The 57,671-nt window shown below is 43.4% G+C and carries 55 protein-coding genes and 1 riboswitch (1 of these 56 running past the window's edge); of the genes, 28 read left to right on the top strand and 27 right to left on the bottom strand.

The features are described 5' to 3' along the window. The 5 genes from gcvH to ACS72_RS02135 all read right to left on the bottom strand — a co-directional run. A protein-coding gene (gene gcvH / locus ACS72_RS02155; protein WP_048881090.1) for a glycine cleavage system protein GcvH crosses the window boundary here: on the bottom strand, positions 1-117 show its 5' end (the start). The gene continues 258 nt to the left of window position 1, outside the view; 117 of the gene's 375 nt are visible here — the first part of the coding sequence; the start codon lies at positions 115-117; the stop codon falls past the left edge of the window. 72 nt (positions 118-189) lie between these two features. Next, entirely contained in the window at positions 190-1,218 is a 1,029-nt protein-coding gene (locus ACS72_RS02150) for an AraC family transcriptional regulator (protein ID WP_048881089.1), read from the bottom strand. A gap of 152 nt (positions 1,219-1,370) precedes the next feature. Continuing rightward, entirely contained in the window at positions 1,371-1,820 is a 450-nt protein-coding gene (locus ACS72_RS02145; protein WP_004895014.1) for a MaoC family dehydratase, read from the bottom strand. A gap of 3 nt (positions 1,821-1,823) precedes the next feature. Further along, positions 1,824-3,668, bottom strand: a complete 1,845-nt coding sequence (locus ACS72_RS02140) for an ABC transporter ATP-binding protein (protein WP_004809508.1) — start codon at positions 3,666-3,668, stop codon at positions 1,824-1,826. A gap of 254 nt (positions 3,669-3,922) precedes the next feature. Further along, positions 3,923-5,179 carry a mechanosensitive ion channel family protein gene (locus ACS72_RS02135; protein WP_048881088.1) on the bottom strand — a complete coding sequence of 419 codons (1,257 nt, stop codon included), beginning with the start codon at positions 5,177-5,179 and terminating at the stop codon, positions 3,923-3,925. 358 nt (positions 5,180-5,537) lie between these two features. On the opposite strand from ACS72_RS02135, the gene ACS72_RS02130 reads away from it, so the two are divergent. Beyond that, positions 5,538-6,317 (top strand): hypothetical protein, encoded by a 780-nt coding sequence (locus ACS72_RS02130; RefSeq protein ID WP_048881087.1) that lies wholly within the window; start codon positions 5,538-5,540, stop codon positions 6,315-6,317. A gap of 155 nt (positions 6,318-6,472) precedes the next feature. Beyond that, a complete protein-coding gene (locus ACS72_RS02125; RefSeq protein ID WP_048881086.1) occupies positions 6,473-7,120 on the top strand; it encodes a ParA family protein in 648 nt (215 codons plus the stop codon). A 76-nt stretch (positions 7,121-7,196) separates the two neighbouring features. Here ACS72_RS02125 and ACS72_RS02120 read toward each other — a convergent pair whose 3' ends face one another. The 5 genes from ACS72_RS02120 to ACS72_RS02100 form a co-directional block, all read right to left on the bottom strand. Further along, positions 7,197-7,733, bottom strand: a complete 537-nt coding sequence (locus ACS72_RS02120) for a DUF2058 domain-containing protein (protein WP_048881085.1) — start codon at positions 7,731-7,733, stop codon at positions 7,197-7,199. A 16-nt stretch (positions 7,734-7,749) separates the two neighbouring features. Further along, a complete protein-coding gene (locus tag ACS72_RS02115; RefSeq protein ID WP_048881084.1) occupies positions 7,750-8,424 on the bottom strand; it encodes a YoaK family protein in 675 nt (224 codons plus the stop codon). A gap of 46 nt (positions 8,425-8,470) precedes the next feature. Further along, positions 8,471-9,667 (bottom strand): serine/threonine transporter SstT, encoded by a 1,197-nt coding sequence (gene sstT, locus ACS72_RS02110; protein ID WP_005222275.1) that lies wholly within the window; start codon positions 9,665-9,667, stop codon positions 8,471-8,473. 310 nt (positions 9,668-9,977) lie between these two features. Further along, positions 9,978-11,729: a SulP family inorganic anion transporter gene (locus ACS72_RS02105; RefSeq protein ID WP_048881083.1), complete on the bottom strand. Its 1,752-nt coding sequence runs from the start codon at positions 11,727-11,729 to the stop codon at positions 9,978-9,980. A gap of 200 nt (positions 11,730-11,929) precedes the next feature. After that, positions 11,930-12,241, bottom strand: a complete 312-nt coding sequence (locus ACS72_RS02100; protein WP_004809492.1) for a metalloregulator ArsR/SmtB family transcription factor — start codon at positions 12,239-12,241, stop codon at positions 11,930-11,932. A gap of 283 nt (positions 12,242-12,524) precedes the next feature. Between ACS72_RS02100 and cysK the strand changes: the two genes are divergently transcribed. From cysK to ACS72_RS02080, 4 genes are all read left to right on the top strand, one after another. Then, the gene (gene cysK / locus ACS72_RS02095; RefSeq protein WP_048881082.1) at positions 12,525-13,523 is read left to right on the top strand and encodes a cysteine synthase A; all 999 of its coding nucleotides are present in this window, start codon (positions 12,525-12,527) and stop codon (positions 13,521-13,523) included. A 148-nt stretch (positions 13,524-13,671) separates the two neighbouring features. After that, positions 13,672-16,356, top strand: a complete 2,685-nt coding sequence (locus ACS72_RS02090; protein ID WP_008307367.1) for a heavy metal translocating P-type ATPase — start codon at positions 13,672-13,674, stop codon at positions 16,354-16,356. Positions 16,357-16,360: 4 nt separating this feature from the next. Next, positions 16,361-16,792 carry a Cu(I)-responsive transcriptional regulator gene (gene cueR / locus ACS72_RS02085; protein ID WP_004809488.1) on the top strand — a complete coding sequence of 144 codons (432 nt, stop codon included), beginning with the start codon at positions 16,361-16,363 and terminating at the stop codon, positions 16,790-16,792. A gap of 28 nt (positions 16,793-16,820) precedes the next feature. Next, positions 16,821-17,015 (top strand): heavy-metal-associated domain-containing protein, encoded by a 195-nt coding sequence (locus tag ACS72_RS02080; protein ID WP_004809486.1) that lies wholly within the window; start codon positions 16,821-16,823, stop codon positions 17,013-17,015. A 42-nt stretch (positions 17,016-17,057) separates the two neighbouring features. Here ACS72_RS02080 and ACS72_RS02075 read toward each other — a convergent pair whose 3' ends face one another. After that, the gene (locus ACS72_RS02075) at positions 17,058-17,663 is read right to left on the bottom strand and encodes a TetR/AcrR family transcriptional regulator (protein ID WP_048881081.1); all 606 of its coding nucleotides are present in this window, start codon (positions 17,661-17,663) and stop codon (positions 17,058-17,060) included. A gap of 210 nt (positions 17,664-17,873) precedes the next feature. Beyond that, positions 17,874-18,965, bottom strand: coding sequence for a putative zinc-binding metallopeptidase (locus ACS72_RS02070; RefSeq protein WP_004809482.1), 1,092 nt, complete (start codon positions 18,963-18,965; stop codon positions 17,874-17,876). 317 nt (positions 18,966-19,282) lie between these two features. Here ACS72_RS02070 and ureE point away from each other — a divergent pair, with 317 nt between their 5' ends. The 10 genes from ureE to ACS72_RS02020 all read left to right on the top strand — a co-directional run bounded on the left by ureE (position 19,283) and on the right by ACS72_RS02020 (position 26,826). Then, positions 19,283-19,765 carry an urease accessory protein UreE gene (ureE, locus tag ACS72_RS02065; protein WP_026056813.1) on the top strand — a complete coding sequence of 161 codons (483 nt, stop codon included), beginning with the start codon at positions 19,283-19,285 and terminating at the stop codon, positions 19,763-19,765. Beyond that, positions 19,752-20,417, top strand: a complete 666-nt coding sequence (locus tag ACS72_RS02060) for an urease accessory protein UreF (protein WP_048881080.1) — start codon at positions 19,752-19,754, stop codon at positions 20,415-20,417. The genes ureE and ACS72_RS02060 overlap by 14 nt, the downstream gene beginning before the upstream one ends. A gap of 17 nt (positions 20,418-20,434) precedes the next feature. After that, on the top strand, positions 20,435-21,049 hold the full coding sequence (gene ureG, locus ACS72_RS02055) for an urease accessory protein UreG (RefSeq protein WP_004809476.1): 615 nt from the start codon (positions 20,435-20,437) through the stop codon (positions 21,047-21,049). A gap of 30 nt (positions 21,050-21,079) precedes the next feature. Continuing rightward, positions 21,080-21,961, top strand: coding sequence for an urease accessory protein UreD (locus tag ACS72_RS02050; RefSeq protein WP_048881079.1), 882 nt, complete (start codon positions 21,080-21,082; stop codon positions 21,959-21,961). Positions 21,962-22,314: 353 nt separating this feature from the next. Beyond that, a complete protein-coding gene (gene ureA, locus ACS72_RS02045) occupies positions 22,315-22,617 on the top strand; it encodes an urease subunit gamma (RefSeq protein WP_048881078.1) in 303 nt (100 codons plus the stop codon). 9 nt (positions 22,618-22,626) lie between these two features. Continuing rightward, positions 22,627-22,935 (top strand): urease subunit beta, encoded by a 309-nt coding sequence (locus ACS72_RS18595; RefSeq protein WP_004809471.1) that lies wholly within the window; start codon positions 22,627-22,629, stop codon positions 22,933-22,935. A 15-nt stretch (positions 22,936-22,950) separates the two neighbouring features. Further along, positions 22,951-24,651: an urease subunit alpha gene (gene ureC, locus ACS72_RS02035; protein ID WP_048881077.1), complete on the top strand. Its 1,701-nt coding sequence runs from the start codon at positions 22,951-22,953 to the stop codon at positions 24,649-24,651. Between the two features lie 74 nt (positions 24,652-24,725). Then, positions 24,726-25,295: a hypothetical protein gene (locus ACS72_RS02030; RefSeq protein ID WP_048881076.1), complete on the top strand. Its 570-nt coding sequence runs from the start codon at positions 24,726-24,728 to the stop codon at positions 25,293-25,295. A 25-nt stretch (positions 25,296-25,320) separates the two neighbouring features. Next, complete coding sequence (locus tag ACS72_RS18590) at positions 25,321-25,818, top strand: hypothetical protein (RefSeq protein ID WP_228156228.1); 498 nt, start codon at positions 25,321-25,323, stop codon at positions 25,816-25,818. Between the two features lie 120 nt (positions 25,819-25,938). Then, positions 25,939-26,826 carry a DMT family transporter gene (locus ACS72_RS02020; RefSeq protein WP_048881075.1) on the top strand — a complete coding sequence of 296 codons (888 nt, stop codon included), beginning with the start codon at positions 25,939-25,941 and terminating at the stop codon, positions 26,824-26,826. A 69-nt stretch (positions 26,827-26,895) separates the two neighbouring features. Here the strand turns inward: ACS72_RS02020 and pcaD are convergent, their stop codons facing one another. From pcaD to ACS72_RS01960, 12 genes are all read right to left on the bottom strand, one after another. Then, positions 26,896-27,675, bottom strand: a complete 780-nt coding sequence (gene pcaD / locus ACS72_RS02015) for a 3-oxoadipate enol-lactonase (RefSeq protein ID WP_048881074.1) — start codon at positions 27,673-27,675, stop codon at positions 26,896-26,898. A 99-nt stretch (positions 27,676-27,774) separates the two neighbouring features. Then, positions 27,775-28,980, bottom strand: coding sequence for a 3-oxoadipyl-CoA thiolase (gene pcaF, locus ACS72_RS02010; RefSeq protein WP_048881073.1), 1,206 nt, complete (start codon positions 28,978-28,980; stop codon positions 27,775-27,777). Positions 28,981-29,116: 136 nt separating this feature from the next. Beyond that, on the bottom strand, positions 29,117-29,773 hold the full coding sequence (locus tag ACS72_RS02005; RefSeq protein ID WP_004894963.1) for a 3-oxoacid CoA-transferase subunit B: 657 nt from the start codon (positions 29,771-29,773) through the stop codon (positions 29,117-29,119). Between the two features lie 19 nt (positions 29,774-29,792). Then, positions 29,793-30,464: a 3-oxoacid CoA-transferase subunit A gene (locus tag ACS72_RS02000; RefSeq protein ID WP_004731110.1), complete on the bottom strand. Its 672-nt coding sequence runs from the start codon at positions 30,462-30,464 to the stop codon at positions 29,793-29,795. 37 nt (positions 30,465-30,501) lie between these two features. After that, entirely contained in the window at positions 30,502-31,722 is a 1,221-nt protein-coding gene (gene benE, locus ACS72_RS01995) for a benzoate/H(+) symporter BenE (protein ID WP_008307346.1), read from the bottom strand. 52 nt (positions 31,723-31,774) lie between these two features. Next, positions 31,775-32,560 (bottom strand): benzoate diol dehydrogenase BenD, encoded by a 786-nt coding sequence (gene benD / locus ACS72_RS01990; protein WP_048881072.1) that lies wholly within the window; start codon positions 32,558-32,560, stop codon positions 31,775-31,777. 17 nt (positions 32,561-32,577) lie between these two features. After that, complete coding sequence (gene benC / locus ACS72_RS01985) at positions 32,578-33,594, bottom strand: benzoate 1,2-dioxygenase electron transfer component BenC (RefSeq protein ID WP_048881113.1); 1,017 nt, start codon at positions 33,592-33,594, stop codon at positions 32,578-32,580. Between the two features lie 90 nt (positions 33,595-33,684). Further along, positions 33,685-34,176, bottom strand: coding sequence for a benzoate 1,2-dioxygenase small subunit (gene benB / locus ACS72_RS01980; RefSeq protein ID WP_005096959.1), 492 nt, complete (start codon positions 34,174-34,176; stop codon positions 33,685-33,687). After that, positions 34,173-35,561, bottom strand: coding sequence for a benzoate 1,2-dioxygenase large subunit (gene benA, locus ACS72_RS01975; RefSeq protein WP_048881071.1), 1,389 nt, complete (start codon positions 35,559-35,561; stop codon positions 34,173-34,175). The genes benB and benA overlap by 4 nt, the downstream gene beginning before the upstream one ends. Positions 35,562-35,636: 75 nt before the next feature. Further along, on the bottom strand, positions 35,637-36,557 hold the full coding sequence (gene catA / locus ACS72_RS01970; protein ID WP_048881070.1) for a catechol 1,2-dioxygenase: 921 nt from the start codon (positions 36,555-36,557) through the stop codon (positions 35,637-35,639). Between the two features lie 159 nt (positions 36,558-36,716). After that, complete coding sequence (gene catC / locus ACS72_RS01965; RefSeq protein ID WP_048881069.1) at positions 36,717-37,007, bottom strand: muconolactone Delta-isomerase; 291 nt, start codon at positions 37,005-37,007, stop codon at positions 36,717-36,719. Positions 37,008-37,030: 23 nt separating this feature from the next. Further along, positions 37,031-38,140, bottom strand: a complete 1,110-nt coding sequence (locus ACS72_RS01960) for a muconate/chloromuconate family cycloisomerase (RefSeq protein ID WP_048881068.1) — start codon at positions 38,138-38,140, stop codon at positions 37,031-37,033. Between the two features lie 115 nt (positions 38,141-38,255). On the opposite strand from ACS72_RS01960, the gene ACS72_RS01955 reads away from it, so the two are divergent. The 3 genes from ACS72_RS01955 (at position 38,256) to ACS72_RS01945 (ending at position 42,212) form a co-directional block, all read left to right on the top strand. Continuing rightward, a complete protein-coding gene (locus tag ACS72_RS01955) occupies positions 38,256-39,167 on the top strand; it encodes a LysR family transcriptional regulator (protein ID WP_005100217.1) in 912 nt (303 codons plus the stop codon). Positions 39,168-39,395: 228 nt separating this feature from the next. Continuing rightward, positions 39,396-40,766: an aromatic acid/H+ symport family MFS transporter gene (locus ACS72_RS01950; RefSeq protein WP_048881067.1), complete on the top strand. Its 1,371-nt coding sequence runs from the start codon at positions 39,396-39,398 to the stop codon at positions 40,764-40,766. A 111-nt stretch (positions 40,767-40,877) separates the two neighbouring features. Beyond that, positions 40,878-42,212: a DcaP family trimeric outer membrane transporter gene (locus ACS72_RS01945; RefSeq protein ID WP_171249834.1), complete on the top strand. Its 1,335-nt coding sequence runs from the start codon at positions 40,878-40,880 to the stop codon at positions 42,210-42,212. A 38-nt stretch (positions 42,213-42,250) separates the two neighbouring features. On the opposite strand, the gene ACS72_RS01940 is transcribed toward ACS72_RS01945, so the two are convergent. Next, entirely contained in the window at positions 42,251-43,663 is a 1,413-nt protein-coding gene (locus tag ACS72_RS01940; protein ID WP_048881065.1) for a PLP-dependent aminotransferase family protein, read from the bottom strand. A 186-nt stretch (positions 43,664-43,849) separates the two neighbouring features. Between ACS72_RS01940 and ACS72_RS18125 the strand changes: the two genes are divergently transcribed. The 5 genes from ACS72_RS18125 (at position 43,850) to ACS72_RS01920 (ending at position 49,200) form a co-directional block, all read left to right on the top strand. Further along, positions 43,850-44,017: a hypothetical protein gene (locus ACS72_RS18125; RefSeq protein WP_171249833.1), complete on the top strand. Its 168-nt coding sequence runs from the start codon at positions 43,850-43,852 to the stop codon at positions 44,015-44,017. A 258-nt stretch (positions 44,018-44,275) separates the two neighbouring features. Then, positions 44,276-45,931, top strand: a complete 1,656-nt coding sequence (locus ACS72_RS01935; RefSeq protein ID WP_048881064.1) for a long-chain-fatty-acid--CoA ligase — start codon at positions 44,276-44,278, stop codon at positions 45,929-45,931. A gap of 316 nt (positions 45,932-46,247) precedes the next feature. Beyond that, positions 46,248-47,270 carry a flavin reductase family protein gene (locus ACS72_RS01930; protein ID WP_048881063.1) on the top strand — a complete coding sequence of 341 codons (1,023 nt, stop codon included), beginning with the start codon at positions 46,248-46,250 and terminating at the stop codon, positions 47,268-47,270. Positions 47,271-47,297: 27 nt separating this feature from the next. Next, complete coding sequence (locus tag ACS72_RS01925; protein ID WP_048881062.1) at positions 47,298-48,461, top strand: acyl-CoA desaturase; 1,164 nt, start codon at positions 47,298-47,300, stop codon at positions 48,459-48,461. A 388-nt stretch (positions 48,462-48,849) separates the two neighbouring features. Then, the gene (locus ACS72_RS01920) at positions 48,850-49,200 is read left to right on the top strand and encodes a hypothetical protein (protein ID WP_048881061.1); all 351 of its coding nucleotides are present in this window, start codon (positions 48,850-48,852) and stop codon (positions 49,198-49,200) included. 81 nt (positions 49,201-49,281) lie between these two features. Here the strand turns inward: ACS72_RS01920 and ACS72_RS01915 are convergent, their stop codons facing one another. After that, complete coding sequence (locus ACS72_RS01915; protein WP_048881060.1) at positions 49,282-49,992, bottom strand: HAD family phosphatase; 711 nt, start codon at positions 49,990-49,992, stop codon at positions 49,282-49,284. A gap of 281 nt (positions 49,993-50,273) precedes the next feature. Here ACS72_RS01915 and ACS72_RS01910 point away from each other — a divergent pair, with 281 nt between their 5' ends. The 4 genes from ACS72_RS01910 to uca all read left to right on the top strand — a co-directional run bounded on the left by ACS72_RS01910 (position 50,274) and on the right by uca (position 56,536). Then, positions 50,274-51,167, top strand: coding sequence for a LysR family transcriptional regulator (locus ACS72_RS01910; protein WP_048881059.1), 894 nt, complete (start codon positions 50,274-50,276; stop codon positions 51,165-51,167). Positions 51,168-51,370: 203 nt separating this feature from the next. Then, positions 51,371-51,482: riboswitch (guanidine-I (ykkC/yxkD leader) on the top strand. A gap of 28 nt (positions 51,483-51,510) precedes the next feature. Further along, positions 51,511-52,248, top strand: coding sequence for an urea amidolyase associated protein UAAP1 (locus ACS72_RS01905; protein ID WP_048881058.1), 738 nt, complete (start codon positions 51,511-51,513; stop codon positions 52,246-52,248). Between the two features lie 12 nt (positions 52,249-52,260). Next, positions 52,261-52,911 (top strand): urea amidolyase associated protein UAAP2, encoded by a 651-nt coding sequence (locus ACS72_RS01900; RefSeq protein ID WP_048881057.1) that lies wholly within the window; start codon positions 52,261-52,263, stop codon positions 52,909-52,911. A 4-nt stretch (positions 52,912-52,915) separates the two neighbouring features. Next, on the top strand, positions 52,916-56,536 hold the full coding sequence (uca, locus tag ACS72_RS01895; protein ID WP_048881056.1) for an urea carboxylase: 3,621 nt from the start codon (positions 52,916-52,918) through the stop codon (positions 56,534-56,536). Between the two features lie 340 nt (positions 56,537-56,876). On the opposite strand, the gene ACS72_RS01890 is transcribed toward uca, so the two are convergent. After that, a partial coding sequence (locus ACS72_RS01890) for an electron transfer flavoprotein-ubiquinone oxidoreductase (protein WP_048881055.1) occupies positions 56,877-57,671 on the bottom strand: 795 nt, incomplete at its 5' end.

Raw genomic sequence — 57,671 nt, 5'->3', positions numbered from 1 at the left:
GACCAGGTCACCTAAAGCATCCTGTGCATGGTCAGAAATGCCGGTCACCACAAGATCACCCTCAATGCGTACCCATTCATGTGTACTTGCGTACTTTAATTCTGAAGGATGATTCATTGATAACTCCTTAAATCGCTTAGGTTCATTTTTGACATGATTTATACATTCTTTTTCTGCAAAACAAAAGGCTTATAGATACGGATCTTTACGCCAGTTGCTTGGACTACGACCACTCCAGCGTTTAAAGGCACGACTGAAGTTGGCGACATCACTATAACCGAGTTCATCGGCAATCTGTTCCAGAGTGAAGTCTGTTCGTGAAAGCAGGGAAGTTGCATGACGATAACGTACTTCATCGACCAGTGTCGAGAAAGAAGTGCCTTCTGCGGCCAGCTGACGTTTCAAGGTACGATCCGACATATGCAGACGGTCGGCAACCGCTTCAATACTCAAATAATGCTGTTCTGAATTGGTCAAAATATCCCGTACCCGCATGGCAATACGATGCCGTTCACCCAGTGCGGAAAGTTCTGCTTCACACTGGTTAATCGCAATCTGGCTGGCAATTGGGTCGGCATGCACCAGTTTATTCATCAGATAGTTTTTATCAAAGCTAAGTAACAGATGTGGCTGTTCAAAACGGAACTGATGCGTGGGAAACTTCGCCATAAAGCGTTCAAAGCCTTCCGGCTTTTTAAAATCGAAGTCGACTTCTCCGGTTGCATCGCTGATCCCGGTAATGGCTTTAGCCATACTGATCAGACCAATCATCAGGGCGATTGAAATTTCAGTACGCAGCGGTTCCATCTGAATGTCAGTTTGTAGCTGTACTGTGGCCTTGACACCAAAGGTCGAGAAGAACAGTTGCAGGAAGGGCAAACGCAACTGAATAAAACGGTTGGCCAGCACCAAAGCTTCGGTAATATTATTTGCCGTCATAATGGCATAGCCAATGAAGCCATGAATGGAAATACGCATCTGTGTGCCAAGGTGATAGCCCAAGGTCGGTTCACCAGTCAGCTTGAGTGCGTGTTTAACCATATCATTGGCGATAGCAGTCGGAATTCGGAACTCAGGATCTGCCAGCTGTTCGCTGGTTAGCCCAAAAGGTTTGAATAGCGACTCATCGTTATAGCCCCAGCGGGAGATAACGTCGAGAAGCAAAAGACCATAAACACCCGGGATGCCTTGGTCTTGGCGTGGAACAATCATCTTCATGCGCGATCCGTTGCACTCAGTCAAATTTTTTCTATTTATGTGCCCATATTGGCATGAACTAGCCAGTTTTATCTTTAAAATTGTTGGACAAAATGCTGAGCCTTACCCAAACACTTCAAGCAGATTAGCCTGAAATGTGGGTAAAAATCAAACTAAACTGCTGTAAATTCTCGCTTAAATACCAGAATATTTGTGGTTGAATTAAACAGAACCTGATCTTGCTGGTTCAAGGCTTGGGTTTCATAGCGAACGATGCCACGATCAGGTTTGCGTTTGGAAGGTTGAATATCAGTGATGGTCACAATCACCCGGATTTCATCATCAGGGCGGGTCGGGCAGGGCCAACGCACATGCGAATCCGCCCCAATCAGACCATAAGCAACCGGGAAACATTCGGTCCATAAACGCATGACCACCGCAGCAGTATGCCAGCCACTGGCGGCCAGACCCCGGAAGATCGGATGCTGTTCGGCCTGTTCCGCATCGACATGAAACGGTTGCGGATCATAGGCATGAGCAAACTTTAGAATTTCGTCCTTACTCATGCGGTAAGAACGACTTTTAAACTCATCACCAATCTGCAGGTCTTCCAGATATAACATGTTCTATCCTTGTTCTTTTGTGTCGTGTTCTATTAAAAATCCGCCAGTCTGACGTTGCCACAGATGCGCATAAATTCCATTCAATGCCACCAGTTCATCATGTGTGCCTTGTTCAACAATCTTACCCTGATCCAGCACAATCAACCGGTCCATTTGCGCAATAGTAGAAAGACGGTGAGCAATCGCAATCACAGTTTTACCTTTCATCAGCTCATCCAGACTGCTCTGAATTGCCGCTTCAACTTCTGAATCCAGTGCACTGGTTGCTTCATCCAGAATCAGAATAGGTGCATCTTTCAGAAAGACACGGGCAATTGCAATACGCTGACGCTGACCACCAGACAGCTTGACGCCACGCTCGCCAACATAGGCCTCATAACCACGCTTACCGCGCATATCGCTTAGTTGCGGAATGAATTCCTCTGCCTCAGCTTTACGCACCGCCTCAAACATTTCTTCATCCGTCGCATTCGGACGACCATATTTGATGTTTTCAGCCACACTACGATGTAGCAGTGAAGTGTCCTGTGTCACCATGGCAATATTCTTGCGCAGGCTATCTTGAGTCACATCTTCAATATTTTGTCCATCGATTAAAATACGACCTTGGTCAATACGATAGAAATTCAGCAATAGCTGAATCAGGGTAGACTTACCGGCACCAGAACGACCCACCACACCGATTTTTTCACCTGGTCGTATGGTCAGGTTCAAACCATCAATCACATTTTTGTCATTATAGGCAAAGCAAACATTATCAAATTTGATTTCACCCTGTTTCAGTTCCAGTTCTTTGGCATCCGGCTTGTCCTGAATCGAAATTGATTTACCCAGAGTTCCCATACCGTCCTGAATGGTTCCGACATTTTCAAACAATTGCGAGGTTTGCCACATCAGGAATTCGGCAATACTATTCAGTTTCAGTACCATCGCCGTAGTTGCAGCAATAATGCCGAGCTGAGCCTGACCTTCCATCCATAACCAGATCGCTGTTCCTAATACACCGCCATAGAGTACGAGGCTCAGCAATAAAATACTGATTTCATACTGGGCCCCCAGTCGCATCTGTTTATAAACCGTCACCATAAACTCTTGCATGGATGCTTTGGCATACTGGCTTTCACGGCCTGCATGAGCAAAAAGTTTAACGGTCTGAATATTGGTATAGGCATCGGTCACACGGCCAGTCATTACCGCACGGGCATCGGCCTGTTCATGCGAGATTTTGCTGAGACGGGGAATAAAATAGCTGGCAGCACAGATAAACAGTAGCAGCCATACCATCAGTGGAATAATCAGATAAGCAGAAATTGAACCGAGTACGATGTTAATGGTAATGAAATAAATCACTACATAGGCCAGCATATCACCGAGAATGACCCAGAATTCACGGATCGCCAGTGAGGTCTGCATGACCTTGGCAGATAAACGACCGGCAAAGTCATTGTGGAAGAAATCCAGGCTTTGCTTGAGCAGCAGATTATGAAAACGCCAGCGCAAACGCATCGGGAAATTACTGTATAAAATCTGGTGCTTGATCAAGGATTGCGCACTGGCAAAGAAGATATTGGCCAGCAGGACTACAGTGAGTAAAGTCAGGTTAGTGGCATGTTGCTCCAAAAAGGTGTCTGGCTGACTTTGGCTGAGCCAATTGACCAGATCGCCAATTTTAGCATACAGCAAGGCCTCGAAACTGGCTGCACCGGCAGTACAAAGGACAAGAATCAACAGATAACGGCGTACGCCATAAGCCGCTTGCCAGACAAAAGGGAAAAAACTGGTGGGCAAGGGTTGGTTCAGATTTTTGGTGGGATAGGGATCTACCAGCCGTTCAAGCCATCGAAACATTAGTGTGCTCTTTTCTCATGCATTTTGCTTTTCACGGATTATAAAGGATTCTGTTTTTATAAGGCTGAATTAAGGTGAAATTGCCACAAAATGATTAACTAAATCAAACTTTAGGTTGCAAAGCTTAAAACCTGAAAAAGTTGATTTCAGGTAAATAAAAAATTTAAAAAGACATTGATGAGATTGCATAGCTACATCAATAAAAAAAGCCTGAGATGACGTATCATTTCAGGCCTGGAGTAACTGCGTTGAAATTAAGTAATAATTGGCGAAGCAGGCGCTGTAAATACTTCCTTAAAATCGCTACCTGAAGGTGCCTGATACACTTTCAGGCCAAATTCCGGAATAATTGCCAATACATGATCCATAATATCAGACTGAATGTTCTCATATTCAGTCCATACCGTGGTATTGGTAAAGGCATAGATTTCTAGCGGTAGGCCTTCACTAGTCGGCTGTAATTGACGCACCATCAGAGAAAAGTCTTTAGTAATACCTGGATGCTGTTGCAGATAAAATTCCAGATAGGCGCGGAACGTTCCTAAATTGGTTAAACGGCGCTGATTATATTGGGAATTATGCTGTAACTGCTGGTTGAATTTGACCAGTTCTTCAGTCTTGGTATTCAGGTAATGATCGAGCAGGATAAAGTTTTTGAGTTTGGTCTGTTCTTCCTCACTCATAAAATGCACGCTGCTTTGATCAATATGAATCGAACGTTTGATACGACGCGCACCAGCTTCCTGCATTCCTCGCCAGTTTTTAAACGTATCCGTCACTAACTTATTGGTTGGAATGGTCGTAACAGTTTTGTCAAAGTTTTGCACGGTCACGGTATGTAATGACATATCAATTACATCACCATCCGCATTCAGTGAAGGCATTTCAATCCAGTCACCGATACGCACCATGTCATAAGAAGAAATCTGTACTGAAGCCACCAATGAAAGAATCGTGTTCTGAAACACCAGCATCAGCACGGCAGCCATTGCACCGAAACCCGCCAGTAAAGTAAACACATCCTTTTTCAGGAAGGTACCCAGAATCATCAATCCACAGACAATAAAAATCAGCAGTTTCACCAGCTGCAAATAGCCTTTAATCGGTTTATTACGTGATTTGGGGTTGCGCTGATAAATCAGGTTGAAAATATTCAGCAATTCACCCAGGGCCAGGGCAATGGTCAGGAAAATAAAAGCCTGAGCACCCATCTGCACAAAGGTTTGCACTTTATCTGACAAGTGTGGAACCGTGCTGATCCCATTCATAATCACAATAGCGGGTACAATATTGGCAATACGGCGAATTACACTATGTTCTGCAAAGATCGTGTTGTTGGCAAAAGGCAATTTGGAAATCAGTTTACGAATTCCACGAACAACAACCTGTTTGGCAAACAGATTGGCGATAAAAGCCAGCGCAATCACAATGCTTAAAGAAGACAGCATTTCCAGCCAAGGGTATTGATCTGCCCAATCTTGAATGTTCTGAATAAATCTAAACTGTTCCAACTGATCTTTCTCTTCAATATAAAAATGCCATACAGTTTATAGGCTTAGAAATTATTTATTAACCTTGAATAACGTTTTAAAACATATCTGTCCCGTTACAGTATTTTGATCCATCAATATTATGCTTATAAAAAGATACAAAAACAGATAGAGAAGCAGATTCTGCTTATTTAGAATTTGATTAACCAGCGGACATCTTTATGACTTGTTGAAATGATCAGGAAAGTTTTAAAACTGTCAATTACATCAGGCGAACAGGAGACTTTATCGGCATTTCATATCAGCTCCTAAGTAGCCCAGCTATGATAAAGATCAACATCAAAGATCACCCTCCTACAAAAATACAAAGGGTAGAATTATGCAAAAACAGTTAGCAATTGTCGGTCTGGCCTTAGCGCTGAATGCCTGCGGTGATGGGAATGATGATATTTTTAGAGGTGTAGATGGTTCATCCTCAAGCCGCTTGACAGGTGTTTATCTCGGCAGTTTTGCAGATGAAAATCTGAGTCCGCGCTCTATTCTGGGTGTGATCGAGAAAAATAGTAATTTCTGGTTATTGTATTCACTGCCAGCAGATAATGGTTATACCGGTATTATGCGTGGGCAGTTTTCTTTATCGGGCAATCGCTTTAGTGCGACCAACATTCGCGACTATAATTTTGCCTTCAATCAAACTGCTAGTGTAACCCTGAATGGTCATTATACGGCGGAAAAGAACCTACAGGGAAACGTCAATAATACCAATAATCGGCCTTTTAACCTTATTTATAATACAGATTACAGTCGTGACAATACCAGTATATCCAGCCTGCAAGGACGCTATAGCGGTCGAACCACGACTTTAACCAATAATGTAATTACTACAGTCAATATAGACCGTAGCGGAGTGGTGACAGGAATTGTCGGCGATCAGGACAAGTGTGCATTTGCAGGAAGAGTGAGTTCGGAAAACAATGCGCCATATTTTAATATTCATCTGGTCTTAACAGGTTCTGCAAGTTCCGACTGTTTGAATGGTGCACAGCAAGTAGATGGGATATTGCTGAACCAGATTGATAGCCAGTCAATTTATATGATGGCCGAGAACAGCAATCAGCAGGATGCAATTCTGTTTATTGGACAGAAAACTCAAAATTGATCTTAGTCAGAAAGATTTTTAAACAAAGCATCTAAGGGTGCTTTTTTATGATCTAATTTAAATGAGTTTTGACTTTTCAAATTAAATCATTCATTTTAAAACCATAATTATTTTAAGTATTTAATAATATTTTTGATTAAAAATTTGGGGATAATATGACGATCTTTGTGGTGACCAGTCCGAAACGAGATTCAGGTAAAAGTACCTTGGCAATGAATCTGACAGAATATCTGCGTCTTCAAGCCAGAACACTCTATATAGATACCGATGACGACAAGCAGAATTTTGAATGGGTGGCTTTGCATCGTACAGGTTTTGGTTTTGAACATATTTCCTTAAAAGACCATCCAGATGAGTTAATGCGGCGTGTAGAACAGGTAAAAACTCAATATGATGATATCGTGATTGATATCGCCGGGCATGATAGTTATGCATTGCGCTCGGTGTTGATGCGAGCAGATAAGCTGATTATTCCTATGTCAGCAGAGGCTGAAGAGCAGGAGATGTATAGCCAGATGCTGCAACTGGCCATCAGTGTTGCACAGCTTAATACCCAGTTAAAAGTCTATGGAATACTGATGCGTGTACCTCAGCAGATCGAAATCTCGCAAATTGAAGCAAATCAAAATTTGCTCAAAGGCATTCCTGGTGCACATTTTTTGAATACTATTATTTATGAGGATGAAGCCTTTGATGATGCAAAGAATTTGGGCTGTAGCATTTGGGAACATTCACCAGCACAAGGGCAACGTTTTGATCAACTTATTCAGGAGCTAATGGCTGATACAGCACAACCAGTCTGATTGTCTACCTCGAATCATTATATTAATAGTGCTTAAAAAAAGCTCCCGAAAATAGGGAGCTTTTGGCTTTCATGGATTACCACATCAGGTCATCCGGAATCACATATGCTGCATATGGATCTTCTTCATCGGTGGTCTGTTCATTCTTTTCGGAATTATTCACAATGATAAAGCCTTCCATTTTGGCATTGATACGATCCGCCAGCGCTTTAGGCAGGAAAGCATAGCTTTCATTTTCGCGGGCGATCACCAAACTGCCTGCAACCAGGGCATTATAAATTTGCTGATTCAGATAGACTTTCTTGATTTTAGAATCATCAATAAATTGATAGGCAATCTCACCATCAGTATCGCGAATTTTATGCTGATTGATCATTTGCATAATGGCAGCTTTGAGTTCTTTTTCCTGCAGTGCCGCCTTTTTCTCTTGTTCAATGGCCTGATCTTTTGCCAGCTTTTCCTGTTTGGCCTGTTCAATTTTCGCCTTGATTTCAGCTTCAGTACTATCACCAGTGCGCTTTTCATGAACGGCCTGCTTTGACAATTTTTTTGCTTTCTTATTATCGACCAGACCTGCCTTTAACAATTGTGCCTGTAGTGCGTTTTTAACCATGAGTATTTCCAGAGAATTAATGCTGTAAGCGTCGATAACGTAAATAAATGATCCAGTAAATCAGGCTTAGACTAAGGCTGAGTGCTGCCGGGATCAGGAATGCGTTTAATTTTAAATAAGGATAAATACAGCTGGCAAGAACACCGCCAATTAAAAATCCGATCAGGATCAGTAAATGCAAGATAGTCCGTCGAGATTCGACTTCCAGTCCACGCAACTTATAGCCTAACGACAGCCCAAGATCGGTTAATACACCAGATAAATGCGTAGTGCGGATAATCGTTCCTTTATAGTGACTGACCATGGCATTTTGCACACCCATCGCCACACAGGCCCACAGCAAGCCATAATGAGGAAAATATGGTAGCAAGATCCAGCACAGGATAATAAAAAGAGCCACCAGACTGAGCGGATATCCATAACGGCGGCCTAGCTGAAAGTGGCTATTTCCCAAGATAAGACCGCTATACATTGAGCCAATGGCATAACACGCAGTAACCAGGCACAGATAGAGAATCTGTTCAGGCTGCCATTGCACCAGTGCCATGGCCAGCATACTGATATTGCCGGTCATATGGGAAACGGATTGGTGCAGGAGAGTAACCAGACCGAGTACATTAATCATGCCGGCATTTACGGCAAGAAAAAATGCACCCAGTTGAACCCAGATGGGTAAACGCTGTAATGGCATAAGAACTCAACATCTATTGGCAAAATATTGAATTATCAATATAAGATCAATTAGATGCGCGGTCTACAGCGGTAGTAAATAAAACGTCAGTTGATGAGTTGAGCGCAGTTTCAGTTGAATCCTGCAACACGCTAATCACCATACCGATTGCAACGACCTGCATTGCGATATCAGAAGAAATACCAAACAGGCCACATGCAACTGGAATCAGCAGCAATGAGCCGCCGGCAACACCAGAGGCACCACACGCAGAAACAGTTGCAACCACAGACAGAATAATCATGGTGGTTAAATCAACATGGATGCCTAACGTATTTACCGCTGCAAGCGACAACACGGTAATAGTCACAGATGCACCCGCCATATTGATGGCTGCACCTAGTGGAATGGCTACACTTGAAGTTGATTCAGACACACCTAAGCGTTTCGCCAGATCCAGATTTACCGGAATATTTGCAGCTGAGCTACGGGTAAAGAATGCAGTGATGCCACTTTCGCGCAAGCAGGTAAAGACTAGTGGATAAGGATTGGCACGTGTCACCAGTGCAACCAGTAATGGATTCACTACCAGTGCTACGAACGCCATCGTACCAAGCAATACTGCCAGCAAATGACCGTAGCTTTCTAAAGTTTCCAGACCCGCTTCGGCAAAAGTAACTGCTACCAGACCAAAAATACCGACAGGTGCAAAGCTAATTACCAGACGGATTACATGGTTAATGGCATTTGCTGCATCATTTAATACGGTTTTGGTGGTTTCAGATGCATGACGGAATGCAATGCCCAGTGCCACTGCCCAAGCCAGAATACCAATAAAGTTCGCTTCAGCAATTGCAACCACCGGGTTCGCAACAAAGCTGAGCAGCAGATTTTTCAGGATTTCACTTAAACTGCCTGGTGGCTGTAAGTCACCTTGTGCAGCGACGTCAAGGAACAGCGTACTTGGAAACATGATACTGGCAATTACAGCACTCACTGCGGCCAGGAACATGCCGATCGCATACATGTACATGATCGGGCGCATACGGGAGTTGCCTTGACCCACTTTAAAGTTAGCAATGGAAGCTAGAACTAAAATGAAAACGAGGACAGGAGCGACAGATTTAAGAGCTTTAATAAAAAGGTCGCCTAGCAAACTGAGGTAGGGCGCATATTCTGGAAAAACCAGCGCGACACCAATACCAAGTATAATGGCAATGATGATTCGGGAGACTAAACTCATACGCGAAAGGGCAGAGAACATAAGGTTGCCTTGTGTAAATTACGAGGGCTAAATGCGGAAAAAATTTGCGTTATTTTATACTTAAAATTCTATGTGCTTAAAATATATTTTTATTTTAAATATAAGTTTATGAAAATAAATAATAATTATAGAAAACCACCTATACTTTTTGTCTATAATTTAATCAAAATCAGGTTTTGGACAAAATTTTAAGATGAAAATGTATACCATATATTTATTATAGAAATGCTCTTAAAAAAGTGATCAATTTTGCTGATACTACGAGATGCCTTCAAAATTAATCACGTTGTTCCTGGAATAGTCAAACGAGTTAAATGGAATAATCTTTACTGTGATCATTAAACAGATCGGGGGAGAGATCCCGAATTGCGTGATAGTGCGTCAGATAAATCCGTCCACTGAGATGTTTAAGCAATTTGGATTCCTGTAAGCGATCCATGACTGGTCCTTTCACTTCAGCAAAGTGTAGACGAATATTGAGTTTGGACAGTTCTGTATTCAGATCTTCCAGCATTTCCAGAGCACTAAGGTCAATAGCACTGATACTGGAACAGTTCAAAATGACATGCTTAAGCTGGTCTTTATCACTGACCGCATTAATCAAAAAGCCCTTAAAAGCATTAGCATTCAGGAAGCTTAGATTTTCATCAATACGCAAGGAAAGCACCTGATCTGAGGTCAGCACCTGATGGCGCTGCACATTGCGGAAATGCTGGGTGCCTTCAATCAGGCCGACTACTGCAATATGCGGACGGGAAATACGCCACAGCATCAGCACGAAGGTGGAAATAATGCCAATGACCAGACCTGTCGAGATATCAATCAGCACCACACCAAAGAAAGTCACCCACATGGCAATCCCGTCTGCTTTGGAATAGCGCCAGGCGTTCATAAAGGGCTGGAAATCAACCAGTTTCCAGATCGATACAATGATCGTGGCGGCAAGAATCGCCAGTGGCAGGTCTTCAAAGAAACCGGTAAAAAACAGGCTGACTAAAATAATCAGCAGGGAAGACAGTACACCCGCCATTGGCGTTCTGGCACCAGCATCCGCGTTGACCACAGTACGTGACAAGCTACCAGTAACTGGAAAGGCAGAACTGACTCCGGCACTAATATTGGCAATACCCAGTGCAATCAGTTCCTGGTTACTGTTTAGCTGGCTACGTTGCTGTAATGCTGTTGCTTGCGCGATAGACAGCGATTCCACAAAACTGATCATCGCAATCATGGTCGCGCCTGGCAGCAAGGTGAGCACTAAATCCCAGTTCCAGTGTGGAAAACTTAAAGGTGGAAATCCGGAAGGAATTGCACCTACCGTTTTGATCCCTTGTGTTTGCAGATTTAGATACACCACAGCCAAAATACCTAAAGCGACTAGCATTAATGGTACAGCACGCACCAGAAAATCAGTCGATCCAATCCGGCTTTGTACAGACTGGGATTTCAGAATTTTTGGAAGATAGATCAGCAGGCCAATGGACAGCAGTCCAAAAACCAGACTTGGCCAGTGAATCAGATGGAGATATTCCAGCAGGCTAAACACAAATTGCTGAAGATTATTGGCTTGTAATGGCACATCGACCAGAAACTTAAACTGTCCAACCGCAATCAGCAGCGCAGAAGCAATAATAAAACTCTGAATCACCGGGTGACTAATCAGCTGAATCAAAAAACCAAAACGCATTAAGCCTAATAATAGGGAAATGATTCCGACCATCAGCGCCAATAAAGTTGCTGCTTCGATATAGACAGGTGAACCGACTTCAAATAAAGGATTTAGTGTGGCGAAGGTCATCATGGAAATGATGGCTACAGGACCAATCGACAAGGTACTGCTACTACCTAGCATCGCGTACAGAATCATAGGCAGGATACTGGCATATAGCCCCATGATCGGCGGCAATCCAGCCAGCATGGCATACGCCATACCTTGCGGCACCAGCATGGCAACCACAATTAACGAAGCCAGCACGTCGGACTTGAATTTAACCGGACTATAATGGCTTAACCATGACCAGGCCGGTAATAATTGCAGCAGTTTTGGCTTCGAATTGGACATATAAAAGTCTAAATCACAAATATAGATATATTATGCACATTTTCTGCTAAGAAATCATGGATAAAAGTGGAGCTTGATCAACCCTCATATAAAAAATGACCTGACCAGTTCTTAGCAATGATTCTGTCTCAAAGAGATGATCTACATATTGAAGATCATCTCCAGTGCCAAGAGGAATGTTTAGACTCTAGATAAAATGCTTAAGCTTTTGCACAGTACAGTTGATACAGCGTATTCAGGATGACCACCAGATTCTGATCTTTAATAGAATAGAAAATTTGCTTACCATCGCGGCGGGTACTGACCACATCACTTTTACGTAACATCATCAATTGCTGGGAAAGTGTAGGTTGCTGGATGTGGGTGAGATTTTCAATTTGGGAAACGTTGAGTTCCGCTTGGGAAAGATGACATAGGATGATGAGACGGTCAGTGTTTGCAAGAGATTTCAGGATGCCAACCACCTGATCAGCTGAATCACGCATGGTGGTGATTTCAAGATCGGTATTCATTCAGAATGTCCATAGAGATAAAATACAGCGCGAATGATTATAAAGGCCTGAATCATTAAACATTTGGTAAAAATCACTTATTTTTATGGCTTTTTGTGAATTTAAATATCAATAAAAATTATATATTTGACATTAAATAATCAGTTATTTTTATTGTATATTAATAACTTATATAATAGTTGATTTGCCATAATAGAGTGCAGATTCCACTTTCTTCTACAAAATCTGAAAATACTTGTATGATGATAGTGCACTTCAAACTAATAACATCAGGGATATACTAATGAGTACAGATGCAGCATTTCCTACGCCCAACAATCTGGGAATAGCGGTTTACAGTAACAATGCAGAAGCCATTGGCAATACACCTCTTGTGCGCATTAATCGTGCCATCACAGGTGGAGCAACTGTACTCGCGAAAGTTGAGAGCCGTAATCCGGCATTTTCGGTGAAATGCCGTATTGGTGCAGCGCTGATTGCAGATGCTGAAAAATCTGGCAAGTTAAAACCAGGCATGCACATTGTTGAACCAACCAGTGGAAATACCGGTATTGCACTGGCTTTCGTTGCTGCAGCAAAAGGCTATCCACTTACGCTGACTATGCCAGCCAGCATGAGTATCGAACGCCGTAAAGTGGTCAAAGCCTTTGGTGCCAACCTGATTCTGACTGAACCTGCGAAAGGTATGAAAGGTGCAGTAGATGAAGCGGTTCGTCTGGTGACTGAACACCCTGAAACATATTTCCTGCCACAACAGTTTGAAAACCCGGCTAACCCGAAAATTCATGAAGAAACGACTGGCCCAGAAATCTGGGAAGCGACTGGCGGTAATGTTGATATTCTGGTCGCTGGTGTAGGAACGGGTGGTACTATTTCTGGCATTTCACGCTATTTCGAAAAAGTCCGTAACAAACCAATTTATTCGGTTGCCGTTGAGCCAGCTGAGTCACCAATTATTGCTCAGGCGAAACGTGGTGAATCATTGACGCCTGGACCACATAAAATTCAGGGGATTGGTGCGAACTTTATTCCTGGTAACCTTGATCTTGATCTGGTAGATGAAGTCATTGCAATTGACAGTACTACGGCAGTGGAATGGGCACGTAAAACGGCATCGCAAGAAGGGATTCTGGTGGGTATATCAAGTGGTGCGGCGATGGCTGCGGCTGCACAACTTGCAGCACGTCCTGAAAATGCAGGTAAAAACATTGTGGTGATTTTGCCAGATGGTGGTGAACGTTACCTGTCATCGATATTATTTGAAGATATTTCTGCAGAATAATTTTCAGCAAGTATTTGGCAATACGTTAAAAGCCCGGGTTTATGATCCGGGCTTTTTTATTTTCACATAAAGACTTGACCTTCCAACTATGGGAAGGTTTAAGCTATAAGCTAGATTCAAACCATCAATAATATGAAGGAGATGTGCCATGCAGGAACTGTCGAATACTCAACTGTATCAAACGACTGTACAGATTGAAGGTATGACCTGTGCTTCTTGCGTGGCACGGGTAGAAAAGGCTTTAAAGAAAATTGAAGGCGTAGTTTCGGCTCATGTCAATCTGTCTACGGAAAAGGTATCGATTAGTGCCGATCATGTGATTCCCTGTGCGGAGATTATCCAGAAAATAGAGCGTGCTGGCTTTAAGGTGGAACAACAGAAATTCGAACTGGATATTGAAGGCATGAGCTGTGCCTCTTGTGCTGCCCGAATTGAAAAAGCCCTCAAAAAAATTCCAGAAGTGCTGGAAGCCAATGTGAATCTATCTACCGAAAAGGCTTATGTCACTGCAGTCAGTTCTTTACAGCAGCAGGCCTTGGTCAAAGCCATTCAGAAAGCCGGTTTTGATGTCAAAGCAGATCAGCTTGAACTAAACATTGAAGGGATGACTTGTGCATCCTGCGTCGCTCGGGTGGAAAAAGCACTCAATAAAGTTGAAGGTGTCACTGCGGCTAGTGTGAATCTGGCCACTGAAACGGTACAGGTTTTTGGTTCAAACCTGAATATTGCTAATCTGATCCAAGCAGTTAAAAAAGCCGGTTATGAGGCACAGCTAAAAACTGCAAAAGTGAATTTCACCGAACAGCAGAATTTCCAGCAGAAAAAAGCTGAAGAAACAGCTTCATTGTATCGTGATCTTTGGGTTGCCCTGGTGCTGGCATTACCAGTATTTATTCTGGAAATGGGATCACATCTGCTTCCGTCCTTCCATCATTTTGTTGCGCATAATATTGGTACGCAGAACAGCTGGTATATCCAGTTTGTACTGACCACTTTGGTATTATTGTTTCCGGGGCGGCGTTTCTACCAGCATGGGATTCCAGCCTTATTGCGACTGGCACCTGACATGAACTCGCTGGTAACGGTAGGTACAGCGGCAGCATATCTGTTTTCTGTTATCGCAACATTCTTCCCATTTTTATTGCCGCAAGCCACCGTACATGTCTATTTTGAAGCGGCAGCGGTCATTATTGCCTTGATCCTGTTAGGTCGCTACCTAGAAGCACGTGCCAAAGGTAAAACCTCACAGGCGATTCAATATCTGATTGGCCTGCAGCCTAAAACCGCACGTGTCTTACAGGATGGACAATGGTTGGACCTGCCCATTTCCGAAGTCCAGCAGGATATGATCATCGAAATTCGCCCGGGTGAAAAAGTCGCAGTAGATGGTGTAGTGACTTCCGGTCATAGCTATGTCGATGAAGCGATGGTGACGGGTGAACCGGTGCCTATAGCCAAAAATATTGATGATAAAGTTGTTGGCGGCACTATTAACCAGAATGGAATCCTACAAATCCGTGCGACCGCCGTGGGTGAAGATTCAGTACTAGCGCAGATCATTAAAATGGTCGAGCAGGCGCAAGGTGCCAAACTGCCGATTCAGGCAGCTGTAGATAAAGTTACCTTATGGTTTGTGCCTGCGGTAATGGGTCTGGCTTTATTGACCTTTATGGTCTGGTTCCTGCTTGGTCCTGAGCCACAATTGAGTTATGCACTGGTTAATGCTGTGGCAGTTCTGATTATTGCTTGTCCATGTGCCATGGGCCTGGCAACACCGACCTCGATTATGGTCGGTACCGGTCGTGCGGCAGAAATGGGGGTACTGTTCCGTAAAGGCGAAGCTCTACAGTTATTGCAGCAAACTAAAGTTGTAGCAGTCGATAAAACCGGAACACTGACGGAAGGAAAACCTGTCATGACTGATTTTCAGGTGCTAGAAGGTTTTAATGAACAGCAGGTTTTACAACTGATCGCCTCGGTAGAAGCCAAGTCTGAACATCCGATTGCCTATGCGATTGTGCAGGCAGCAAAAGAGCAGCAGATCGAATTAATCGAAGTAAGTGAATTTGATTCGATTACTGGTGCCGGGATCAAAGCACAGATCAATAATCAGGATATCCAGATTGGTGCTGAACGATTGATGCAACAGCTGGGTTTAAATACCGAGTACTTTGCTGGAATAGCCTCTAAATTGGGACAAGAAGGCAAAACACCGCTGTATGCAGCGCTCGATGGAAAACTGGCAGCCATTATTGCTGTAGCTGATCCGATTAAAGATACCAGCTTTAAAGCCATTGAAGAATTGCATCGTCAAGGTCTAAAAGTCGCAATGATTACGGGTGATAATCCACATACGGCGAATGCGGTAGCACAACAACTCAAGATTGATCATGTAATTGCTGAAGTCTTACCTCATGAAAAAGTTGATGCCGTAAAAATGCTGCAAAAAGAGCATGGCATTGTAACCTTTGTGGGTGATGGTATTAACGATGCACCGGCACTCGCGCAGTCAGATGTCGGCATGGCGATTGGTACGGGGACTGATGTTGCAATTGAAGCAGCAGATGTAGTGCTGATGTCCGATAATATGCAGCATGTCGCCACCGGCATTGGCATCAGTCAGGCCACCATCAAGAATATTCGACAGAACCTGTTCTGGGCCTTCGTCTATAATATTGCATTGATCCCAATTGCTGCGGGTATCCTGTATCCATTCTTTGGCATCCTGCTTTCGCCAATGTTTGCCGCAGGTGCAATGGCTTTGTCATCAGTATTTGTTGTTAGCAATGCCTTGCGTTTAAAGCTATATCAGCCACTATCAGCACAGGAGTAAATCAGTGAATATTGGACAAGCCGCCAAACGATCCGGTATCTCGGCCAAAATGATTCGCTATTATGAAGAGATTGGTCTGTTACCTGCGCCGAAACGCAGTGAAAGTGGCTATCGTGACTATAGCGATGCTGATATCCGTATGCTCGGTTTTATCCAGCATGCACGCGAGCTGGGATTTTCCTCGGAACAGATGAAAGAGTTGTTAGGGCTATGGCAGAATGAAGTGCGGCAGAGCAGTGAAGTCAAACAGCTGGCACAAAAACATATCACTATACTGGAACAGAAAATTCAGGATATGCAGGCCATGGTCAAAATTTTGAAGCAATCAGTCGCGCGTTGTGCTGGTGATGAGCGTGCAGATTGTGCAATTTTAAAAGATATCGAGCAGGGACTGGATACAAATCCACCCTCCAGCCATCACTCAACTTCAAGTTAGAATAAATTATTCCTAAGGAGATAAGCGCATGAAATTTCGTATTGAAAATATGACCTGTGGCGGTTGTGCACGTAGTGTTACTGCGACCATCAAGGATCTGGATGAACATGCACGTGTTGAAATTGACGTAGAGCAAAAGCTGGTTGAAGTAGAAACTGGCGTACATCAGGATGAAATCGTTGCCGCACTGACTGAAGACGGTTTTCCACCTGTAGCAGTATAAGTAGCGCTACGAAAGCAGGCCTGACCTGTGTGTCAGGCTTTTTTATATAGAGGTATTGTTGGGTGCAATCATCAAGGCTTGATTGACATAGAGTTCAATCAATCGTTCACGAGAACCGACAGCTTTTTGATAGCTGGTTGAATTCAGTAACAGGGAAGCGCCATAGGTCACTGTCCAGATAAAAGACAGATAATCCCGGATCGACATGCTACTGTTATTGGCATCCAGATATTCACGAGTAAGGTCACGGATACTCAGAATCCGTTCTTCACGGACCTGATACAGTTCCTGAAACAGCTCTTTCAGGCCTTTTTCAGTATTGGTCAGGCGCTCCTCAATCATATGCAGCAAAATGGTTCGATTGGAATTGTGCAAATGATAAAGCATATATTCCGATACATAAGTCCGGAAGTCAGTATTAAAACGTTTGGAAATCTCTAGAAGACGTTGTTCATTTAAAATAATCAGTTCCAGATATAACTGGTTTTTGCTTTTAAAATGCTTGTAAATGGTCCCCTTGGCAATATCCATTTCACTGGCAAGCTCATTCAGGGTAATGTCTTCGTTATTATCCAGAAGCAGGTTCTCGGCCATGCTCAGAATTTTTTCTTTACGCAGAAGAAAGTTCTGTTGTCTTACACTACTCATCTTATCTTTACTAACGTGTCGAAAAAGAACAATAACAGCCTAATTATTTTCAGATTAAATGAATATCAAACTATGGTCGTGCATGGTAATAAAATTGTCTGATAATTGATCATTTACTGGCCAAATTCATGAAAATAACCAGGATCTGGTGGCTAAACAGCAATTTAGAAGATAATTCTCATTGTTTTAGAACGTGACGGGGCAGCGATTTTAGCCGGGTAATTTTGACTCAGCTTCTTTAAATGCTTTGTCCAGTACATGACTATGAATAAAGCGCAGCTTGTTTTTCACCACTTCGGTAAGCGTAAACGGATAGGCATCTTCCAGTCCCATGCTACGATTCAGGGCATTCAGGTTAAACGTTAAAGTGATCCAGTTATCCAGAATGTGTTCAATGTCTTTGCCGCCAATCGGGCATTCATTAAAGGACATGCTGGCCAAGGTTTTACCATTTCCATCAACACGCAGACCACCATAAAAAGCGGTTTCCAGAGTGTCCATAATATGCAGATAATGCGCCCAGGTTTCAGCCCAATCTTCCCATGGGTGTGCCGTCGCATAGGTGCTGATATATTTTTCTTGCCAATTTTCTGGCGCACCTTCTTCATAATGGCGCTGCAGCGCAGTAGCATAATTCTGACGTTCATCACCAAAATAAAATCTAAATTCTTCAATTAGTTCTGGATGAAGATGCTGCATGATACTGAAATAAAAATGCCCACTTTCATGGCGGAAGTGACCCAAAAGAGTGCGATAATTTTCACCCATATCAATACGCGTGGTTTCCCGATACACCACATCTGCTTCAATGGCATTCATAGTGATCAGACCATTGGCATGCCCGGTTAACACTGGCTTACCATCCATAGGCAATAAAAAGTGAAAACGCAAACCAAATACATCATCATCTGTACGTTTTGGACGCGGCATCATATTCATGCGCTGGGTAAGATATAAAAAGCGCCGTTTGGCCTCTTCAAGTCGCCGCCAGTAGGTAATAACGTCGGGATCATCCAGATTGGGAATGATATGGGTCAGCTGACAGGACTCGCAGTAGTCCTCATCGCAATCGCCCGGAATCATCCAGTTACAGACCTGATAATGGGTATAGTTATAGCAAGGCTTATAGTGCGTGGCACGATATTCTGATTTCAGCGGAATCCACTCATCTTCACTGATTTTTTCAAAAGTGCACATGTCCTTTTCCGATGCGATATAACCAATCGGAGATTTGCAGTGATGGCATTCAGTAGAATAAAAAAAGATCTGATGCTCACATTTGGGACATTCAAAATATTTCATTTTCACTCCGTGAAAAGCGTGGAACCGCTAAGCCCGAGTAGTTTTACTTAAATCCAGTTGCTAGCATATCATTTAAATAAAATTAAATAATTCAGCTATTTAAATCAAACCAACTAAACTATTAACTCAGCTGGCTGCTCTTATATTTTAGCCGCAGTTGAAGATAGGTGAAATGTCATTCGTAATTTTTATGTAAGAAAATTGAATCCAATATCTTGGCACGATAAATGCTTTATTTTGATGCAATATTTTTTGTTTTTTGATCAATTGTTCCGCTTTGGAACGTGATGAATCAAATTGATGCATATAGGGCCAAGATGAAGATTTTTACCCAACGTCTGGAAGATGCCAGTCACTCTACTGATATTGAAAGCATTGAACTCAGCTTTGATACGCGTCAAAAAAGCCGTTTCCGCGCTACGCTAAAAAATGGCACCGATATTGGTGCAGACCTGCCACGTACCGGGATTTTACGTAGTGGTTCAGTCATCGCCACCGATCATGGTGAATTATTGCGTGTTAATGCCAAGCCAGAAACCTTGATGCAGGTCACTGCAGATCATGAATTTGATCTTTTAAAGGCAGCCTATCACCTGGGTAACCGTCATGTGCCACTCATGCTGACCCCAACGGCACTGTATTTTGAACCGGATCATGTACTGGCTGAAATGGTTGAAGGTTTGGGTTTACGTGTAGATACCGTACAACATCCGTTTGAACCAGAGAGCGGCGCTTATGCACAGCACCAGCATGATCACCGTTTAAGCCCAATCAAGTCATTGCATCATGTCGCACATTAAGGCTTCGCAACTACTCAGCCTGCTAACCCTGTCTTCGACGGCACTACCGGTAGGTGCTTACTGCTATTCACAAGGGGTTGAAAGCGCGATTGATACCGGCTTGATTCATGACGAAGTTTCCAGCATTGCCTACTTTAATGAAGTGCTGGAAATGCTATTGCTACGTTTCGAACTGCCAATTTTAAAACGCTTAATGCAAAGCTATGACGATGAAATCATATTTCAACATTGGGCTGAAATTTACAGGGCAAGCCGTGAAAGTAAGGAATTACTGGCAGAATCCCAGCAGCTGGCATTTTCACTAAATGCCTGGATTCGCGATGTACTCAAGCGACCAGTAAAAGTCAAAAAACAGTATGGCTACGTTCCAGTCTATGCCCAGTTATGTGGCGAATTGCATTTAGAAGTCGATGATGTCCTGACTGCTTATGCATTTGCTGTTCTGGAAAATCAGGTATTAGCCGCTGTGAAAACAGTGCCTTTGGGGCAAATGAGTGGCCAGCGGATTCTCTGGCATCTGCATGGAGAAATTCCGGCACTTATCGAGCGTGCCATTAACCTGAGTGATGATGAGATGAGTAGCGCTTTGCCGAATTACACCATGCTGAGTATGCGCCATGAAAATCAATATTCCCGTTTATTTAGATCTTAAAAATTAAAGGAAAAATTATGTCAGAACGTAGTCCATTACGCGTTGGAATCGGTGGCCCAGTGGGTTCAGGTAAAACTGCTTTAACCCTGAATTTGTGTCAGGCCTTGCGAAATAAATACAACATGGCCGTGGTCACCAATGACATTTATACCAAGGAAGATTCGAACTTCCTGACCCGTAATGAAGCGATGTCACCTGACCGTATTGTCGGTGTTGAAACTGGTGGCTGTCCCCATACTGCGATTCGTGAAGATGCCTCGATTAACCTCGCTGCAATTGATGACCTGTGTGAAAAGTTTGACGGACTGGAGCTGATCATTATTGAAAGTGGGGGAGATAACTTGGCTGCAACCTTTAGTCCTGAGCTGTCTGATCTGACTTTATATGTGATTGATGTTGCAGGTGGTGAAAAGATTCCACGTAAAGGTGGCCCGGGTATTACCAAATCGGACTTACTGATCATTAATAAAACCGACCTAGCACCGATGGTGGGTGCAAATCTGGATGTTATGGATCAAGACGCAAAACGTATGCGTGGCGAGAAACCATTTTTATTTTCCAATATGAAAACCAAAGATGGTCTTGAGCAAATTATTGAATTTATCGAAAAACAAGGTCTGTTTAAGGCTTAGGGTGGTTAGTCAGGATAAGTGCACAACGAAATGAATAGCGTGGTAGAAGCAGAACGCGGCTCAGCAGCAAAACTCTGGTTTGCACGTTTGCAACTGGGTTTCGAGGCAGATTGCAGTAATGGACGAACCATTCTGCAGCATCGCAAGCATGAGGGGCCGGTTCGTGTGCAAAAAATGCTGTGGCCTGAAAAAACCGGAGTCTGTCATGCAATTATTGTACATCCACCTGCCGGAATTGCCGGAGGAGATCACCTGAGTTTCGATATGCGCGTCGGAGCAAATGCGCACGGACTGGTGACCACACCAGGTGCAGGTAAATGGTACAAGACCAATCTGAAACAGGCCTATCAGCATATTGATATTCGTGTGGAAGAAAAGGGGATTTTTGAATGGCTGCCGCAGGAAACCATGTTATTTGATGGTGCCAATGCACATGCGTCCACCACCATTCATTTAGATCAAACTGCCAGTTTTATTGGCTGGGATATGCTGGTAATTGGCCGTCAGGCAAGATACGAGCAGTTTGAGCAGGGCGGTTATCGCAGCCGTTTTCTACTGTATCGCGGTGCAAAGCTATTGGTTGCAGATCAGCTGAAATTCTCCGGACAGGATCGCTGGTTAAACTCCTGTCTAGGTATGAATGGACATGCTGTGATGGGCAGTCTATGGGCTGTACCGCCTGAAAAATATCGTGCAAGTTTTTATTTGGATGAGCACATCGACCTGATTCGTGAACTCATCATGCGTATGGATGTGCCGGTGACATTAACGCTACTGGATGATGTGCTGACGGCGCGTTATCTCGGGGATGACGTGCGCCAGTGTCATGATGCATTTGCTGCGATTCGTGCACGACTGCGTCGTTACTGGTTTGGACTAGATGAAGAGTTTCCGAGGATTTGGCGAACGTAATCCCTCCAGACCTTTCTTTGATAAAGGGAGGAGAAAATCTCTTTTTCTCAAAGAGGGATTTAGGGAGATTAAAGAATCGTTCGACTCGTAAAAGAGAGGATCAACTATTTTTACCTTTCCTTTGTGTAGCAGTGTTACTCATCTCCTAAAAGGAGAAGGAAATTTATTTTCATTGTCCCTCCCTTTGGGAGGGAGCTAGAGGGAGGGGCTATGACAATGAAGGTTCACCTCACCCTAAGCCTCACTTGCACGTCGCTTTTAAAGCAATGCTTAAAAGCTCGTTCAGGAGAAGGAATACTGAATGAATTTGCACACATTTTGCATTAAAAATATTGAAGAAATAGGAAATAGACATGGAACTAAATCCGACTGAAAAAGACAAAATGCTGATTTTTACTGCAGGACTGGTGGCAGAGCGCCGTAAGGCACGCGGGCTAAAATTGAATTACCCGGAAGCCATTGCCTTTATTTCTGCTGCTTTACTGGAAGGTGCACGTGATGGCATGAGTGTGAGCGAGTTGATGCACTACGGTACGACTTTACTGACTCGTGATGATGTCATGGACGGCATTGCTGAAATGATTGCCGAAGTTCAGGTTGAAGCGACCTTTCCCGATGGCTCTAAGCTCGTCACTGTGCATCAACCAATTGTCTAGGAGCATCATATGATTCCAGGTGAAATTTTTACGCCAGATACTGATATTGAAATGAATGTGGGTAGACAAACCTTAAAGATGACCGTGGCTAATGCGGGTGATCGTCCGATTCAGGTGGGTTCACATTTTCACTTTGCCGAGGCCAATGATGCTTTGCAATTTGACCGCGAAAAAGCCCATGGCTATCGCTTAAATATTGCAGCAGGAACAGCCGTTCGATTTGAGCCTGGACAAAGCCGTGATATTGAATTGGTAGCTTTAGCCGGTAAGCGCGAAGTGTATGGCTTTGCAGGTCGGGTCATGGGCAAGTTGGACTAAAGGAATACTTATAAAATGAAAATGTCACGCCGCGCTTATGCGGAAATGTTTGGTCCAACAGTTGGCGATCGTGTTCGTTTAGCCGACACCGAACTGTTTATTGAAGTGGAACAAGACCTCACCACCTATGGGGAAGAGGTCAAATTTGGTGGCGGTAAAGTCATTCGTGATGGCATGGGGCAATCTCAGCTTTTAGCCGATGACGTTGCTGATACTGTGATTACCAATGCGCTGATTGTCGATTGGTGGGGTATTGTCAAAGCAGATGTTGGTTTGAAAAATGGCCGTATCTGGAAAATTGGTAAAGCAGGAAATCCTGATATTCAACCTGATATTACTATTCCATTGGGTGCTGCAACCGAAGTCATTGCAGGTGAGGGGCAGATTTTAACGGCAGGTGGTGTGGATACCCATATTCACTGGATTTGCCCGCAACAGGTGGAAACGGCACTAATGTCGGGTGTGACCACCATGATCGGCGGTGGTACAGGACCTGCGGCAGGCACATCAGCAACCACAGTCACACCAGGGCCGTGGCATATTTCGACCATGCTACAAGCCATTGACGATTTACCGATGAATATTGGTTTACTCGGTAAAGGAAATTTAAGTCAGCCTGAGCCAATAGCCGAGCAAATTAAAGCGGGTGTGGTCGGTTTAAAGCTGCATGAAGATTGGGGTTCAACGCCAGCAGCTATTGATAACTGCTTAACCGTCGCAGATCAGTATGATGTACAGGTGGCGATTCATACAGACACACTAAATGAAAGCGGCTTTCTAGAAGAAACTTTGGCAGCATTTAAAAACCGTACTATTCATACCTACCATACTGAAGGTGCTGGTGGCGGACATGCGCCTGATATTTTAAAAGCTATTGGTCAGCCAAACGTATTGCCATCTTCGACCAACCCAACCCGTCCATATACCATCAATACGATTGATGAACATTTGGATATGTTGATGGTGTGCCATCATTTAGACCCTGCAATTTCTGAAGATGTGGCATTTGCGGAAAGTCGTATTCGCCGTGAAACTATTGCAGCGGAAGACATTTTGCAGGACTTGGGGGCAATTGCGATGATGTCATCGGACTCGCAAGCAATGGGGCGTGTCGGTGAAGTCGTGATTCGCACATGGCAAACGGCACATAAAATGAAAGTGCAGCGTGGGCCTTTAGAGGGTGACAATGCCACGCATGATAATAATCGTGTAAAGCGTTATATCGCCAAATATACGATTAACCCTGCCATTACGCATGGTTTGAGTCATGAAATTGGTTCGGTGGAAGTGGGTAAACTTGCCGATTTAGTCTTATGGAAACCTGCATTTTTTGGGGTAAAACCATCCATGATAATTAAAGGTGGCATGATTGCAGCTGCGCCAATGGGCGATATTAATGCGTCTATTCCAACACCGCAGCCTGTACATTATCGTCCAATGTTCGGTGCCAATGCCCGTGGTGTGCATAACACCTGTATTACCTTCTTGTCGCAAGTGGCGATAGAGGCAGGTGTGCATGAAAAGCTCGGTCTGAAAAAGTTGATTAGTCCATGTAAAGGCACACGTGATATTCAGAAAAAAGACATGAAGTTGAATACTTACTGTCCTGTGATGGAAGTTGATCCTGAAATTTATGAAGTTCGGGCGGATGGGAAGTTGTTGACCTGTGAGCCTGCGGAAGTATTGCCAATGGCGCAGAGGTATTTCTTGTTTTGATATAAAAAGCCCCAAAAATTGGGGCTTTTAATTTATAGTTAAATTATTTACTTAAATAAAAATAAGAGGCAATTGTGGGATTTTCTTTACAAAGTAATGATTTTACTAGTGCAATCAATCGTATCCAAGCAGTAATTAGCAAAGCTATGGAATCATCTGATCCGATTCTTAAAGATTGGGCTCAAAACCTTTTGAGAGTTGATTTTGTATTTAATAATGAATCCATAGAGCAACTAGAAAATAACTTACATGAAACTAAGAAATGGAATTTATTTAATTTAGTCGACGCATATGCTGATAATAAAAATAATGATTTAGAACTATTGAAAGTAACTACGATCATTGTTTTTATTTATTTTCAAGAAGCATATTTTAGATTAGGTGAATATAGTGAAAATATAGTTTTTAATAAGTTTAAGGATAAAGTTTATGATTTAAAAAAAGAAGAATATCAAAAATATAAAATATACTTTGATTATTTAGATGAATTACCATACAGAATTTGCAAAGAGATATATAGTGATACGAGATTAAATGAAATCAGAATTTTTTTAGAGGAAAAAGATTTTTCAGAGTTCAAAAGCTTTGTCGAAACCAACACAACAACTTTTGAAATGATAAAAAAAATGGGAAGAAACTTTTGAATATAAACAAAAAATTGTTTCAGAATTGGAAAATAAACTTGAGCATAGTAAGCAAACTTATGATTTTGTCTTATTAAATAAAGGTTTTAAGGAGCTTTATGAACAGAAAAAATTAGAGTTAAAAGAAAGAAGAGAAGGTTATTCGCAATTTGGAGCTACCCTAGTATGTGTGCCATTAGCTGTAATTATTGCAATCATTATTTTAATTTTGACAGGCTACGAAGCTAAATTAGCATCAATGTGGTTTTTAGCAATACCAATTACGACATTAATATTGTTTCTGTTTTATTTTACTCGAGTAGGATTGCAACATGTGCGTTCCGTCCAATCCCAAATGATGCAGCTTGAGCTTCGAATGGCTCTTTGTCAGTTTATTCATAACTATGCTGACGATTCAGAAAAATTACATAAGAAAATGCAGCAGGTTTTGAGAAGTTTGAAAATATCATCTTCTCACCATTGGTATCTTCTGATGACAAAATCCCAACGACATTTGATGGCATGGAACAACTTGCCAAATTAGTGAGTGAATTTAGAAGGTAATCCAAACTTTCTGCTATCAACTTCAAACCCTTTTTTAATTAGTCATCTCATCTGCAAAGGCTTAAAATTATTTCACTTTTAACCTAACAGCAGATGAGACATGGCAATCAGTTGGATCTTCTTTACCTTAATAGCTGCATTCATGCAGGCATGGCGTAATGCATTTCAAAAACAACTGAGTTCAACTGTCGACGTTTGGGGTGTAACGCTTGCGCGTTTCTTGTTTGGTTTTCCACTTGCATTTATCTATATCCAACTGCTGTACCATTTTTACCCAGTCATAGAAGTAGTTCATTTTACTGCAAAGTATTGGATATATATTTTCATTGCAGGAGTGAGCCAAATTCTTGCCACTGTACTGATGGTGCAACTGTTTAAACAAAAAAATTATGCAATTGGTGTCGGACTTGCCAAGAGTGAAGCCATCTTAGCCGCGATTATTGGCGTAGCTTTTCTATCAGATCACTTATCGCTCTTAGCTTGGATTGGCGTACTCATTGGCGGTTATGCAGTATTTTTACTAAGTAAAGGCAACCAACTGAGTGGACTTTCTGCTAAAACGTTGATGATCGGGGTAGGTAGTGGGCTTTGTTTTGCCATTACATCCCTTTTAGTTCGAGAAGCTAGTCTAGAACTAACTAATTTGCCTGTATTACACCGTGCATCTTGGGTATTAATTTCAGTCATTGGCTTCCAATGCATCAGCATGCTCATTTATTTAAGCCTATTTAGCCGTAAAACACTCGTTGCTATGCGTGAACGTATGAGACTGACTATGAAAGTAGGCTTTTGTAGTTTCACAGCATCCCTTGGCTGGTTTACTGCCATGAGCATGATGAGTGTGCCGGTAGTGAAAACCTTAGGTCAGATCGAGATTTTATTTAGTATGCTGATCTCGGCGTATTTCTTTAAAGATAAACTGGCCAAGGCTGAACATTGGGGACTGGTGCTGGTGGTGATTGCGGCAATTTTAGTGATTTGGGCTTAATTCTTATTTAATTTGATCCAGAAAAAAGCCACTGACTAACAGTGGCTTTTCTATTATTACAATGTGCTTTTAAGCTGCAATAAATTTTTGCACCGCCTGATTAAAGGCTTCAGGTTGTTCGATATTTGAAATATGCGATGCATTGATTTCAAATAGTTGGCTGTTGGCAATACGATCTACCATATACTGACCATCAGCCACAGTCGTTACAGGGTCTTGCTGACCTGCAACCACTAAAACTGGCACAGTAATGTCTTTCAGTTGTTCGCGTACATCCGCTTTAGCCAAAGCTTCACAACAGTTTGCATAACCTTCCGGGCTGCCAGCTCCAAGGTCGTTTTGAAGGTTATTCACCACTGTTGCGTTGCTTTGAATAAAGGGTTCAGTAAACCAGCGTGATGCTGCAGTAGACGCAATCGGTTGTAAACCTTGTTCACGAACCAGTGCAGCACGGTCATTCCAGGCCTGTTCCTGACCGATTTTTGCTGCGGTATTGCATACCACCACCTGATTAAAGCGTTCTGGACGGTTAATCGCCAACCATTGACCTGTCAAACCGCCCATTGAAATACCGCAGAAAGCTGCTTTTTCAATGTTTAAATGATCAAGCAGATTCACCACATCTTGACCAAGTTGATCAATGCTATACGGACCTTGCGGTGCAGAGGAAGCCCCATGACCACGGGTGTCATAGCAGATGACAAAATAATCTTTCTGGAAAAAATCAATTTGTGGCTGCCACATTTTGAAGTTTGTACCCAGTGAATTTGAGAAAACCAGTGCAGGTTTTGCAGCATCACCAAAAGTCTGGTAACTAATTTGTGCATTATTTGATGTAAATGTTGGCATTTTTAAATCCTTAATCTTACAAATCCCCCTAAATCCCCCTGAGCAAGGCTTAAGCACTGCGTTAAGCTGAAGCGCAAGAAGGGGGACTTTGAATGAGGATTAAACACGTTCAATAATCAAAGCGATGCCTTGACCGACACCAATACACATCGAACATAGCGCATATTGACCACCGGTTTGTTCAAGCTGGTTCAGTGCTGTAGTTACAAGACGCGCACCTGAAGCACCGAGTGGGTGACCCAATGCAATCGCACCGCCATTTGGATTGACTTTCTCTGAACCATCTTCGATACCCAAGTCACGTGTACATGCCAACGCCTGAGCAGCAAAAGCTTCATTCAGCTCGATCACATCCATCTGCTCTAAAGTCAGACCAGTTTGCGCCAATAGTTTCTTGATGGCAGGTGCTGGACCAAAGCCCATGATACGTGGTTCAACACCAACGACGGTTGAACCAATAATTCTGGCACGTGGTTTTAAGCCATGCTGAGCAACCGCTTCATCAGATGCGATTAAAAGAGCAGCTGCACCATCGTTAATCCCGGAAGCATTACCTGCCGTTATTGTACCGTCTGCTTTCACCACTGGTTTCAGTTTTGCCAGAGCTTCTGCTGTGGTTGAAGCACGTGGATGTTCATCGGTATCGACAACGATCGGTTCGCCTTTACGCTGCGGAATCACCACAGGTACGATTTCATTCTTAAAGAAACCATTGGACTGCGCTGCTGCGGTACGTTGCTGGCTGGTCAGGGTAAACTTGTCCTGATCTTCACGATTGATATTGAACTGTTCTGCCAGATTTTCAGCAGTTTGCGGCATGGTTTCTACGCCGTACATTTCTTTGAGTTTCGGATTGATAAAACGCCAGCCCATGGTGGTGTCTTCGATCTTCTGGCTACGGCCATACGCCGTTTCTGACTTGCCCATCACGAATGGGGCACGCGACATGCTTTCTACACCACCGGCAATAATCAGATTAGCTTCACCCGCTTTAATCGCACGTGCTGCCATCGCAACTGCATCCATCGATGAACCACACAGGCGGTTCACGGTCGTTGCCGGCACCTGATAAGGCAGGCCTGCAAGCAGAGAAGACATACGACCGACGTTACGGTTGTCTTCACCGGCCTGATTGGCACAGCCATAGATCACGTCATCGACCTGTTCCCAGTTCACACTTGGATTGCGCTCCATCAACGCTTTAATTGGCAGCGCACCTAAGTCATCTGCACGGACAGGCGCGAGGCCACCGGCATAACGACCGAATGGAGTACGGATGGCATCGATAATATATGCGTTTTTCATTGTGTATTTGCTCACATATTTAAAAGAAGAAAACTCCTCCCTTTTTAAAGGGAGGTTGGGAGGGATTTAATGAAGTAATTTTATTCTTCAAAAAATCCTCCCTAAATCCCTCCTTTAATAAAGGAGGGACTTCCCCTTAATTTGATTGAGTCGCATCAATCAGTTTGGCACCAGTTAATGACTGCAATTCTTCAAATGACAGACCTTCGACTTTCTCAATCACTTTCATGCCTTCAGGGGTGACATCAATCACGCACAGGTCGGTATAAATACGGTCGACACATTTCAGGCCTGTAGCCGGATAGGAAAGCTCAGCCACAATTTTTGGCTCTCCTTTTTTGGTCACGTGATCTGTGGTAATAAAGACTTTCTTGGCACCCACAGCCAGATCCATCGCACCGCCGACTGCTGGAATTGCATCTGGAGCACCAGTATGCCAGTTGGCCAGATCGCCATTTTCAGCGACCTGGAATGCACCCAGTACAGCGATGTCTAAGTGACCGCCACGCATCATTGCGAAAGAATCGCCGTGATGGAAGAAAGAACCGCCTTCAAGTAAGGTCACGAATTCTTTACCAGCATTAATCAGTTCAGGATCGCGGTCTTCTTCAGCAGGAGGAGGACCGAAAGCCAGCAGGCCATTTTCAGAATGCAGGAAGACATCTTTATCGCTTGGCAGGTAGCTGGAAATCTTGGTCGGTAAACCAATACCGAGGTTCACATAAGCGCCATCAGGAATATCTTGTGCCACACGTTCAGCGATCTGGTCACGGGTCAGTTTGCTATAGCTCATTATTTATCTCCGATGCCAATTATTGTGCAGGTTTAACTTGAACAACGTGTTGAACAAAAATTCCCGGGGTGATGATGTGCTCTGGATCCAGTGCACCGAGTTCAACCACTTCAGAAACTTGAGCGATGGTCACATCTGCTGCCATGGCCATGATCGGGCCGAAGTTACGCGCAGATTTACGGTACACCAGATTGCCCCAACGATCGCCTTTAGAAGCTTTAATCAGGGCAAAGTCAGCTTTAATTGGATTTTCTAAAACGTAGTCTTTGCCTTCATAGTTCATGGTCGGTTTGCCTTCTGCCAGCAAAGTACCAAAACCGGTAGGGGTATAGATTGGACCTAAGCCCATACCTGCTGCCTGAATACGGCAAGCCAGATTACCTTGCGGCACCAGTTCCAGTTCGATCTTGCCTGCACGATAGAGTTCGTCAAATACCCAGGAATCTGACTGACGCGGGAAAGAACAGATAATTTTACGCACAGCGCCCGCTTTAAGCAGTTTCGCCAGACCATAATCGCCATTACCGGCATTATTGTTGACAATAATCAGGTCTTTAATACCCAATTCGATCAGACCATCAATCAGTTCAGCAGGCTGACCCGCTGTACCGAAACCACCGATCATAATGGTAGAACCGTCCTTGATCTGGGAGAGTGCTTCTTTCAATGATAATGAACTTTTATCTATCATAATCTGGTCCTTACATATCCTAAACTGATGGATGTCTTTAAACTCGTTTTGAATCTGATGCTGTAACCGGAACTGCGTTACGGTTTTTCTGTGACAGCAGAAAATGTGCTACCAGGCCAATGCAAATTCCCCAAAAGACTGAACTCAGTCCCAAGAAATGCATGCCGGAAGCAGTCGCTAAAAAGGTGATCAGTGCTGCATCACGTTGCGACTCTTTGCCCATGGCCACGGAAATGTTGGTGGCAATCGCACCCAGTAATGCCAGTCCTGCCAAAGCGGCAATTAATTCCTTAGGCATCAGGCTAAATAGCATGACAATGCTGCCGGCGAATAAACCGCCTAAAATGTAGAACAGACCATTGGCAATCCCGGCGATATAGCGCTTTTCTTTCAGTTCATGTGCGTCTTTGCCCATGCACAGCGCAGCGGTAATCGAGGCCAGTACAATGGTGATCCCGCCAACGCATGCTACCGCCAGCGAAGCGATACTGGTGGTGGTAATAATGGGTTTAGCTGGCGTGTCGTAGCCACTGAGCTTTAAAATGGCCATCCCCGGTAGAAACTGACCAGACAGGCTGACTAAAATCAGCGGTAAGGCCAGGTTAAGGGTCGAGTTCCAGGTCCATTCCGGCGCAATAAATTGCGGAATCGCCAGACTGAAATCTGCCGTGACCGGGTTAATCTTGCCCAGGAGCATGCTTAAAACCACACCAGCAACCAGCACCCAGACCATGGCATAGCGTGGACTGAAACGCTTGGCCAGTAAAAATACCGCCAGCATGCCAAAGACGATATAGGGCATGGTATCGGTCGCGGTAAACAACCCTAAACCAAACTGCAGTAAAATCCCCGCCATCATCCCGGCAGCCACTTCCTGAGGAATCCAGGACAGCAATTTGTCGAAATAACCGGTGATCCCAATGAAAAAAATCACCACAGCAGAGGTGATATAGGCAGCAACCGCTTCATTGAGCGAAATATCGGGAAACAGCGTGACTAATAAAGCCGTTCCGGGTGCCGACCAGGCGGTGACCACCGGAACTTTGAATTTAATTGAAAGGAAGATACCGGCAACGGCTGCGCCAATAGAAATGCCCCAAATCCATGAAATCATCATGGCATTGGACACTTGAGCCTGTTGGGCTGCCTGGAAGAAGATGATTAAAGGACCGGCATAGGAAATCAGTACAGCTAAAAATCCTGCAACTGTGGCTGATAGGGACCAGTCTTTTCTTAAGGTATCTAACAGGTGACTCATTATTTGCCTCCGTGCAAGTCTGGCAATGCTCCTGTAAAAAAAGATGATCAGGCTAACCCTGATCACCACCGCCGACAGGAACAACTGTACCTGTCACATATGACGCATCGTCAGATGCCAGGAATAAAATGGCATTGACTTGTTCTTGAATGGTGCCGTAACGGCCGAGGAAGGTACGATCAATGGTTTGATCAACCACTTCCTGCATCCATACCTGTTCTTGTTCAGACAATGGGGCCGTGTTACGTGGCACTTTACGTGGTGGCGCTTCAGTTCCACCGGTTGCCACGGCATTAACACGAATACCATCTTTCGCATGTGCAAAAGCCAGCGATTTGGTCAGGGCATTGATGCCGCCTTTAGAGGCTGAGTAAGGAATACGGTTAATACCACAGGTGGCAATAGATGAAACGTTTACAATGGTGCCTTTCTGGTTTTTCAGCATTTCCGGCAATACTGCGCGGCAGCACCACATGGTCGGGAACAGTGAACGGTTCACTTCCTTGATAATTTCTTCTTCAGAAAATTTCTGGAAAGGTTTCATCCAGATGGCACCGCCGACGTTGTTGATTAAGATATCAACGCGGCCGTAAGTGTCGATGGCTTTGGCAACCACTGACTGCGCGCCAGCATAGGTTTCCAGGTCAGCATTAATGGTAACAGCATCACCACCAGCGGCCTGAATCTCTGCCAGCACTTCCGCGACATATTCAGAACGGTCGGCCATGACCACTTGGGCGCCTTCGGCTGCCACTTGCAGGGCAACCCCGCGACCGATGCCTTGGGCAGCACCAGTCACAATCACCACTTTATTTAAAAATCTTTGACGATCAGACATTGCGGGATTACTCGATTTTAGTTAGCAGAGAATTTTTCGAACAGGAAGTTGGCCGGTTTTACACCTTCACCATCTAACCAGCCGCGTACCGCTTCAACCATTGGTACTGGACCACACAGGTACACATCAACATCGCCGCCATTGAGCCATTCGTTGTCGATATGACCAGTCACATAGCCTTTACGCTCATGTGCAGATTCTGGATTCGCTACAACAGTGCGGTATTCGAACCATGGGAATTTGGCTTGCAGTTCGTTCAGTTTTTCTAGCGCAACCAGGTCAAAGTCATTGGTTACACCAAACACCAGACGCACTGGCTGATCTGAACCTTTTTCTTCTAGCACTTGCAGCATTGACATGAACGGGGCAATACCTGTACCACCCGCAAGCATCAATACCGGACGCACTACGTTACGTAAGTAGAAGCTACCAAATGGACCGGTAAAGGTCATTTTGTCGCCAGCTTTGGCATTTTTGCTTAAGAATTCACTCATTTTGCCGTTTGGTACGTTACGTACTACGAAACCGGTTAAACGGTTGCCCGGTTTAGAGCTGAATGAGTAAGAACGGGTTTCAGCTGTTCCTGGAATACCGACATTGACATACTGACCGGCCAGGAAGTGGATATCAGGCTGACCTTCGTCAAGCTGGATATCAAAGGTAATGGTTGAGTCAGACAGGCTCTCAACGCGAGATAAAGTACCTTCGAACGCGTGAATTTCAGTTTTACATACATCTGAAGATGCCTGAATCTGGAACACCGCATCTGAAGTCGGGCGGCATTGGCAGGCAAGGATATAACCTTCTTCTGCTTCTTCAGGTGTTAATGCATCTTCAATATAGGTTTCTTCAGGCATGTCAAATGAACCTGATTCACAAAACGCACGACACGTTCCACAAGCACCATCACGGCAGTCCAAAGGAATATTGATCTTTTGACGGTAAGCTGCGTCTGACAGGGTTTCTCCGTCAGAAACAGAAATAAAACGTGTAACGCCATCTTCAAATTGAAGTGCAACATTGTGGTTTGACATGGCTGAATATCCTATATAAATCTTTGTAACTGAGCCTTTCAGCCAATTTTCCATCTGACCGAAAGGCATAACCTGGCTGTATAAACAGTCTTAGAGGTGATAAATGTCGATAACCTGGTTGATGTAATCGTTTTTCAGTACCACGTATTTGCTTAAAATTTGTGGTTTATCGCCTGAGAAATCAATTTCATAACGAGACATACCGAAGTAGCTGTAACTTGTTTTGTAACGGAAGCTCAAAGTATTCCAGTTAAAACGTACAGTCACTTTGTCGCCATCACGTTCAACAATTTCAATATTGCTAAGGTTATGGCAGGTACGTGTATCCGGCATGGTTGCAGATGAACGTTCAGTCTTGATCCGGAACACGCGGTCTTCTAAACCTTGACGGTCTGGATAGTAAATCAATGAGATTTCAGACTGTGGATCTGTGGTCAGTTTGTCATCATCATCCCAAGCTGGCATCCAGAAAGACGCAGTAGGGGCATAACAAGTTAGCCAGTCATCCCATTGTTCATCATCTAAAAAGCGGGCTTCTTGATACAGGAACTGAGCAATATTTTCTAAAGTGATGTCGCTCATGCGTTTTCTCCTTCAGTTGATGCTGCAATTTCTTTCTCAGTCGCAATACCTTTTTTGATCAATTCTAACCAGTACTGGTGCTGAGCCAGGTATAGACCTTCATCTTCAGTTTTAATACCAGACAGTTTTGGTTTTAAACCAATTTCGTTGGCTGCATCGTCCGGGCCTTGGATCCAGTGTTTAGAACCGCGACACATATCGTTCCACTCAAGCGCGATACCTGCGTAACCAGCCTGACATGCACGGAATTCTTCAAGATCGTCTGGGGTTGCCATGCCTGATGCGTTAAAGAAGTCTTCATACTGACGGATACGACGTGTACGTGCTTCCGGCTCTTCACCTACAGGTGCGATACAGTAGATCGTCACTTCAGTCTTATCGACAGAAATTGGACGTAACACACGGATTTGTGAACCGAACTGATCCATGAAATATACGTTTGGATAGATACACAGGTTACGTGAACGTTCGATCATCCACTTCGCCATTGCTTCACCGTATTGTTCGGTATATTCATCTTTCTTGGCAAAGTTAGGACGGTCTTCCGGGTTAGCCCATTGCGTCCAAAGCAGCATGTGACCATGTTCAAAGCCGTAAGAACCACCGCCTTGTTTGCCCCATGAACCTGCACTCATGGCACGAATATTGTCGCCCGCTTGTTTTTCTTTACGTTGCTGAGTGGTTGCAGCGTAGTTCCAGTGTACTGCAGACACGTGGTAACCATCGGCACCATTTTCAGCAGTCAACTTCCAGTTACCTTCATAGGTATAAGTCGAAGAACCACGTAAAACTTCCAGACCTTGCTCAGATTGACCCACGATCATGTCAATGATTTTGGTCGCTTCGCCCAGGTATTCTTCCAGAGAAGGAACATCCGGATTCAAGCTGCCGAACAGGAAGCCTTTATAGCTTTCAAAACGGGCAACTTTTTTCAAGTCATGCGAACCGTCTTTGTTAAAGCAATCTGAATAACCTGCTTCAGCCGGGTCTTTTACTTTTAATAACTTACCTGAGTTATTAAACGTCCAGCCATGGAATGGGCAGGTGTAAGTTGCTTTGTTGCCTTTCTTGTTACGGCATAATTGTGCACCGCGATGCGAACAGGCATTGATCATGGCATTCAGTTCACCTTGACGGTTACGCGCAATGATGATTGGCTGACGGCCAATATAGGTCGTATAGAAATCGTTGTTGTTTGGAATCTGGCTTTCATGTGCCAGATAAACCCAGTTGCCTTCAAAGATGTATTTCATCTCCAGGTCAAACAGGGCTTGGTCTGTGAATACAGAACGGTGAAGTTTAAATTCACCAGATTCAAAATCGTCAACTAGAAGATCATCAATACGATCAAGATGACTGGTGTTAATTACAGGAATACGAGGCATGTCCGTTCTCCGACTTTCCAAGGAGGGGAAGTCATCGGGATGAATCTAATGATTACACCCCGAATCCATTTTGCATTAAGCGCTTGCGCGGCGACGATCAACTTCAGTAGAAGGTGCGTCTGCTTTTTCTTTCACAAGTTCAATATCAAATTGAATATGTTTGAAAGGACCTTTCAAACCACGTTTTGCAATTTCAGCTTCATCAGTGACATCAACCGCAGTTGCAACCAGGCCTTCACGAGTCGCGAATGCAAAGTCATCCCACAGGTACTGGTCGCCTTCAATATTGAATTGAGTTGTCAGCTTGCGGTAACCCGGTGCAGAAACGAAGTAATGCACGTGTGATGGACGGTTACCGTGACGGCCTAATTTGTCCAGTACGAATTGAGTCGTGCCTTCTGGAGGACAGCCATAACCTACTGGCATAGTGGTTAAAGCCACATATTTACCATCCTGGTCGCTGAAAATAGAACGGCGCAGGTTAAAGTCAGACTGTGACTTGTCAAAGAAGGAGTAGTTACCCAGACTGTTGGCATGCCAAACTTCAACTTTGGCACCTTCAATGATATTGCCGTCAGTATCTTTAACTGTACCTTCAATGATCAGTGTCGGAATTTTGCCTTCTTCAGAGCCATCATCCATACGGGCAAAGCCGACAGATTCAGGAGCACCCGCCACATATAACGGACCTTCAATTGTACGTGGCGTACCGCCCGTAATACCTGCTTTAGCATCTGCTTCATCAGCACGTAAGTCTAAGTAGTGTTCCAGACCCAAGCCTGCAGCCAGTAGGCCCAATTCATTGGCTTGACCGGCATCGGTAAAGTATTCCAGACCTTTCCAGAGTTCTGACTGAGAAATATCAAGATCTTCGATCGCTTGGAAAAGGTCGCCCAATAAACGCACAACAACTTGTTGTACACGTTCATCTACAGGACCTGTCGCTGTATCAACGTTCATTTGCTTAACTAATGCATCAATTTCTTGGCGATTCATACTATTGCTCCTAAAGTATGTCTTTCATCTTTTAGTGGCGCACTTTTTTAGCTTTCATTGGCTGGCTAAATCTTGCTGGCCACAATCCTTGTTGAATTACCCTCTGGTATTGCTTGCTGGGAAGGGAATAATGTTATTCCCATTTCCCAAAACTCTTACTTAACTGTCGTCATCTCGAACTGAAGATGGGTGACGATTTAATGCCATTACTTCAATGTTCATATAAGGATAGAGTGGCAAGCCCTGTAACAGGTTGTGCAACTCTTCATTGCTTTCAACATCAAAAATACTGATGTTTGAGTACTGGCCTGTGATGCGCCAGATATGGCGCCATTTACCTTGGCGCTGTAAATCCTGTGAATAGGCTTTTTCAACAGCCTTGATTTCGTTGGCCTTCTCGGCAGGCATATCCAGCGGGATATTTACATCCATACGTACATGAAACAGCATGTCTCACTCCTCAATCTAATTGCTTATTTACGGCGCAAATTGTCGATCTTGTCTTCATCCAGCTGAATACCCAGCCCGGCACCTTGCGGCAGATGCAGCTCAAAATTCTGGTATTGCAGTGGTGTTTTTAGAATTTCTTCCGTCAGCAGTAGTGGGCCGAACAGTTCAGTACCATAGGCCAGATTCTCAAAGGTCGAGAACAGGTGAGCGGATGCAATTGTTCCTACTGAACCTTCCAGCATGGTGCCACCATACAGGTCAATCCCTGCAAGGTTAGCCACTGTTGCGACATCACGGCCTTCCAGTAAGCCACCTGATTGCGCCACTTTAACTGCAAATACAGAAGCTGCATTAGTACGAGCCAGCTTATAGGCAGTGCTTGGCCCCATCAGTGATTCATCGGCCATAATGGCAATATCAAAGCGACGGGTCAGACGTTGCATGGCATCAATATTGTCAATAGCACAAGGCTGTTCAATCAGGTCAACGCCACCTTCCTGTAGTAGAGTAATGCCCTTAATCGCATCTAGCTCTGACCAGGCACGGTTTACATCTACACGAATAGAAACGTCATTGCCTAAGGCTTTTTTAATTGCCAGAACATGTTCAACATCTGCTTCTACTGGACGTGAACCGATTTTTAGCTTGAAGAAGTTATGGCGTTTTGCAGCCAGCATCTTTTGTGCTTCAGCAATGTCTTTTTCAGTATCACCAGAAGCCAGTACCCAGAGGACCGGTACGCCATCACGTAAACGACCGCCTAGAAGTTCAGAAAGTGGTAAACCTAAACGCTGCGCCTGAATATCCAGCAGGGCAGTTTGAATGGCACATTTCGCAAAACGGTTGCCGTTAATATTCTTTTTCAGGGCGCGCATGGTTTGTGCAAAGTTCAAACCTGCCAATGTTTTTAGTAAAGGTGCGAAGTAAGTATCAATATTGGTTTTTACGCTTTCTGGGCTTTCTTCACCGTAGCCTAATCCACCAATTGTGGTTGCTTCGCCCCAGCCCACAAAACCATCGTCTGTGGAGATCTTTACCAATACCAGGGTTTGCGTCTGCATTGTCGCCACCGCCATTTTGTGTGGACGAATGGTCGGAATCTCGACAAGCATGGTTTCAATGGATTTATACATAATTACGCTTCACATTCTTGCTTTAATGTTTTGACTTGATATACCTTAAAAGAATAATTTTGATTGGTCTAAGATCGATTTAGCATTTTTTTATACTTTAAAGGTATGCAGGAATATGGAACTCAGGCATTTGCGTTACTTCGTTGCAGTCGTCGAAGAACAAAGTTTTACCAAGGCGGCAGAAAAACTGTTTATTGCTCAACCACCTTTAAGCAGACAAATACAAAATCTGGAACAGGAACTGGATATTCAGCTCTTTGAAAGAGGTAGTCGACCGCTTAAGACCACAGAAGCAGGTCAATTCTTCTACCAGCATGCGGTTAAACTTTTGTCTAATGCGGAAGAAATCAAATCGATGACCAAGCGGATTGGTATCGCGGATCGCACTATTAGCATTGGTTTTGTTGGCTCTTTATTATTCGGTTTACTGTCGCGTATTGTGTTTCTATTTAAGCAGCAACATCCCCAGCTCAAAATTGAGATGGTAGAAATGAATACTTCAGAGCAGATTCAGGCACTTAAAGAAGGGCGGATTGATGTCGGTTTTGGACGTTTAAGGATTTCAGATCCGGCAGTGAAACGGGTGTTGCTGCGTGAAGAACGGCTGATGGTCGCGGCACATTCCAGCCATTTTCTTTCTCAACGAGATGGCGTGAATCTGGCTGAACTGGTGGATCAGCCACTCTTTTTATATCCGAATAATGGTAAAGCGAATTTCTCTACCCAGGTGCGCGGTATATTTTCCGAGTATGGACTGGAACCGAAAAATATTCGTGCAGTCAGTGAATTGCAACTGGCGCTGGGTTTTGTGGCTGCTGGAGAGGGTGTTTGTATCGTGCCGGAAAGTGCCCAGAATATTCGTCTGGCACATTTAAACTTTATCCCTTTATTAGATGAATTTGCGGTCAGTCCGGTTTTTATGGCTATTCGTAATATGGATGAAAGTGAATATATTCGATATCTGTTTGATGCGGTCTATCAGGTCTATGATCTTGAAGCGATTAAATATGATCGTGCTGTATTTTAATTCAGATCAATACCTGTCTGGATCTTATAGGGAATAAAGCGAATCCATATTTTAATATTGAATGAAGGTTTTATTTTTGGATGAATATCATTAAGGCATAGTAAATAAAGCCTTTTCTTTAAGGCAGACTTTATAGGTATAGAAGCATGCCTATTCAGTTTTGGACATTTATGCACATCTTCTGCATTGTGAATCTCATAAATTGAACTTCACAATTAGGAGGTGGAGATGTCTACAAATAAAGTGAATATAAATACGCTGATTGATGAAGCAAAGTTCACGCCTTTTCACTGGGGCGTACTTCTATGGTGTTTATTAATTATTATCTTCGACGGCTATGACCTGGTTATTTACGGGGTGGCTTTACCACTATTGATGCAGGAGTGGTCACTTGGTGCGGTAGAGGCAGGGCTATTGGCCAGTACCGCGCTGTTCGGGATGATGTTCGGTGCCATGAGTTTCGGAACGCTCTCCGATAAACTGGGCCGAAAAAAGACCATTATGATCTGTGTGGCCATTTTCAGTGGCTTTACCTTCCTGGGCGCTTTTGCCAGTAACCCGATTGAATTTGGTATTTTACGTTTCCTTGCCGGTTTAGGCATTGGCGGCGTGATGCCAAACGTGGTGGCACTGATGACCGAATACGCGCCAAAACGGATTCGGAGTACTCTGGTTGCCGTGATGTTCAGTGGCTATGCCATTGGCGGGATGACCTCTGCCTTGTTAGGTGCATGGCTGGTGGCAGATTATGGCTGGAAAATCATGTTCTATTTAGCAGGTACACCATTATTGCTGTTACCACTGCTGTGGAAATTCTTACCAGAATCCCTGATGTTCCTCACCAAAAAAGGTGAAACAGAACAGGTCCGCACCTTTGTACAGAAAATTGCTCCAGAACAGAATATTGCGCCAAATACCCAGTTTGTGCTGAATGAAGTGATGGCCGGTGATGAAGCTCCATTACGCGCACTGTTCCAGCAAGGCCGTACTTTCAGTACCTTCATGTTCTGGGTTGCGTTCTTCATGTGCCTGTTAATGGTTTATGCATTAGGCAGCTGGTTACCAAAACTGATGATTCAGGCCGGTTATTCACTCGGTGCAAGTATGCTGTTCCTGTTCGCGCTGAATATTGGCGGTATGGTCGGTGCAATTGGTGGGGGTTATCTGGCTGATAAATTCCATATCAAAAAAGTGCTGACCATTATGTTCCTGTGTGGTGCATCTGCCTTAATTCTGCTTGGTTTTAACAGCCCGCAGTTTGTACTTTATACCCTGATTGCAATCGCTGGTGCTGCAACGATCGGTTCACAGATCTTGTTATATACCTTTGTTGCACAATATTACCCATCTACTGTGCGTTCTACCGGAATGGGTTGGGCATCGGGAATTGGTCGTATTGGTGCCATCGTTGGACCCGTTTTGACAGGTGCATTGCTGACGATGGAACTGCCACACCAAATGAACTTCTTTGCCATCGCAATTCCGGGCGTGATTGCAGCGCTGGCCATTTTTCTAGTGAACCTGAGAGCTTCTGTAGATGGTGAGGTCCTTGAAACCTCTGAATCGAGCGAAGCCATACTTGCCAAAGAAGCGAATTAATAAAGAAAATATCAGTTAATAAAGTAAATATTTCAATGGAATAGGTCACCATCATAAGTGGTGGTGACCGGTTACTGGAATTAAATTGCACAATAAAAAAGCGAGTTTAGGATGAACATGTCGCAATCCACTAATCAACGATCAATCAATAATTCAACCTTCAAACGTAAAGTTTTGATGAGCATGATGGCAATAAGTATAGGCGGTATCAGCCTGTCAGCTATAGCGCAAAGCACAGCTCAATCCAGTCAGGATGAAATCGAGCAGTTACGTCAGGAAGTCAAAGCCTTGCGTGCCATGATTGAACAGCAGCAGTCTCGACAAGTTACATATACAGCACAGGCAACAACACCGGCAGCTATAGCACCAGCAGCCAAACCGGTCATGAAACTTGCTAGTGGTGCTGAATTCAATCTTTACGGAAATGTCCGTGCCGATGCCTCTTATCAGGCTGAAGGCGGTGCAGCTACACGTATGTATAACCAGATTAATGCTGTTCCACTTGAAGGTGTAGGCGAGCGCAGTGATGAGTTTAAATCGACACTTTCTGCAACCCGTCTAGGGATGGACTTTAAAGCTCCTGTAGGTGCTGGGGACAAAGCCCTGAGTGCTAAAGTTGAAGTAGATTTCCTGGGTGGCGCAGGTCTGGATAATTTACGTATCCGTCATGCTTATATGAGTTATGCCAACTGGCTAATTGGTCAGACCTGGTCAAACTTTGCTATACCGGATTATATGCCAGAAACTGTAGATGCTTTGGCTTATGCAGGTGGTGCAGTAAAGCGTACGCCTCAGGTTCGTCATACTAGTACCTTTAGTCCTGCTACCAATCTGGTCCTTGCAGTAGAAGATCCAAAAGATGGCACCATTACTGGAATCAAACAGCGTTTGCCTGCCTTAACCGCGCGCCTAAACCATAAGTTTGCAGATAATCTTTCCGTCAGTGCCCGTGCCATGGGGAATGAAAAGCGTGTAAATGAAGATGAAAAAATGGCATGGGGTGTAGGTCTGAGTGCAAAATATGAAGTTGTACCGGGTACTACTTTAAAAGCCGACTATTATCATGTGAAGGGCGATAGCAGCTTTGTGTCTTATGCTAATCCTGGTGTAGTTAGAGCGACGAACGGGGATCTTTTACAGAGTGAGTTCGACTCGATTACTGTCGGTTTAACCCAGCAGTTTAATGACAAGTTACGTGGTACCTTGGGCTATGGTTATATGAATTTCGAGCAAGATAATGGATATGTTACTGCTACCGTGAATCCAACAGCAATTAACAAGGATCTTTGGCAAGCCTGGGCAAACGTGTTCTATAGTCCGACCAAACCTTTAAGTTTTGGCCTGGAATATGTCTATGGTGAACGTGAAGCATTAGGTGCAGCCACGAATGGCAGTAATAAAGGTGAAGACAACAGGATTAACGCGGTTGCAATCTATAGCTTCTAATATTTCTCGGATTACATTTTGAAAAGCGTGAACCCAGTTCACGCTTTTTTATTGTGTTCAATTTGATCGATGATCTGTTCTACAGCTCGAGCAAGTTCATCTGTCCATTCAAAAGAACAATTTAATCGAATAAAGTTCTGCACTGCATGTTTAGGCCTGAACAGCAAACTCGGTGCAATGGAAATCTTCTGTTCAAGCAAATCTGTATAGAGCTGCTGCGAATCCATATCTTCAGGCAGCTCTACCCATAAAAAGTAGCCCGTTGGATAATAGTGAATCTTACAGTCTTCAGGTAATCTGGCTTTGAGTTCCTGATAAAAACGTTTTTTGTTCTGATTTAAATGACGGCGCAAACTACGCAAATGCTTTTCATAATGATGATGCGCAACAAAATCTACCAATGTATTCTGTAAAAGCGGACTCACACTCAGGGTACTCATCAACTGTAGATGTTGAATCGCATTGGAATATGGGCCTGCAAAGACCCAGCCGACCCGAGCACCCATGCCTAGTGTTTTAGAAAATGAACCACAGTGCAGCACCATATTTTCCTGGTCAAAATATTTCACTGGAACTGGTTTTTCCTTGCCAAAGTTCAGTTCCTGATAAACGTCATCTTCAATCAGATGCACCTGATACTGAGCTAAGCACTGTGCAATATTTTCTTTGATTCCTGCAGAAACTGTATAACCAATCGGGTTCTGTGCGTTCAACATCAGCCAGCAGACTTTGATCGGATATTGTTTCAGGACTTTTTCAAAAGCTTTCAGATCAAAACCACGTTCAAGATCATCAGGAAGAGTAATGACATTTAGTCCCAGTCTTTCAGCAGCCTGCCAGGCCCCATAAAATACGGTTTCCTGCAAAAGAATATAATCACCCGGTTGGGTGAGTGCCTGTAAAGACAAATTTAGAGCATCCAGCGCACCAGATGTAATGACAATGTCATTTGAATGGCATGATATACCTTGTAGTTGATAACGTCCGGCAATGATCTGGCGCAGCTCCAGATTACCCGGTGGCATATTTGGATGATTCAGATAGCTGTTTTTACGTTTGGAATGCTGGGATAACAACTGCATAAATTTGCTATTAAACAGCAGTTCCGGATTGGGAAATGCCGATCCCAACGGGATCATATCTGCTGCTTGGGTATCTTTGAGATAGTTAAATACCACCGAATTGATCTGTATTTTCTCGTGAGCTGCTAATGTTTCTTTAATGGAAGTTATTGCAAGACCAGCACGTTCTGCAATGTAATACCCGGATTTATCTTTGGCATACAGCCAGCCTTGTGCCTCAAGTTCCTGATAGGCATTTAACACTGTCATCAGGCTATAACCGGAAAGTTCAGACTGCTCACGCAATGAAGGGAGTTTGTTATGGGCTTTCCAGATGCCGTCCTCAATCATATGACGAATACTGAGCGCGAGTTTTTCAAATTTATACATACATCAAGAAAAATAGAAAAATGGAAATTTACCTGCATATATAGCATATTTAGTCAGGTTAAATATAACAGTTGGAGCAGTTATGATTTATCTGTTATATTTTTTTAGGCAGTATTTGTATCTACTCATTTTTTGCAATCAGGCTGAAAATAAGGATAGTCCCTAAATCCAGCGACAGGTGAGCATATGACTCCAGACGAACAGAAAAAAGCACCGAAATATGCAGACAGCAGTATTTCTGATGAAGCTTTCAAAAAGATGATTATTTGGTTCGCTATTTATGTAGGGTTGTTTTGTCTGGGGGTGGTTTTAGTGGTCAACGCTGATAACCTGTTCTTCTCAGGACTCAAATAATAAAAAATCCCGGTTTAATGACCGGGATTTTTATTCATATAATTATTCCATTATAAAAAATGATAGTTTTTGATACTTTCATAGACGCCGTAGTTTTTGTCACATTTTGCTACTTGCTTTCATATTTTTCCTTGCTAGATTCAAGCAAGTGATACGTTTATTTTGCAGTGTCTGCTAATCTGCGCATCATGCTTAAATAAAAATATTTAAAAATCTCGACAACAATATGGACGTATAACAAGGATAAAGGAGCACAACATGCTTGGAAATATGATGTTTCAGCCCTTACTGATCAGCAGCATGATTGAACATGCAGGACGCTATCATGCCGATACTGCGGTAATTTCAAAAAATACTGATCTCAGCATGACCCATACGACTTGGGGCGAAATTCGTAGCAATGCCAAACGTTTCGCCAATGTACTGAATCAGCTGGGACTGCAACATGGCGACCGTGTCGCGACCATTGCATGGAATAACCATCGTCATCTGGAATCCTGGTATGCCATTTCTGGAAGTGGCTTTGTTTGCCACACGATTAACCCGCGTTTATTTCCGGAACAGTTGGTATTTATTATTAATGATGCATCAGACCGTGTAATCCTGTTTGATAAAACCTTTGTACCATTAATTAAAGCCGTCAAACCGATGCTAAGCAAGGTGGAGCACTTTATCTGTCTGGATGCAAAAGATGAGCCCATCCTTGAAGCTCTTCCAGATGTGAAATTCTATGATGAGCTGATTGCAGATCAATCTGATGATTTTAATTGGCCTGTACTCAATGAAAATGCAGCAAGCTCACTGTGTTATACCTCTGGAACTACAGGTCATCCAAAAGGGGTTTTATATAGTCACCGTTCAACGACATTACATAGTTTTGCGATCAGTTTACCAGATTCACTGAATGTATCTGCACGAGATATCATGCTGCCTGTAGTACCGATGTTCCATGTCAATGCCTGGGGGACACCATATGCAGCAGCGATGGTCGGCTGTACTTTGATATTGCCAGGCCCAGGGCTGGATGGTGCGAGTCTGGTCAATTTAATTGACAGCTATAAAGTATCAGTTGCTCTAGGTGTACCAACGATCTGGCAAGGTTTGATTGCAGCAGCGCAACAGTCGGGTTCCAAGTTAGAAAGCTTAAAACGCAATGTCGTCGGCGGTTCGGCATGTCCGCCTTCAATGCTAAAAGTATTTAAAGAACAGTTTGATTGTGAAACCATTCATGCCTGGGGTATGACGGAAACCAGTCCACTTGGCGCAGCCAATCAAATTAAAGCCAAACATCTGGATTTGAGTGAAGAAGAGCGTTTAGAAATTCGTCTTTCTCAAGGTCGTCCACCATTTGGTGTCGACTTGCGTTTGACTGATGAAGAAAATGGATCGAATGAAATTACTCGCGATGGTGAAACCACAGGCAATTTACAGATTCGTGGTCACTGGATCATCAATAACTATTTTGGTAAGGAAGAATCTTCTTTAACTGCTGATGGCTGGTTTGATACGGGGGATATTGCCACCTTAAATGAAGATGGCTTTATGAAAATCAGCGACCGTGCCAAGGATCTGATCAAATCGGGCGGAGAATGGATCTCCTCAGTGGAACTGGAAAATCTGGCCATGGGTCATCCACAAATAGCCATGGCAGCTGTCATTGCTGCACAGCATCCGAAATGGGATGAGCGTCCAATCCTGATTGCGATTAAAAAACCTGACAGTCAGCTCACCGAGCCAGAACTGCTGGACTATTTTGCTGACAAAGTAGCAAAATGGCAGGTGCCAGACAAAGTAATTTTTGTCGATGCAATTCCACTGAGTGGTACTGGCAAGATGCTGAAAAAAGACTTGCGTGAAAAGTTCGGAACAGTATTGCTGGATCAGCAGACAGAGCTCAGCCCAGCTGTAGAATAATACCTATAAACTCTGCCAAAATAACAAGGCTGACTACAGAAATGTGGTCAGCCTTTTGCATATTTATAGCTATAAAGTTCATAGAAAAATAGTCGATCCAGATAGGCAAACTGGCATGAAATGCCTTTCCGATTTACATGCCGAAAACCAACTTTAATCAAAGTACATCATTTTGTCCGACAAAAAACAGGAATTCTACCGACAGAAACATGATTTGACCCGAATTGACATGGAACGAATCATAAAAGCCTATATTCTGAATGCACAATAAATAGACAGATGTACATTAATTCTGTTTCTGTATGAGGTAATAAAAATGACAAGTATGCAAAGCTACAAGCCTCACTGGATCCGAGAAGACTTCATTGATTTCATTGCTGAAAAATTTCATCCAACTTTGGCATTGAAAAAAGTGAAGGCAGAAGTGATCAGCATCCAGCTTATTGGCAATGATTTTTATAAGATCCAGCTACGTCCAAATTTCAACTTTCAGGCTAAAAAATTTCAGCCAGGACAGAATGTGGCTATGACTTTAAGGCTGGATGGTATTTTGCATCAGCGTCATTATTCTGTCGTTACAATGCTAAAAAATGGTGATGTAATTATCGCTGTTAAACAGCAGGGTAAAGTATCCCGTGCCTTGAGCTCCTTACAGCTGGCTGCTGTGGTAGAGCTTTCACAGCCACAAGGTGAATTCACCCTGCTGAATTCCCCTAAACCCATTTTAATGCTGGCCTCAGGCAGCGGCATCACTGCAATTTACTCCTTGCTGCAAAAAGCCGTAGTGCAGTTTCAGCATACGATTGATCTGATCTACTTCACCCGTGATGATGCGTTTCATGCTGAAATTAAAACCTTGGCACTGATGCATCCACATCTGAAATATCATCATTTTAATACTGTGGAGCATAAGCAGCATCTCAGCCTACAGTTACTCAACAAGCTGGTGCCTGATTTTGAACAACGTGAAATTTATGCCTGTGGTTCAGCGACCATGATGAAAACAGCACACCGTATTGCTGAAAAGCTTTCCGTGAAATCCAGTTTCCATTCTGAATACTTCCAGATCGTGGTGGATGAAAAAGTTAAAGCACAACCTGTGCAATTCCAGCGATCGCATCAGGAGTTTCAGGCCAGTTCTACCATTCTGGAAAGTGCTGAACAAGCAGGTTTGCGTCCTGCACATGGTTGCCGAATGGGAATTTGTAATACCTGTTCCTGCACCAAAGTCAGTGGCTCAGTAAAAAATATTTTGACTGGTGAAATCGATCACGAGAGCAATACCCCGATCAAATTGTGTATCTCCCAGGCCGTTAGTCCTGTGGTGATTAATCTTTAATCCCTAGAAAAATAAGAAGGTACTCCCATGAATATGCAAATTGATTTTAAGCGGCACAGTAAGACCCAATTTTTAAGTCCTGAACAGATTCAGGAATTTGGTGCCAAGGTGGATGCGATCCGACGTGAGGTGATGGATGATTTAGGTGAAAAAGATGCTGAATACATCTATAAAATCCGTAATTTTGTCCGCTATAGCGAAATTGCTTCCCGGGGCATGCTGATGGTGGCCGGTTGGTTGCCACCAGTCTGGCTACTCGGTACAGGCTTATTGAGTATTTCCAAAATCGTAGAAAATATGGAACTTGGTCATAACGTGATGCATGGCCAGTTTGACTGGATGAATGATCCAAGTCTGAATGGTTCGACTTATGACTGGGATACCATTGCCACCGGTGATGACTGGAAATACACCCATAACTATATTCATCATACTTATACCAATATTGTCGGCATGGACCACGATGTGGGTTATGGCCTGATTCGTGTCAGTGAATCGCAAAAATGGGAACCCCGTTTTCTATTTAATATTCCACTAACAATTCAGTTGATGGTGTTCTTCGAATGGTACGTGGGTCTACAGCGCCTGCATCTAGAAGATGTAATTGCCTATAAAACCAAAACCTGGAAACAGGTTTGGGATGAAGCAGCGCCACTACGTAAAAAGATGCGCCGTCAGGTACTGAAAGATTATGTATTCTTCCCGATTATTGCCGGTCCAAATGCCATTCCAGTATTTACTGGCAATGCAGTGGCCAATGTGATTCGTAGTCTGTGGGCTTCCGCTGTGATCTTTAACGGTCATTTCACGGAAGATGCTGAAACTTTTGAAATGGACAATACGGAAAATGAATCCCGTGCGGAATGGTATCTGCGTCAGATCCGTGGCTCGAGTAATTTCAGTGGTACCGAATGGCTGCATATTCTAAGTGGTAACTTGAGCCATCAGATTGAGCACCATTTATTCCCGGACATGCCAGCGAACCGTTATTCAGAAGTGGCACCAAAAATCAAAGCATTATGTGCTGAATATGGTATCCACTATAACGAAGCCAGTTTTATGAAGCAGTTTTCGACCGTTTGGGTTCGCGTTGCAAAATGCTCTGTACCAAACGAATGGCATGCACAAATTGCAGAAAAAGTGCAAAGCGCAAAATTTATATTGAATGCTGTAAAAGCCAAGTTCTTTTAATCACTTTTCTTTAACAGCATCATATTGATGTTTCTTAACCAGTTTGGTACTCCTCAATAACTTTGGATGGGTTATTGAGGATTTTTTTATCTGAGCTTCTTATACATATCAACTTGGTTGTAGATTGTCTTGGATCTAGTAATATTAGTTCCAATAAGCTTAAAAAATACTAATACCTTATCAAATTGAAGTATTTTAAAATATTTGATTCATTAGAATAATTAAGTAATACAACATATTTTATGGATAAAATGTGAAGAATTCTTTTCAAAAAAACACTCATGAAAACAGACTTGGTACGGCTGAAACGCTTTGCCTACAACAACTTGCTAAACTTTAGGAAAGTTATTTTTATAATGGCGGCGTCGTAACATTCAAGGTTTTAGTTTTGAAATATCTTAAATATTTTTCAGGAATCTCCTTATTATTGCTGTTAACTGCTTGTAACACCACTGAAGCGCCAGCTCCAGATTATCAGGGCAACTGGAAGAACACTCTGGAAAATCCAAAACTTGAAAATATCCTGGTAATTGCTAAAAATGGTGAAAATTATCTGATTACTAATACCATCAAAGATAAGGAAACCGGTAAAACAGAGAAAAAGAACCCGATGCCCGCGGCTGTAAATGAAAATGGCATGCTTCAGCTGAATGCAGGGGCGGGAATGGTTGATTTTGTAATTGATGAGAAAACTGGCAACCTTGTAGGGTCAGGTTCAGTCTACCAAAAAGCCAAATAATGCTCTAATCTAATCCTTTTAGAAATAACAACATCGATGTCATGAAATGGAATTATTCATGACATTTATTTATATAGATATTTAAGCAATATGCCTTAATAATTCGGTAAAACCCTGCACAAAATAATTTGCTCTGGCTTTAATCAGCTCGATTTCATGAACAGAATACTGATCATAAATTGCCACTACCTCTATTCCTGCATTATTCGCAGCTTCTACACCAATTAAAGAATCTTCAATAATCAGGCAATCTTTGGTTTCAATTTTGAAATGCTCAAGCACATTCAGATAAATTTCTGGATGTGGCTTGATGTTCTGGACATTTTCGCGGGTAAGGATTAAGGCAAAATCATCATCAAAGCTGATTTTAGCGTTAATATTTTGATTATTGTCCTGATAACGCTGCACATTGAATAAACTGGTGGTTGTGGTTAAGGCCAGTGGAATCTCTTGTTTTTTCAGGGCCTGGATTATAAGTTCCACCTGAGGTTTTAATTCGACCACATGATCCAGAAAATGTCGTGAAATACTGTAACGGCGGTTTTTGACGTCTTCTTTGTTTAGTTCAAAACCGTATAGTTCTTTTAAATAACCACAATATTCCAGATAAGGATCAGGCAAATGTCGAAAGGCTGTCAACTGTAGATCCCGCTGCTGCTGGATCAATTTTAAATTGGCTTTTATACCGGAAAGTTCATGAATCAGGGCTGCATCAACTTGGTTCCAGATACCGACTGAATCAATCAGGGTGCCATCCAGGTCAAAACATACCAATTTTTTGTTCTGAAACATGACACTTTTCCCTTAATTTCCATAGTCTATTCTGTGTGGCTGAGTATATAACATGCGACTTAAGTGTTTCAGCTGAAATAAAAGATAAGGGTTATCCATTTTACATGAAGTGGTATTTGACAGAGTTACAGATCGGGTAAACAGTATTTTTATTGCAAAACACATCCTGAATGATCATACAGATAGTCACAAAGTGTTATATTTGGACATTGGCACTAGATCAAATTGCGCGGATGATAGATCCGCCAAAATGATTAAGAAATTGAAGGAAATGTGTTTCTGTGTTTGAACTTGACTGTAAATTGCTCAGCATCTTTTATTATGTCTACAAATTTAAGAACGTCTCCCATGCAGCCGATTATCTGGATATGAGCCAACCGACGGTGAGTAATCTGCTCAATAAAATCCGTCAGCATTATAATGATCCTTTATTTTTGCGTATTGGCAATGAAATGCTGCCGACGGATCTGTCAAAGCAGCTATTTCCTTTGGTCAGTGAGGCGCTAAGTAAAGTCGAAACCATCAATAATTTTACTATTGATTTCGATCAGGCCACGTCCCAGCAACGCTTTACCTTGGCAATGACCGATGTATCGCATCTGGTCCTGTTGCCAAAAATTTCACAATATCTAAAACAGCACGCTTCGCATATTCGTCTGAATGTGCGTCCAATTACTTCAGAAACCAGCTATCAAATGGCCAATGGAGAAATTGATCTGGCTTTAGGTTTTTTGCCGAATCTGGAAAATGGTTTCTATCAGCAGAAATTGTTTGAACAGTATTATGTGGTGATTGCAGCCAAAGACCATCCACGGCTGGTTGGCGACAGCCTGACTATTGAAGAGTATTTGTGTGAAACGCATATTGATATTGATGCCGGGATGGGACATTACCATATTGAAAACGAATTGCTGAATCTGGAACTCAAGCGAGACATTCTGATGCGCTTGCCAAGCTATTTAGGCGTAGGGCTGGTGGTGCAGGAAACTGATGCAATTGCGACTGTGCCTTATTATTTGAGTGAAGTATTACTATCGCGTGGCAATCTCAAGATTTTTAATGCGCCGATTGCATTCCCGACCTATTCTGTGAAACAGTATTGGCACATGTCCTGTCATCATAAAACCAGTCATCAGTGGTTACGCAATATATTGCATGAGATTTTAAGTAAATAATCTTATAGCTATAGATCCGGACTTAGTCCTCATCTATAAATTTTAAAATCCCGGCCTATGCTGGGATTTTTGTGTTTTGGTGCATCTTGATGCCTATAACAGATTCTTGCACCTGAATTGATCAGTTAAAACCCCAAAAAGTATTACTAAATGGAAAAACAGTATTACTAAATTGGCATAGCCTTTGCATCTATCAAACTCATCATAAAGTGATCTAGGGTTCCGATACATGAACATTCATGTATGTCTGAGACCGAGAGTTCACGGCGAAAGGAAACACTGATCGCTACACGGAGGGATAAAAGCCCGGGAGGTAAACCGTCAAAGATTAGGGTAGATGCATATGAGCACAACAACTTATCACGAAGATCAGGTCCTATGGACTGAACGTTTACCGGGTGGACATCACTGGTCTGCACGCATTCAGCGCGGCGCAGTCTTACAACTGAAATCTTTAGGCAAAAATGCCAATGTCGCGCTGTACTGCGTCAACAGTGAAGATAAACTTGAACGCTATAACATGCCAGACAGCTTAAAAGGGCAACATGCGGCATTTTTAAGTACAGGGCATATTTTAGCCTCTGATTTGGGTCGAGCGATGATCTCGATTGTCAAAGATGATCACGGTTGGAATGACGCTTTTTGTGCACCAAGTACGGCACAGCAAATTGAACAACAATTCGGCACTAAAACCTTTCAAGATGCCCGTAATGAGATGTACCGCAACGGCAAAGACAGTTTATTACTGGAAATGACCAAATTTGGATTATCTGCAACCGACCTGAGCAGTACTTTAAATCTATTTTCAAAAGTTCAACCGGATGACAACGGCAATTTAAGCTATGTGGCATCGGATAATACCGATCAAGTGATTGAACTACGTTTTGAAATGGATTGTCTGGTGTTTTTATCGAGTGCACCGCATGCCTTAGATAACTCGTCTGAATATGCACCTGCCGATATACAATTGTCACTGTTTAAAGCACTTCCTTTAGGCGAGACCGATGTCTGCCGTGATTCGTGCCCGCAAAATCAGCGTGCGTTCCATAATAATAATCGCTACTACGCTTTAACTGCTTAAGGGGAATACATCATGACTGCACTCGTAAACCTAGAAAAATCTGTGTTAAGTGAAGTATGTCCTGCCGGTGAAGCGTGGATGTGCGAAGTCAAAAAAGGACAGTATTTCCGTATTGTTGACCTTGAAGGCAACCAGGCGGTGGATACTTTGTTTATTTCCGCACATAACCCTGAAGAGCGTTATAGCGCGACCGATACCTTGGCGATGAATCGTCAAATTTATCTCGAAAAAGGCACCACTTTATATACCAACTTTGGCAATAAAATCGCCACGATTAACGATGATAACTGCGGTCGTCATGACACTTTAGGTGGTGCATGTTCATGTGAAAGTAATACCGTACGTTATGCACATGACAAATACCCAATGCACAGTTGCCGTAACAATTTCATGATTGCACTATCTCAGCATCCGATTGCGAAAAAGCATGGTCTGAATGTGCGTCATATTGGGCCCAACATTAACTTTTTTATGAATGTGCCTGTGACATCGGAAGGTCATTTGAAATTTGATGATGGTATTTCCGCACCGGGGAAATATGTCGAGATTAAAGCCGAAATGGATCTCATCGTCCTTATCTCAAACTGCCCACAACTGAATAACCCATGTAATGCCTATAACCCAACAAAAATTCAACTGATTGTTCGTGAAGGCGAGGTATAAGACTATGACTTTAAAATATGGGTTTAATAAAGTTCTCATCGCCAACCGTGGTGCAATTGCGTGTCGTGTCATTCGTACCCTTAAAAAATTAGGCATTCAATCGGTTGCAGTCTATTCAGAAGCCGATCGTGATTCATTGCATGTGACTTTAGCCGATGAAGCCGTCTTTATTGGTGATGCACCTGCGAGCCAAAGCTATCTCAATGTCGATAAAATCTTAGAAGTGGCCAAACATACCGGTGCGCAAGCGATTCATCCGGGCTATGGATTCCTGTCTGAAAATGCCGAATTCTGTAATCTCTGTGAAGCACAAGGCATTGTGTTCTTGGGCCCAAATGCCGAGCAAATGAAAGCATTTGGTCTGAAACACACTGCACGTGAATTGGCGATTCAAGCCAATGTACCGTTATTGCCAGGTAGCCAATTATTGGCTGATGAAGCTGAAGCCCTGCTTGAGGCTGAGCGTATTGGCTATCCTGTGATGCTGAAAAGTACCGCAGGTGGTGGTGGTATTGGCATGCGTTTGGTGTGGAATGCGGAGGAGCTGAAAGAAGCTTATGCAACCGTGTCTTATTTAGCGCAAGCCAACTTTAAAGATGCAGGCCTTTACTTAGAAAAATTCGTACAAAATGCTCGTCATATCGAAGTGCAAATCTTTGGTGATGGCAATGGCTTGGTGTTGGCACTGGGTGAGCGTGATTGTTCGGTGCAACGTCGTAACCAAAAAGTGATTGAGGAAACCCCTGCACCACACCTTAATGATACGCAACGTGCCTATATCCAAAATATCGCGATTCAGTTGATGCAATCGGTGAATTACCGTTCTGCCGGAACCGTTGAATTTGTGATGGATACTGACACACAAGAATTCTACTTTCTGGAAGTGAATACTCGTCTGCAAGTTGAGCACGGTGTCACCGAGCAAGTCTTTGGTGTCGATTTAGTAGAATGGATGGTGACTTTAGGCAGTGGTGATTGGACGCCGCCAACAGCAAAGCTTGAATCTAAAGGTCATTCGATTCAAGTGCGTTTATATGCCGAAGACCCAATTAAAAACTTCCAACCAAGCGCAGGCTTACTGACTCATGTCGAATTCGATGAGAATGCCCGTAATGAAACGTGGGTAGAAACAGGTTCAAACGTGTCATCTTTCTATGACCCGATGATTGCCAAAATCATTGTGACAAGTGAGACCCGTGAATCGGCAATCCAAGCCATGACCGATACATTGGCTAAAACCCAAGTGGCGGGCATTGAAACCAACCTTGAATATCTACAAAACATTATCGACTGCAATGTCTTTAAAGCCGGTACGCAAACTACACGTTTTTTAAATACCTTTGAGTGGAAAACTCAAAAAATTGAAGTCCTGCAAGCCGGTATACAAACCGCCGTGCAAGATGTGACAGGACGTTTGGGTTATTGGGATGTCGGTGTACCACCATCAGGTGCGATTGATCCGCTGTCTTTAAATGTCGCGAACCAACTATTAGGCAATGTACCGAATACCGCAGGTTTGGAATGTACGCTACAAGGCCCAAGCTTAAAATTCCATTGCGATAGCCAAATTGTATTGGCAGGTGGCGATATGCCATCGACTTTGGATGGCGTTCAAGTTCCGATGTGGCAAACCGTGAATGTACGTAAAGGTCAGGTGCTGAAATGTGGCAAGATCGCCACAGGTTGCCGTACTTATATCGGGATTAAAGGCGGTCTGAATGTGCCTGAATATTTAGGCTCACAAGCGACCTTTACTCTAGGTCAGTTTGGTGGTCATGCAGGGCGTAATTTGCTGATTGGCGATATGCTTCCAATCACGGCATTTACATCTGATGAAGTGAAAGCATTAAGCAAAGATCAAATCCCTGCCTTCTCAAATACTTGGGAAATTGCGGTGATGTATGGTCCACATGGTGCACCGGATTTCTTTACTAAAAATGATATTGATACCTTCTTTGCCAACGAGTTTGAAATTCACTTCAACTCCAGCCGTACCGGAATTCGTTTGATTGGTCCAAAACCAGAATGGGCTCGTCAGGACGGTGGCGAAGCGGGTCTGCATCCATCCAATATTCACGACAATGCTTATGCGATTGGTGCCATCGACTTTACTGGGGATATGCCAATTATTTTGGGGCCAGATGGTCCAAGTTTAGGCGGATTTGTTTGTCCGGCGGTGGTAATCAATTCTGAACTTTGGAAATTAGGTCAGCTCAAAGCAGGCGATAAAGTCAAATTTGTGCCAGTCAGCTATCACCAAGCCAAATTGCTGAATGAAAAATATCATGCGCAATTAACTGCTCAAGATACACAAGCAGTCACCTTTGATGAATCGTTCTATCCTGAAATTAGTACGTTGAAATCTGCCATTTTAGATACCCTAAAAGGTCAAAATGGCACGCCTGATGTGGTGTATCGTCCTGCCGGTAACAACTATATGTTGGTGGAATATGGCGAGTTAGTTTTAGATTTAAACCTACGTTTCCGTATTCATGCGCTGATGCAATGGGTCAAAGATCAAAACATTCAAGGCATTATTGACCTGACACCGGGTATTCGTTCACTGCAAATTCATTTTGATTCGACCCAACTCGATCAGATGGATTTATTGCGTATGCTTCAAGTGGCAGAAGAGCAACTGCCTGATGTGACCGAGATGCAAGTGCCATCCCGTACTGTGTATTTACCGCTTGCTTGGGAAGATTCACAAACGCAACTTGCAACAGAACGTTATATGCAAACCGTGCGCCCAGATGCGCCGTGGTGTCCGGACAATATCGAATTTATCCGTCGTATTAATGGCTTAAAAGACAAACAAGCCGTGAAAGATGTGGTCTATAACGCCAGTTATTTGGTCATGGGTTTGGGTGATGTGTACTTGGGTGCACCTGTGGCAACGCCACTTGATCCACGTCAGCGTTTAGTCACCACCAAATATAACCCTGCACGCACTTGGACACCCGAAAATGCTGTTGGTATTGGCGGTGCGTATATGTGCGTTTATGGGATGGAAGGTCCGGGTGGTTATCAGTTTGTGGGACGCACTTCGCAAATGTGGTCGCGCTACCGTAAAAACCCTGACTTTGAACAAGGTATGCCGTGGTTACTGCGCTTCTTTGACCAAATTAAGTTTTATGAAGTGTCTGAAGCTGAATTGATGCAGATGCGTGAGGACTTTAAAGCAGGCCGTTTAAAACTACGAATTGAAGATGGTGTACTCAACCTGAAAGAATACAATGACTTCTTAACAGAAAACCAGAAATCGATTGCTGCCTTTAAAGCAGTGCAACAAGCCAACTTTGATGCAGAGCGCCGTCGCTGGCATGAAGCAGGCCTTGCAGAATATGTCTCTGAAAGTTTAGACACTGTAGATGATGGTGAAGGTGTTGAAGTGCCTGAAGGTGGTTGTGCGGTGGAATCGCATATGCCGGGTTCAATCTGGAAAATTGAATGTCAGTCGGGTGATATTGTGGAAGAAGGTGCAACGCTAGCAGTCATTGAAGCAATGAAGATTGAGATTCCAATTATTGCGCCTGAGCGTATGAAGGTTGAAGCGATTACCATTGAAAAAGGGCAAACAGTAAAAACAGGGCAGGTGTTGTTTACGTTGGTGCCAGTGGCTTAAAGAATCCTTCCTAACCCTCCTTTGAAAAAGGAGGGAATTCCCCCTCTTTATTCTTGCGCTATATAGCTCAGGGTTAGGGGAGATTGAGACCATCCATGGTTTTTTATACTTTAAATATTAGTATTCAGGTTAAATATGTGATCAATTAAAAATAATAGCTTTAAATAAATATTCATTTTTAATCCCAGCTCCCTAGGGAGCTGGGATTACCTAAAAAAATAAATGAAGAGTTATTACTAACGTCTACATGTTTGGGTATGCGAGCCAATGCCTCACCCAACTATCCAGATTACATATTGGGATAGGAGAAAGGCACGGCTTCGCAAGAATTATCTTAATATTACATATTAGGATAATTCGGACCACCACCACCTTCCGGTGTCACCCAGGTGATGTTCTGAGAAGGATCTTTGATGTCACAGGTCTTGCAGTGCACACAGTTGGCTGCATTGATCTGGAAGCGTTTTGAACCATCATCATTTTCCATGATTTCATATACACCCGCCGGGCAGTAGCGCTGAGCTGGCTCATCCCATTTTGGCAGGTTCACATTCACTGGAATTGAAGCATCAGTTAGTTTCAAATGCGCAGGCTGGTTTTCTTCATGCACGGTGTTCGATACAAACACTGAAGACAGACGGTCAAAAGTCAGCTTGCCATCCGGTTTTGGATAGTTCGGCTTGAAGTTCACCGCATCAACAGTTTTCAATGTCTTAAAGTCTGGCACCAGGTCATGCAGGGTAAATGGTACTTTAAACACGTTCTGGTCGATAAAGTTGAATGCACCACCCATCCATTGACCAAACTTATGCATTGCAGGGCCAAAGTTACGCGCGCTATACAGCTCTTCTTTCAGCCAGCTGTTGTTGAACTTGTCTGTATAAGCAGTCAACTCTTTTACGAAGAAATCTTCGCCTTCAGTTACACGTGCAACTGCCAGGTCACCGCCTTTCTCTACACCGGCCTTGATTGCTTCAAATACCGCTTCACCGCAGAGCATGCCTGACTTCATCGCAGTATGTGAGCCTTTGATCTTGGCAAAGTTCAGGAAGCCGGCATCATCACCGATTAAAGAACCACCTGGGAAAGTGAATTTTGGTAGTGAGTTAAAGCCACCTTTGGTCACGGCACGTGC

Source organism: Acinetobacter sp. VT 511 (assembly GCF_001077515.1).
Classification (GTDB): domain Bacteria; phylum Pseudomonadota; class Gammaproteobacteria; order Pseudomonadales; family Moraxellaceae; genus Acinetobacter; species Acinetobacter schindleri.
Note: the sequence above shows the minus strand (reverse complement) of the source record. Positions and strands in the feature narration are given on the sequence as shown.

What these genes read in the sequence shown, in the direction of transcription:
- ACS72_RS02000 (WP_004731110.1), bottom strand. Translation starts at nt 30,464, where the DNA reads ATGATAGATAAAAGTTCATTATCATTGAAAGAAGCACTCTCCCAGATC.
- ACS72_RS01900 (WP_048881057.1), top strand. Translation starts at nt 52,261, where the DNA reads ATGACTGCACTCGTAAACCTAGAAAAATCTGTGTTAAGTGAAGTATGT.
- ACS72_RS01930 (WP_048881063.1), top strand. Translation starts at nt 46,248, where the DNA reads ATGACAAGTATGCAAAGCTACAAGCCTCACTGGATCCGAGAAGACTTC.
- benC (WP_048881113.1), bottom strand. Translation starts at nt 33,594, where the DNA reads ATGTCAAACCACAATGTTGCACTTCAATTTGAAGATGGCGTTACACGT.
- ACS72_RS02115 (WP_048881084.1), bottom strand. Translation starts at nt 8,424, where the DNA reads ATGCCATTACAGCGTTTACCCATCTGGGTTCAACTGGGTGCATTTTTT.
- uca (WP_048881056.1), top strand. Translation starts at nt 52,916, where the DNA reads ATGACTTTAAAATATGGGTTTAATAAAGTTCTCATCGCCAACCGTGGT.
- ureA (WP_048881078.1), top strand. Translation starts at nt 22,315, where the DNA reads ATGGAACTAAATCCGACTGAAAAAGACAAAATGCTGATTTTTACTGCA.
- ACS72_RS02140 (WP_004809508.1), bottom strand. Translation starts at nt 3,668, where the DNA reads ATGTTTCGATGGCTTGAACGGCTGGTAGATCCCTATCCCACCAAAAAT.
- ACS72_RS18595 (WP_004809471.1), top strand. Translation starts at nt 22,627, where the DNA reads ATGATTCCAGGTGAAATTTTTACGCCAGATACTGATATTGAAATGAAT.
- catA (WP_048881070.1), bottom strand. Translation starts at nt 36,557, where the DNA reads ATGAATCGCCAAGAAATTGATGCATTAGTTAAGCAAATGAACGTTGAT.
- ACS72_RS02080 (WP_004809486.1), top strand. Translation starts at nt 16,821, where the DNA reads ATGAAATTTCGTATTGAAAATATGACCTGTGGCGGTTGTGCACGTAGT.
- ACS72_RS02145 (WP_004895014.1), bottom strand. Translation starts at nt 1,820, where the DNA reads ATGTTATATCTGGAAGACCTGCAGATTGGTGATGAGTTTAAAAGTCGT.
- ACS72_RS02130 (WP_048881087.1), top strand. Translation starts at nt 5,538, where the DNA reads ATGCAAAAACAGTTAGCAATTGTCGGTCTGGCCTTAGCGCTGAATGCC.
- ACS72_RS02105 (WP_048881083.1), bottom strand. Translation starts at nt 11,729, where the DNA reads ATGTCCAATTCGAAGCCAAAACTGCTGCAATTATTACCGGCCTGGTCA.
- ACS72_RS01950 (WP_048881067.1), top strand. Translation starts at nt 39,396, where the DNA reads ATGTCTACAAATAAAGTGAATATAAATACGCTGATTGATGAAGCAAAG.
- benE (WP_008307346.1), bottom strand. Translation starts at nt 31,722, where the DNA reads ATGAGTCACCTGTTAGATACCTTAAGAAAAGACTGGTCCCTATCAGCC.
- ACS72_RS02070 (WP_004809482.1), bottom strand. Translation starts at nt 18,965, where the DNA reads ATGAAATATTTTGAATGTCCCAAATGTGAGCATCAGATCTTTTTTTAT.
- sstT (WP_005222275.1), bottom strand. Translation starts at nt 9,667, where the DNA reads ATGTTCTCTGCCCTTTCGCGTATGAGTTTAGTCTCCCGAATCATCATT.
- catC (WP_048881069.1), bottom strand. Translation starts at nt 37,007, where the DNA reads ATGCTGTTTCATGTACGTATGGATGTAAATATCCCGCTGGATATGCCT.
- benB (WP_005096959.1), bottom strand. Translation starts at nt 34,176, where the DNA reads ATGAGCGACATCACTTTAGAAAATATTGCTCAGTTCCTGTATCAAGAA.
- ACS72_RS02060 (WP_048881080.1), top strand. Translation starts at nt 19,752, where the DNA reads ATGTCGCACATTAAGGCTTCGCAACTACTCAGCCTGCTAACCCTGTCT.
- ACS72_RS02100 (WP_004809492.1), bottom strand. Translation starts at nt 12,241, where the DNA reads ATGAATACCGATCTTGAAATCACCACCATGCGTGATTCAGCTGATCAG.
- cysK (WP_048881082.1), top strand. Translation starts at nt 12,525, where the DNA reads ATGAGTACAGATGCAGCATTTCCTACGCCCAACAATCTGGGAATAGCG.
- ACS72_RS01945 (WP_171249834.1), top strand. Translation starts at nt 40,878, where the DNA reads ATGAACATGTCGCAATCCACTAATCAACGATCAATCAATAATTCAACC.
- pcaF (WP_048881073.1), bottom strand. Translation starts at nt 28,980, where the DNA reads ATGAAAAACGCATATATTATCGATGCCATCCGTACTCCATTCGGTCGT.
- ACS72_RS01915 (WP_048881060.1), bottom strand. Translation starts at nt 49,992, where the DNA reads ATGTTTCAGAACAAAAAATTGGTATGTTTTGACCTGGATGGCACCCTG.
- ACS72_RS01935 (WP_048881064.1), top strand. Translation starts at nt 44,276, where the DNA reads ATGCTTGGAAATATGATGTTTCAGCCCTTACTGATCAGCAGCATGATT.
- ACS72_RS02020 (WP_048881075.1), top strand. Translation starts at nt 25,939, where the DNA reads ATGGCAATCAGTTGGATCTTCTTTACCTTAATAGCTGCATTCATGCAG.
- ACS72_RS02050 (WP_048881079.1), top strand. Translation starts at nt 21,080, where the DNA reads ATGAATAGCGTGGTAGAAGCAGAACGCGGCTCAGCAGCAAAACTCTGG.
- ACS72_RS18125 (WP_171249833.1), top strand. Translation starts at nt 43,850, where the DNA reads ATGACTCCAGACGAACAGAAAAAAGCACCGAAATATGCAGACAGCAGT.
- ACS72_RS02120 (WP_048881085.1), bottom strand. Translation starts at nt 7,733, where the DNA reads ATGGTTAAAAACGCACTACAGGCACAATTGTTAAAGGCAGGTCTGGTC.
- ureG (WP_004809476.1), top strand. Translation starts at nt 20,435, where the DNA reads ATGTCAGAACGTAGTCCATTACGCGTTGGAATCGGTGGCCCAGTGGGT.
- ACS72_RS02150 (WP_048881089.1), bottom strand. Translation starts at nt 1,218, where the DNA reads ATGAAGATGATTGTTCCACGCCAAGACCAAGGCATCCCGGGTGTTTAT.
- ACS72_RS02005 (WP_004894963.1), bottom strand. Translation starts at nt 29,773, where the DNA reads ATGAGCTATAGCAAACTGACCCGTGACCAGATCGCTGAACGTGTGGCA.
- ureE (WP_026056813.1), top strand. Translation starts at nt 19,283, where the DNA reads ATGAAGATTTTTACCCAACGTCTGGAAGATGCCAGTCACTCTACTGAT.
- ACS72_RS01960 (WP_048881068.1), bottom strand. Translation starts at nt 38,140, where the DNA reads ATGTATAAATCCATTGAAACCATGCTTGTCGAGATTCCGACCATTCGT.
- ureC (WP_048881077.1), top strand. Translation starts at nt 22,951, where the DNA reads ATGAAAATGTCACGCCGCGCTTATGCGGAAATGTTTGGTCCAACAGTT.
- ACS72_RS02075 (WP_048881081.1), bottom strand. Translation starts at nt 17,663, where the DNA reads ATGAGTAGTGTAAGACAACAGAACTTTCTTCTGCGTAAAGAAAAAATT.
- ACS72_RS02125 (WP_048881086.1), top strand. Translation starts at nt 6,473, where the DNA reads ATGACGATCTTTGTGGTGACCAGTCCGAAACGAGATTCAGGTAAAAGT.
- ACS72_RS01925 (WP_048881062.1), top strand. Translation starts at nt 47,298, where the DNA reads ATGAATATGCAAATTGATTTTAAGCGGCACAGTAAGACCCAATTTTTA.
- benA (WP_048881071.1), bottom strand. Translation starts at nt 35,561, where the DNA reads ATGCCTCGTATTCCTGTAATTAACACCAGTCATCTTGATCGTATTGAT.
- benD (WP_048881072.1), bottom strand. Translation starts at nt 32,560, where the DNA reads ATGTCTGATCGTCAAAGATTTTTAAATAAAGTGGTGATTGTGACTGGT.
- ACS72_RS01955 (WP_005100217.1), top strand. Translation starts at nt 38,256, where the DNA reads ATGGAACTCAGGCATTTGCGTTACTTCGTTGCAGTCGTCGAAGAACAA.
- ACS72_RS01905 (WP_048881058.1), top strand. Translation starts at nt 51,511, where the DNA reads ATGAGCACAACAACTTATCACGAAGATCAGGTCCTATGGACTGAACGT.
- pcaD (WP_048881074.1), bottom strand. Translation starts at nt 27,675, where the DNA reads ATGCCAACATTTACATCAAATAATGCACAAATTAGTTACCAGACTTTT.
- ACS72_RS02090 (WP_008307367.1), top strand. Translation starts at nt 13,672, where the DNA reads ATGCAGGAACTGTCGAATACTCAACTGTATCAAACGACTGTACAGATT.
- ACS72_RS01940 (WP_048881065.1), bottom strand. Translation starts at nt 43,663, where the DNA reads ATGTATAAATTTGAAAAACTCGCGCTCAGTATTCGTCATATGATTGAG.